The sequence below is a fragment of the Flavobacterium cellulosilyticum genome, assembly GCF_004349355.1.
GTDB lineage: Bacteria > Bacteroidota > Bacteroidia > Flavobacteriales > Flavobacteriaceae > Flavobacterium > Flavobacterium cellulosilyticum.
In genome coordinates, this window is sequence record NZ_SMFK01000001.1 from 230,687 (window position 1) to 288,357 (window position 57,671).

The 57,671-nt window shown below is 32.2% G+C and carries 37 protein-coding genes and 1 pseudogene (2 of these 38 running past the window's edge); 14 read left to right on the forward strand and 24 right to left on the reverse strand.

Features of this window, described 5'->3' with window-relative positions; genetic code table 11:
• The 4 genes in view from E0F76_RS00960 to truB are tightly spaced (at most 51 nt apart) and all read left to right on the forward strand, a layout consistent with a single transcriptional unit that may run on beyond the window.
• Positions 1 to 787 carry the 3' portion of a cell division protein FtsX gene (locus E0F76_RS00960; RefSeq protein WP_132000469.1) on the forward strand. The gene continues 89 nt to the left of window position 1, outside the view, so only the last 787 of its 876 coding nucleotides appear in the window; its start codon lies beyond the left edge, outside the window; its stop codon occupies positions 785 to 787.
• A 51-nt stretch (positions 788 to 838) separates the two neighbouring features.
• The gene (locus E0F76_RS00965) at positions 839 to 1,081 is read left to right on the forward strand and encodes a DUF3098 domain-containing protein (protein ID WP_132000470.1); all 243 of its coding nucleotides are present in this window, start codon (positions 839 to 841) and stop codon (positions 1,079 to 1,081) included.
• Positions 1,082 to 1,879, forward strand: coding sequence for an undecaprenyl-diphosphate phosphatase (locus tag E0F76_RS00970; RefSeq protein WP_132000471.1), 798 nt, complete (start codon positions 1,082 to 1,084; stop codon positions 1,877 to 1,879).
• The gene (truB, locus tag E0F76_RS00975) at positions 1,879 to 2,574 is read left to right on the forward strand and encodes a tRNA pseudouridine(55) synthase TruB (protein ID WP_132000472.1); all 696 of its coding nucleotides are present in this window, start codon (positions 1,879 to 1,881) and stop codon (positions 2,572 to 2,574) included. Before E0F76_RS00970 ends, truB begins: the two co-directional genes overlap by 1 nt.
• A 740-nt stretch (positions 2,575 to 3,314) precedes the next feature.
• On the opposite strand, the gene E0F76_RS00980 is transcribed toward truB, so the two are convergent.
• Positions 3,315 to 3,911: a thioredoxin family protein gene (locus E0F76_RS00980; RefSeq protein ID WP_132000473.1), complete on the reverse strand. Its 597-nt coding sequence runs from the start codon at positions 3,909 to 3,911 to the stop codon at positions 3,315 to 3,317.
• 157 nt (positions 3,912 to 4,068) lie between these two features.
• On the opposite strand from E0F76_RS00980, the gene pyrH reads away from it, so the two are divergent.
• On the forward strand, positions 4,069 to 4,776 hold the full coding sequence (gene pyrH, locus E0F76_RS00985; protein ID WP_132000474.1) for a UMP kinase: 708 nt from the start codon (positions 4,069 to 4,071) through the stop codon (positions 4,774 to 4,776).
• Positions 4,777 to 4,846: 70 nt separating this feature from the next.
• Positions 4,847 to 5,410 carry a ribosome recycling factor gene (frr, locus tag E0F76_RS00990; RefSeq protein ID WP_132000475.1) on the forward strand — a complete coding sequence of 188 codons (564 nt, stop codon included), beginning with the start codon at positions 4,847 to 4,849 and terminating at the stop codon, positions 5,408 to 5,410.
• A gap of 59 nt (positions 5,411 to 5,469) precedes the next feature.
• Here the strand turns inward: frr and E0F76_RS00995 are convergent, their stop codons facing one another.
• Positions 5,470 to 6,486, reverse strand: a complete 1,017-nt coding sequence (locus E0F76_RS00995) for a cation:proton antiporter (protein ID WP_407920978.1) — start codon at positions 6,484 to 6,486, stop codon at positions 5,470 to 5,472.
• A gap of 394 nt (positions 6,487 to 6,880) precedes the next feature.
• On the opposite strand from E0F76_RS00995, the gene E0F76_RS01000 reads away from it, so the two are divergent.
• The 4 genes from E0F76_RS01000 (at position 6,881) to E0F76_RS01015 (ending at position 13,204) form a co-directional block, all read left to right on the forward strand.
• Complete coding sequence (locus E0F76_RS01000) at positions 6,881 to 9,292, forward strand: efflux RND transporter permease subunit (protein ID WP_132000477.1); 2,412 nt, start codon at positions 6,881 to 6,883, stop codon at positions 9,290 to 9,292.
• Between the two features lie 231 nt (positions 9,293 to 9,523).
• A complete protein-coding gene (gene asnS / locus E0F76_RS01005; protein ID WP_132000478.1) occupies positions 9,524 to 10,957 on the forward strand; it encodes an asparagine--tRNA ligase in 1,434 nt (477 codons plus the stop codon).
• Positions 10,958 to 11,049: 92 nt separating this feature from the next.
• Positions 11,050 to 12,525: an RNA polymerase factor sigma-54 gene (rpoN, locus tag E0F76_RS01010; protein ID WP_132000479.1), complete on the forward strand. Its 1,476-nt coding sequence runs from the start codon at positions 11,050 to 11,052 to the stop codon at positions 12,523 to 12,525.
• 73 nt (positions 12,526 to 12,598) lie between these two features.
• Positions 12,599 to 13,204, forward strand: a complete 606-nt coding sequence (locus tag E0F76_RS01015) for a hypothetical protein (protein ID WP_132000480.1) — start codon at positions 12,599 to 12,601, stop codon at positions 13,202 to 13,204.
• Here the strand turns inward: E0F76_RS01015 and E0F76_RS01020 are convergent.
• Positions 13,199 to 13,861, reverse strand: coding sequence for a porin family protein (locus tag E0F76_RS01020; protein WP_246021946.1), 663 nt, complete (start codon positions 13,859 to 13,861; stop codon positions 13,199 to 13,201). The two genes, E0F76_RS01015 and E0F76_RS01020, sit on opposite strands and share 6 nt — an antisense overlap.
• A gap of 660 nt (positions 13,862 to 14,521) precedes the next feature.
• Between E0F76_RS01020 and E0F76_RS01025 the strand changes: the two genes are divergently transcribed.
• From E0F76_RS01025 to E0F76_RS01035, 3 genes are all read left to right on the forward strand, one after another.
• Positions 14,522 to 14,827, forward strand: a complete 306-nt coding sequence (locus E0F76_RS01025; protein ID WP_132000482.1) for a hypothetical protein — start codon at positions 14,522 to 14,524, stop codon at positions 14,825 to 14,827.
• Between the two features lie 56 nt (positions 14,828 to 14,883).
• Positions 14,884 to 15,177 (forward strand): hypothetical protein, encoded by a 294-nt coding sequence (locus tag E0F76_RS01030; protein ID WP_132000483.1) that lies wholly within the window; start codon positions 14,884 to 14,886, stop codon positions 15,175 to 15,177.
• Positions 15,178 to 15,293: 116 nt separating this feature from the next.
• Positions 15,294 to 16,631 carry a sigma-54-dependent transcriptional regulator gene (locus tag E0F76_RS01035; protein WP_132000484.1) on the forward strand — a complete coding sequence of 446 codons (1,338 nt, stop codon included), beginning with the start codon at positions 15,294 to 15,296 and terminating at the stop codon, positions 16,629 to 16,631.
• On the opposite strand, the gene E0F76_RS01040 is transcribed toward E0F76_RS01035, so the two are convergent.
• Positions 16,628 to 19,057, reverse strand: coding sequence for a hybrid sensor histidine kinase/response regulator (locus tag E0F76_RS01040; RefSeq protein ID WP_132000485.1), 2,430 nt, complete (start codon positions 19,055 to 19,057; stop codon positions 16,628 to 16,630). The two genes, E0F76_RS01035 and E0F76_RS01040, sit on opposite strands and share 4 nt — an antisense overlap.
• Before the next feature lie 262 nt (positions 19,058 to 19,319).
• Positions 19,320 to 20,192, reverse strand: a complete 873-nt coding sequence (locus E0F76_RS01045) for an AraC family transcriptional regulator (RefSeq protein ID WP_132000486.1) — start codon at positions 20,190 to 20,192, stop codon at positions 19,320 to 19,322.
• Between the two features lie 186 nt (positions 20,193 to 20,378).
• On the opposite strand from E0F76_RS01045, the gene E0F76_RS01050 reads away from it, so the two are divergent.
• Positions 20,379 to 20,972, forward strand: coding sequence for a type 2 periplasmic-binding domain-containing protein (locus E0F76_RS01050; RefSeq protein ID WP_132000487.1), 594 nt, complete (start codon positions 20,379 to 20,381; stop codon positions 20,970 to 20,972).
• Positions 20,973 to 21,120: 148 nt separating this feature from the next.
• Here E0F76_RS01050 and E0F76_RS01055 read toward each other — a convergent pair whose 3' ends face one another.
• The 19 genes and pseudogenes from E0F76_RS01055 to E0F76_RS01145 form a co-directional block, all read right to left on the reverse strand.
• The gene (locus E0F76_RS01055; RefSeq protein ID WP_132000488.1) at positions 21,121 to 22,038 is read right to left on the reverse strand and encodes a carbohydrate kinase family protein; all 918 of its coding nucleotides are present in this window, start codon (positions 22,036 to 22,038) and stop codon (positions 21,121 to 21,123) included.
• Between the two features lie 84 nt (positions 22,039 to 22,122).
• Positions 22,123 to 23,277 (reverse strand): DUF4960 domain-containing protein, encoded by a 1,155-nt coding sequence (locus tag E0F76_RS01060; RefSeq protein ID WP_132000489.1) that lies wholly within the window; start codon positions 23,275 to 23,277, stop codon positions 22,123 to 22,125.
• 20 nt (positions 23,278 to 23,297) lie between these two features.
• Positions 23,298 to 25,136 (reverse strand): hypothetical protein, encoded by a 1,839-nt coding sequence (locus E0F76_RS01065; protein ID WP_132000490.1) that lies wholly within the window; start codon positions 25,134 to 25,136, stop codon positions 23,298 to 23,300.
• 28 nt (positions 25,137 to 25,164) lie between these two features.
• Positions 25,165 to 26,871: a RagB/SusD family nutrient uptake outer membrane protein gene (locus E0F76_RS01070; RefSeq protein WP_132000491.1), complete on the reverse strand. Its 1,707-nt coding sequence runs from the start codon at positions 26,869 to 26,871 to the stop codon at positions 25,165 to 25,167.
• Positions 26,872 to 26,972: 101 nt separating this feature from the next.
• Positions 26,973 to 30,050 (reverse strand): SusC/RagA family TonB-linked outer membrane protein, encoded by a 3,078-nt coding sequence (locus tag E0F76_RS01075; protein ID WP_132000492.1) that lies wholly within the window; start codon positions 30,048 to 30,050, stop codon positions 26,973 to 26,975.
• Between the two features lie 74 nt (positions 30,051 to 30,124).
• Positions 30,125 to 31,723: a glycoside hydrolase family 32 protein gene (locus tag E0F76_RS01080; RefSeq protein WP_132000493.1), complete on the reverse strand. Its 1,599-nt coding sequence runs from the start codon at positions 31,721 to 31,723 to the stop codon at positions 30,125 to 30,127.
• 5 nt (positions 31,724 to 31,728) lie between these two features.
• The gene (locus E0F76_RS01085) at positions 31,729 to 33,048 is read right to left on the reverse strand and encodes a sugar porter family MFS transporter (RefSeq protein ID WP_132000494.1); all 1,320 of its coding nucleotides are present in this window, start codon (positions 33,046 to 33,048) and stop codon (positions 31,729 to 31,731) included.
• A gap of 650 nt (positions 33,049 to 33,698) precedes the next feature.
• The gene (locus tag E0F76_RS01090; RefSeq protein WP_132000495.1) at positions 33,699 to 36,239 is read right to left on the reverse strand and encodes a GH32 C-terminal domain-containing protein; all 2,541 of its coding nucleotides are present in this window, start codon (positions 36,237 to 36,239) and stop codon (positions 33,699 to 33,701) included.
• 197 nt (positions 36,240 to 36,436) lie between these two features.
• Positions 36,437 to 39,166, reverse strand: coding sequence for a substrate-binding domain-containing protein (locus tag E0F76_RS01095; RefSeq protein WP_132000496.1), 2,730 nt, complete (start codon positions 39,164 to 39,166; stop codon positions 36,437 to 36,439).
• A 921-nt stretch (positions 39,167 to 40,087) separates the two neighbouring features.
• Complete coding sequence (locus tag E0F76_RS01100; RefSeq protein ID WP_132000497.1) at positions 40,088 to 41,005, reverse strand: carbohydrate kinase family protein; 918 nt, start codon at positions 41,003 to 41,005, stop codon at positions 40,088 to 40,090.
• 116 nt (positions 41,006 to 41,121) lie between these two features.
• Positions 41,122 to 42,660, reverse strand: a complete 1,539-nt coding sequence (locus E0F76_RS01105) for a glycoside hydrolase family 32 protein (RefSeq protein WP_132000498.1) — start codon at positions 42,658 to 42,660, stop codon at positions 41,122 to 41,124.
• A gap of 9 nt (positions 42,661 to 42,669) precedes the next feature.
• Positions 42,670 to 44,085: a DUF4960 domain-containing protein gene (locus E0F76_RS01110; protein WP_132000499.1), complete on the reverse strand. Its 1,416-nt coding sequence runs from the start codon at positions 44,083 to 44,085 to the stop codon at positions 42,670 to 42,672.
• Positions 44,086 to 44,109: 24 nt separating this feature from the next.
• Positions 44,110 to 45,801, reverse strand: coding sequence for a RagB/SusD family nutrient uptake outer membrane protein (locus tag E0F76_RS01115; protein WP_132000500.1), 1,692 nt, complete (start codon positions 45,799 to 45,801; stop codon positions 44,110 to 44,112).
• Positions 45,802 to 45,819: 18 nt separating this feature from the next.
• Positions 45,820 to 48,927 (reverse strand): SusC/RagA family TonB-linked outer membrane protein, encoded by a 3,108-nt coding sequence (locus tag E0F76_RS01120; protein WP_132000501.1) that lies wholly within the window; start codon positions 48,925 to 48,927, stop codon positions 45,820 to 45,822.
• 6 nt (positions 48,928 to 48,933) lie between these two features.
• Positions 48,934 to 50,442, reverse strand: a complete 1,509-nt coding sequence (locus E0F76_RS01125; RefSeq protein ID WP_342773040.1) for a glycoside hydrolase family 32 protein — start codon at positions 50,440 to 50,442, stop codon at positions 48,934 to 48,936.
• 94 nt (positions 50,443 to 50,536) lie between these two features.
• Positions 50,537 to 51,856, reverse strand: a complete 1,320-nt coding sequence (locus tag E0F76_RS01130) for a sugar porter family MFS transporter (RefSeq protein ID WP_132000503.1) — start codon at positions 51,854 to 51,856, stop codon at positions 50,537 to 50,539.
• A gap of 464 nt (positions 51,857 to 52,320) precedes the next feature.
• On the reverse strand, positions 52,321 to 55,062 hold the full coding sequence (locus E0F76_RS01135; RefSeq protein WP_132000504.1) for a substrate-binding domain-containing protein: 2,742 nt from the start codon (positions 55,060 to 55,062) through the stop codon (positions 52,321 to 52,323).
• A gap of 596 nt (positions 55,063 to 55,658) precedes the next feature.
• A pseudogene (locus E0F76_RS19520) lies at positions 55,659 to 56,588 on the reverse strand (endo-1,4-beta-xylanase).
• A 668-nt stretch (positions 56,589 to 57,256) separates the two neighbouring features.
• On the reverse strand, positions 57,257 to 57,671 hold the final stretch of the coding sequence (locus E0F76_RS01145) for an SMP-30/gluconolactonase/LRE family protein (RefSeq protein ID WP_342773041.1). Its footprint extends 527 nt past the window's final position; only the last 415 of its 942 coding nucleotides appear in the window; its start codon lies beyond the right edge, outside the window; its stop codon occupies positions 57,257 to 57,259.

The following is a 57,671-nucleotide window of genomic DNA, read 5'->3' on the forward strand; positions in this document are numbered from 1 at the left end:
TTTGGGAATTTTAGGTTTTTTTATAATTAATTCCAAAAAACTAGCAGACGATTTTAAAGAAAAAATTGCAATGACTGTGTTTTTCAAGAACACAGCAAATGATAGTATTTTGAACGATTTTGGAACAGAATTAAAATCTAAAGCTTTTTCAAAATCATTTGTATATGTTAGTAAAGAAACTGCGGCCAAGCAACATACGGATATAATAGGTGAGAATTTTATGGAATTTTTAGGTGAAAATCCTTTGCAAAATTCTTTTGACATTCACCTAAAAGCAGATTACGTTGTTAAAGACAGCATCACTAAAGTGGAAAGTCAATTGCGAAAAAACCCAATGATTTCAGATATCGTTTATGACAAACAATTGGTTAATTTAGTGAATGACAACATCAATAAAGTAAGCATGTGGATCCTAATAATTAGTGGTTTCCTAACTTTTATTGCAGTTTTATTAATAAATAGTTCTTTGCGTTTATCCATACACTCTAATAGATTTATCATTAAAACCATGCAAATGGTGGGTGCTACAAAATCATTTATCAGAAAACCATTTGTAATGCGAAGTATTAAATTAGGAATGATTGGTGCTGGTTTGGCTATTATCGCTTTGATTGGCGTATTAGTTTATGTTCAAGTAAATTTCCCTGATTTAGGAATTTTAGACAACAAAATTCTTGTTGCCGTAGTATTATTAATGGTTTTTGGAATTGGAGTTTTAATTACTTGGATAAGCACCTATTTTGCTACTCAACGATTTTTGAATTTAAGAACCGATGATCTTTATTAATTTTAGATTGCAGATTTTAGATTTTAGATTTTAGATTTTAAAAAAATGAAAATGAAAAACGAAGAACAAAAACACGAATTCCTTTTTGAAAAAGTAAACTATAAAATCCTATTAATTGGCATTGCAGTAATTGTGCTTGGATTTATTTTAATGTCAGGCGGAGGAAGCACTGACCCAAATGTATTTAACGAAGACATTTTTAATTTCAGAAGAATACGATTGGCCCCAACAACAGTATTAATAGGTTTTGGCATTACTATTTATGCTATACTCAAAAATAATAAAAACGCATAAATGAATACATTACAAGCCGTTATTCTTGCCATTATTGAAGGAATTACTGAATTTTTACCTGTTTCTTCAACAGGACATATGATTATCGCCTCATCTTTTTTTGGCATTGAGCACGACGAATTTACTAAACTTTTCACCATTGTTATCCAATTAGGAGCAATTCTATCAGTAGTCGTTTTATATTTCAAACGTTTTTTTCAAACTTTTGATTTCTATTTTAAATTACTTGTAGCCTTTATGCCTGCAGTAGTTTTAGGATTATTATTTAGTAAAAAAATAGATGCCTTATTAGAAAGTCCATTAACCGTTGCTGTTTCACTTTTGCTAGGCGGAATTATATTATTAAAAGTAGACAAATGGTTTGCCGTTGATGAAAATGCACCTTCATCAAAAGAAATCAGTTATGCACAGGCATTAAAAATAGGTTTTTTTCAATGTTTGGCAATGGTTCCTGGTGTATCCAGAAGTGGTGCCAGTATTGTAGGTGGAATGTCGCAAAAATTATCCCGAACTACTGCTGCTGAATTTTCATTTTTTCTGGCAGTGCCAACAATGCTTGGTGCAACAGCAAAAAAATGTTATGATTACTACAAAGATGGATTTGTTTTATCTCATGATCAAATCAATTTTTTGATTATTGGAAATGTAGTAGCTTTTATCGTCGCACTTATTGCTATTAAATCTTTTATTGATTTTTTAACCAAACACGGTTTTAAAATATTTGGTTACTATCGAATTATAGCCGGAATTGTGCTTATAGCTATCCACTTTTTCGTTCATCCTTTGACAGTAATCTAATGACTGCAGAAGATTATTTAAACGGACAAATCATCTTAATTGACAAACCTTTGCATTGGACCTCGTTTCAAGCTGTCAATAAAATGAAATATGCCTTAATTAATAAAGTGGGACTTCCAAAAAAATTTAAAATTGGTCACGCAGGAACGCTTGACCCATTAGCATCTGGTTTATTATTAGTTTGCACAGGAAAATTCACCAAAAGAATCACAGAACTTCAAGGTCAAGCAAAGGAATATACTGGTACATTCTATATTGGCGCAACAACACCCTCGTATGATTTAGAAACTGAAATAGACCAAACTTTTGAAACTTCACATATATGTGAATCTTTAATTCAGGAGACGGTGAAACAATTTTTAGGAGAAATTGACCAAAAACCTCCAATTTATTCAGCCATAAAAAAAGAAGGTGTTCGTTTATACGTACACGCTCGTGCAGGTGAAACCGTGGAGATCGCAAGTCGAAAAACTACAATACACGAATTCGAAATTACGCGTATTGCACTCCCTGAAATCGATTTTAGAGTCGTTTGTAGTAAGGGAACCTACATCCGCTCCTTAGCTTTTGATTTTGGGAAAGCTCTGGATTCTGGATCCCACTTGATTGCTCTTCGCAGAACAAAAATTGGCGATTATAATGTCATTAACGGAATTGATGTGATTGATTTTGAAACTTCAGTACAAAACTCCTGAAGAGAAATAAAATAAAACCCAAATCCAGGAACACTTTTGTACAATTGCAACTGATAACATTTCAACCCTAAAAACCACAGCACACATAATATCAATAATACGCTCATTGCAATTCCTAGAATTCGTTTTTGAGTGGCTAGTAGTAAAACTATCTTCACCACGCTTGAGCTATAGATATAGAAAAGCAATGCAATATGGATCGAATATGACTGCTTTATGCAATATAAAACGATGATCATAAGGTTAAAAAAGCTAGGACGTGACTTTTATAAAGAAGTATCGTCTAGTATATCAAATCTGAAAACCAAAGCACATTAAAATTTAAGTTTTTAATGTATTTATTAAATCAAAGTATTTTTATACCATAAATAGAAATTTCAATTTAGTTAATAATGAGAGGTTTTTTCATTTCCAAATAGTAAAGTAGAAATGTAATCGTAGAATCTTTCGAATAGATTTTTCATAATGATGTTTTTTAAATTATTAAACAATAATTAAACACCTATAAGAAAAGCAAATTAAACAACAATAGATTTGGTTGGGATTATAAAACTACAAAAAAATAAATAAATAAAAAACCCAAATCATTATTTTTTTTTAATTCCATAATTTAATTTATTTTTTAAAATATTGATTTAAACAATGCACATCTAGGAAACAAATGCATTACCCTCACCTTTTCCCCTATTGAATCAAATACATAATTAATGATACGAATTTGGATGGTGGTCAAATTTTTCCTACCCAAGTAATAATTTAATCAATTCATCTTGGATCGAAATACCTTTATCGTTTAAATACCACATTTGCAAATCGGTTTTTGCAGCTTCATCTATAACACCATGTTTTATCTTATAATTTTGCATTAAATCGACCGCTCCTTGAGGTCTTGGCCCCCAACTTCCCATTACTGCAGCTGTTTGTTTAGCAATTACAATAACTTTCGGAATTGAATTCTCGCCATTAGTTACAAATAAATTCAGTAAATCTTCATTTTCGCTTTTTAATGCAATTTTCAAATCAATTCGTTGAGATGCTACTGCCATTTTATTAAGAATTGGAATAATCTGTGCCCCATCTGCACACCAACCTTCAGCAATGACCAGCCAAATATATTCTTTTTGTAGTGAATTTAATTTCAATATATTTTCTTCAGATACCGTAATTATTTCATCCAAATGATTCATTCGAATATCATTGAGCTTACTGTTATATGTCAATTCTTCCGATTGTTTATTTCCCGTTGATTTACCTTCTAGTAATAAATCAGCAATTAACTTTCTAAATTCGAGATAGGAATGACTATGAAATAATGCTAAGGCAACTTTTGGTTTCATGAGTTTCTGATTTAAATTGAACTCAAATTTACTGATTTAAAAGGGACAGTCAAGTAACATTGATTAAAAATTGTCGTTAGCAAATATTAATTTTTAAAAACATTTTCTCAAAAATCAGAATATGACTATATTTGCACAACTCAACTAAAACAAAGCAATGAAGTACAAAAGAATTCTTCTAAAATTAAGTGGTGAAGCATTAATGGGCGATAGACAATATGGTATTGATCCAGTTAGATTAGGCGAATATGCTGATGAAATAAAAAAAGTGCATGCCAAAGGAGTAGAAATAGCAATTGTCATAGGCGGAGGAAATATTTTTAGAGGTGTTGCCGGAGCTAGTGCAGGTATGGATCGCGTTCAAGGTGATTATATGGGAATGTTAGCAACCGTTATTAATGGTATGGCATTACAAGGCGCACTTGAAGACAAAGGAATGAAAACCCGTTTGCAAACCGCATTGAAAATGGAATCAATAGCTGAACCCTATATCAAAAGAAGAGCAGATCGTCACCTTGAAAAAGGCAGAATTGTAATCTTTGGTGCCGGAACTGGAAATCCTTATTTCACCACTGATACAGCAGCTGTTTTAAGAGGTGTAGAAATTAATGCCAATGTGATTCTAAAAGGCACTCGTGTAGATGGCGTTTATGATTGTGATCCTGAAAAAAACAAATCGGCTATAAAATTTGACAGTATCAGTTTTGATGATGTTATTAAAAAAGGCCTGAATGTAATGGACTCAACAGCATTCACATTAAGTCAGGAAAATAAATTACCTATTGTCATATTTGACATGAATAAAGAAGGTAATTTGTTGAAAATTTGTGAAGGTGAAAATATTGGAACAGAAGTAAATATATAGTTAGCAGTGTTCAGTATTCAGTTTGCAGTAAAAACTGAATACGGAACATTAATCACTTAACACAAAGAATATGACCGAAGAAATTGAATTTATTTTAGATAGTACGAAAGAATCGATGGAAGGCTCTATTGCCCATTTAGAAAAAGCATTCTTAAATATTCGTGCTGGAAAAGCATCTCCTGCTATGTTAGGAAGCGTATTTGTAGATTATTATGGATCTGCAACACCTCTTTCACAAGTTTCTAAAATTAGTGTTCCAGATGCAAGAACTATCACTTTGCAGCCTTTCGAAAAGAATATGTTGCACACGATAGAAAAGGCAATTATGATTGCCAATCTTGGATTTAATCCCATGAATAACGGAGATTTAATTATTATAAGCGTTCCGCCTTTGACAGAAGATCGCAGAAGAGATTTAGCCAAACAAGCTAAATCAGAGGCCGAAGATGCTAAAATCGGAATTAGAAATGTCCGTAAAGACGCAAATAATGAGATTAAAAAACTAGAAAAAGAAGGAACTTCCGAAGATATCTGCAAAAATGCAGAGGAAGAAGTTCAAAACTTAACCAATAGTTTTATAAAAAAAATTGATGAACATCTGGTTAATAAGGAAGCTGAAATTATGAAAGTTTAAGCTAACTTTAAAAAAAATACCAAATCCGTCTTGATTTATTTCTTGACGGATTTTATTTTTTATAGCGCATTTTCTTTATTTTCTTTTCCCGTAAGCATGAATCCAACCATCATTACAAAAGCTGTCAGGACAATTACTTGTATAATCAATGATCGATTGACCAATTCAGTTGTTTGAAATGCTGGAATAGACAAAAATAACAAAATGGTAATCAAGCCTCTTGGAGCAACGAACAGCATTGGGTTTAGAGGGATTTTAACTATTTTTAAAAATATTGCTCTTATAAAAATCACTCCAACGGTTATAGAAACTGACCAAATTATCGTTTTAGGATTAAGTAATTCTTTGGTTTCAATTAAAAACCCAAATAACAAAAAGAATAAGGTTCGTATCAAGAATGTAAATTCAGTGGTCAACTCTCTAAATTTATGAACCTCCTTATTCAGTATTTCGGGTTTTAAGTTTTCAATGAATTTAAATCGTGTTAATTCATCTAGATTACCCATAAATAATCCAAAAAACAAGATGAAAAGCAAGGCTGGTAAATGATACTCTTTTGAAACAAAATAGATCAATACAACCAAAATAATAATGGGAGCAAACTTTACTTGGTGTGTTATTTTACTCAATAAATAGGCAAGTCCTAGGTTTGCAGCAAAAGAAATTATAAAAATCACTACCAAGTCTAAAAAGAATTCTCCAAAAGTCATTGCATCAATTACAGCATGCAACGTAACAAAATTAAAAAAAAGCACGCCAAAAATATCCGATAAACTACTTTCATAAGTAATAAATTCTTTTTGAGATGGAATTAAATTTTTAGCACTAGTTATCGCAACAGCACTACTAATAACGGCAATAGGTATCGCATTTGCTAAACCATCTTTAAAAGAAACACTACCATAATAATAAAAGACATACCCCAAACAAAAGCTTATTAAAAACATGGGTAAGAAAGCAACAATAATGGATTTTCCAACTAATGCCAATTTGGATCTTTTAAGTTCTAATTCAAGGGAACCTTCTAGCACAATTAAAATCAAACCCATTGTACCTATTAGCGGAAGAATTGGCATGAGATTTGGGATTGAAATTTTTAATAAATCGGTACCCTGCTTCACAAACCACCCCAAGGTTAGCAATAATATGATTGATGGAATTTTAGTTTTCGACGATGTAATATCAAAAAAATAGGCTAAAAGCAACAATATACAAACCGTTATAATTATAGATCCTGACATTACTTAATTAAATTATTGATTCAATTTATATGAACAAATAAAATTATTGAAATCGCGTAAATAATTTTATGTTGAAAAATTCAAATATATAAATTATAAAATTGGAAAGAATTATTCTAGTGATTTTAATACTTACAAAATTTCAACATAATTATTAGTTAAATGTAATCCCACAAGTTTTCATAAGTCTCTAGTTTCTCTTACCTTTGCCGGTATTTTTAAAATAGATATGAAAAAGAAATTGAAAGTAGGATTCTGGGAATTTATTGCTGGAATTGTACTCAAAAATAGAATTACAATACTCTTAATTATCCTGGCAATAACCATTTTTCTTGGTTTACAATGGAAAAACATCCGTTTCTCATTTACTGAAGCCAACCTTCTCCCCGATAATCACATTGTCAATACTGAATACAACGAGTTTTTAAAGAAATTTGGCGAAGAGGGCAATCTTATCGTTGTAGCTGTTAAAGACAAAACTTTTTTTACGCCGAAAGCCTTTGGAGCTTGGAATAAATTAATGGCTGATTTTAAAAATCAAAAAGAAATTGATCTTGTAGTTTCAGTAAGTGATTTGAAAAAATTACAAAAAAACGAACAAAAAGAAACCTTTGAATTAGTCCCTTTTGTTGATCAAACCAGAATAAACAACACCAATTATCTCACTTCAGTCAAAACTGATTTATTTAAAAACATGCCTTTTTACGAAGGTTTATTGTTCAATAAAAAAAGTAAAACCATCCGTTCGGCGATATATTTAGATAAAAAAATAGTAAATACAGCCCATCGTAAAGATTTTATCCTCAACTATTTTATTCCAAAAATAGAAGCCTACGAAAAAGAAACTGGCATCGATTTGCGTGTTTCTGGAATGCCTTACATTAGAACTTTGAATGCAAAAAGTATTGTTGACGAAATAAGTTTGTTTATAGGCGCTTCATTATTTATTACTTCATTAATCTTCTTTTTCTTTTTCCGATCTCACAGAGCTACATTAATCTCATTGGTAATTGTAATTATTGGCGTAATGTGGACTTTCGGTTTTTTAGGCTTATTCAATTATGAAATTACTGTACTAACGGCAGTTGTACCTTCATTAGTAATTGTAATTGGAATTCCAAATTGTATCTTTCTAACCAATAAATACCAACAAGAATTTCTGGCTCATGGCAATAAAGCGCGCGCACTACAACGAGTAATTACAAAAGTAGGAACCGCAACATTAATGACTAATCTAACAACCGCTGCAGGTTTTGCTACTTTTATAATCACAAAAAGTGAATTATTGAAGGAATTTGGTATTGTCGCTTCGGTGAGTATAATGGCTTTATTCTTTTTGTGCTTGATTATTATACCCATTTATTATAGTTATCAACCAATTCCAAAAGCCAAACATCTTGAACATTTAAATCGAAATTACACTCGAGTTTTAATGACTTGGATAGAAAAAATGGTGCGACAAAACAAAACTCATGTCTACATTGTAGCTTTATTTTTATTTGTTATTAGTCTTTATGGTGCTTTCCAAATCAAAACATCGGGAAGTTTAATTGAAGACATGCCCCAAAAAACTGGTTTTTTCAAGGACATTCTGTTTTTCGAAAAAGAGTTTGATGGGATAATGCCTTTAGAAATCACTATCGATACCAAAAGAAAAAAAGGGGTAATGAAACTTTCTACTTTGAAAAAGATGGATGAACTTCAAAACACTATTGAAGAAATTCCAGAACTTTCAAAACCCATATCAATCCTAAATCTTGTAAAATATTCCAAACAGGCTTACTACAACGGAAATCCAGCGTTTTATGCGCTACCTACTGCTCAAGAGCAATCCTTCATTTTGAGTTATGCAAAAAATGCAACAAAAAACACTCAAAAGAACATCATGAAAAGCTATGTGGACAGCACAGGTCAAACAGCCCGAATTACCACTTTTATGAGGGACATTGATACTGGAAACATGGGGAAAATTGAAAATAAACTCCAAGCCAAAATCAATAAAGTCTTCCCAGCTGATCGATACAAAGTCACGATGACTGGAAAAGCATTAGTTTTCGAAAAAGGCACAAAATACTTGTTAGACAACCTCGTTTCTTCCCTTCTTTTTGCCATTTTCTTGATTGCATTATTAATGGCTTTTATGTTCCGCTCTTTTATAATGGTGGTCGTTGCTATTATTCCTAATTTACTTCCTTTGATTATAACTGCTGGTCTTATGGGCTATTTTGGCATTCCCTTAAAACCCTCGACAATTTTAGTATTTAGTATCGCCTTTGGTCTTTCAGTCGACGACACCATTCACTTTCTTGCACAATACCGACAGGAATTAGTTAAAAACAATTGGAAAATAAAACGCTCTGTTTTTGCGACTTTAAAAGAAGCTGGTGTTAGTATGTTTTATACTTCTGTAGTTTTATTTGCTGGATTCTCTGTATTTTTATTATCCGATTTTGGCGGAACAGTCGCTTTAGGAGGATTAGTTGCCATCACTTTAGTGTTTGGAATGCTGTCCAACTTAATTTTATTGCCTTCATTGGTATTGACATTAAATAAAAAACTGGCCAACAAACAGGAATTCATCGAACCAAAAATAGATGTTTTGGATCACGGAGTAAATGATAATGAAGACAGTGACAAATAATTATAAAATTCATTTTTAGAAGTTTTCCATTTATTCGTTATAAACGAAGTATACTGGACTTCTATTTAATGAAAGTTTTTTGAAGTAATTCTTTGTGTTGAAAAAAGACACAAAAGGATTTTCACTTATATCGCGGTTACAAAACTATCAACAAAATCAATTATATTTGTAATTCGATTCGATTTCAATTGAAATTGATACTATAAAGTAAATTTAATTCCATATTCAAAAATGAAACACACTAGAGTTAAAGACTTACTAAATAGCGCAACCATACTTCAAACTATAAATGCAAAAGGTTGGGTTAGAACTTTTAGAAACAATCAATTTATTGCGTTGAATGATGGTTCGACTATCAATAACATACAATGTGTCGTCGATTTTGAAAACACAGCCGAAGAAACGCTGAAAAGAATTACCACTGGAGCAGCCGTTTCGGTTACTGGAGATTTAGTAGAAAGCAAAGGAGCGGGTCAAAAATATGAAATTAAGGTTTCAAAATTAGAGATTCTTGGCGATTCCGATGCAGAGAAATTCCCAATGCAACCAAAGAAACACTCGATGGAATTTTTACGTGAAAATGCACACTTGAGAGTTCGCACCAATGCTTTTGGAGCAATTATGCGTGTTCGCTCCGTTTTATCGTTTGCTGTTCATAGCTATTTTCAACAAAAAGGCTTTGTATATGTCAACACGCCAATTATCACTGGAGCTGATGCTGAAGGTGCTGGAGAAATGTTTCAAGTTACTGCATTGCCATTAGACAATTTGCCTAAAACAGAGGAAGGCAACATCGATTATAAAAAAGATTTCTTTGGAAAACACACCAATCTTACGGTTTCTGGTCAATTAGAAGGCGAAACTTTTGCCATGGCTTTAGGTCAGATTTATACTTTTGGACCAACCTTTAGAGCAGAAAACTCCAATACTTCACGTCATTTGGCGGAATTTTGGATGATTGAACCCGAAGTGGCTTTCAATGATTTGAATGACAATATGGACTTGGCCGAAGATTTTATCCAATATGTGATTAAATACGCCATGGACAAATGTGGTGATGATTTAAAATTCTTGGAAAGTCGTTTATTAGACGAAGAAAAATCAAAACCACAAGCCGAAAGAAGTGAAATGGCCTTGTTAGAAAAATTGAATTTTGTTTTAGAAAACAATTTCAAAAGAGTATCTTACACTGAAGCAATCGACATTTTAAGAGATTGCACCCCAAATAAAAAGAAAAAATTTCAATATATCATCAACGAATGGGGTGCAGATCTTCAATCAGAACATGAGCGTTATTTAGTAGAAAAACACTTTAAAAGTCCCGTAATTCTGTTTGATTACCCAGCTAACATTAAAGCATTTTATATGCGTTTGAACGAAGACGGAAAAACAGTTCGTGCAATGGACATCCTTTTCCCAGGAATCGGGGAAATTGTTGGAGGTTCACAAAGAGAAGAACGTTTTGACGTTTTGGTCGAAAAAATGAAAGCCTTAGGGATTGACGAAGAAGAATTATGGTGGTATTTAGATACCCGAAGATTCGGAAGTGCCATGCACTCTGGTTTTGGACTTGGATTCGAAAGATTAGTGCTTTTTGTAACTGGAATGACGAACATTCGAGACGTAATTCCTTTTCCAAGAACACCACAAAATGCAGATTTCTAAAAAGTTTAATGTTGTTTGAAAAAGTTTAATGTTGTTTAAAACACAGCAACCTTAAACAATTAAACCTTTAAACCTTTAAACAAAAAATACAAATGTTAAAACAATTTCTAAATCTTAAACTTACCCAAAAGTTATCTCCACAACAAATTCAGTTGATGAAGTTAATTCAATTGCCTACACAAGCATTCGAACAACGTTTACTGGAAGAAATGAACGAAAATCCGGCTTTGGAAACGGGTGCAGAAGAGGATGAAAATTACGATAATGACGAGTTCGACAACGATGACACCAACGATGAATTTGATGATTATGACGACAATGAAAACGAAGATACTAGCGATGTCAATATTGATGAATATTTAAGCGACGACGACACTCCAGATTACAAAACCCAAGCTAATAATTACAGTGATGATGACGAAGTACGTGAATCACCACTTGTTTCTCCAATTAGTTTTCACCAAGATTTAATCAATCAGTTGAATACTTTTATCTTGGATGATAAAGAGCGTGATATTGCAGAATTCCTTGTAGGAAGCATTGATGACATGGGTTATATAAGACGAAGCGTTCAAGATATAGTTGATGATATGGCCTTTACCCAAGGTATTTATACTGATGAAAAAACAGTCGAAACCATGTTGCACATCATTCATGAGTTAGAACCATCAGGAGTGGGTGCACGTGATTTGCAGGAATGTTTGTTACTGCAATTAAAACACAAAACACCAACTGAATATGTAGATTTGGCAATCGACATTATCGAAAACCAGTTTGATGCTTTTACCAAAAAACATTACGATAAATTACTTCAGAAATACAATGTTTCGAATGAGCAACTCAAAACTGCTATTCACGAAATAGAAAGACTGAATCCAAAGCCTGGCGGATCATTTACAGGAAACAATAAAATTACTGAAAATGTTGTACCCGATTTTTCTATTCGTATCGTTGACGAAGAATTGGTTTTAACGTTAAATGGAAGAAATGCTCCTTCTCTGCATGTTTCCAAAGATTATCAGGTTATGATGGAGACGTACAAAAGTTCTCGCGATAAATCTAATGCTCAAAAAGATGCTGTGCAGTTTATCAAACAAAAATTGGATTCCGCAAAATGGTTTATCGACGCTATCAAACAAAGACAAGAAACATTGTATGTAACGATGAATTCGATTATGCAATACCAACAAGATTATTTTCTTGAAGGTGATGAAACTAAGCTCAAACCAATGATTTTGAAAGATATTGCAGATTTAGTTGGACTCGACATTTCAACTATCTCTCGTGTGGCCAACAGCAAGTATGTAGAAACTCCTTATGGAACAAAACTGATTAAAGAATTTTTCTCGGAATCGATGAAAAATGACCAAGGTGAAGATGTTTCGACACTTGAAATCAAAAAAATTCTACAAAACATAATTGAAGAAGAAGACAAACAAAAACCATTACCTGATGATCAATTGGCCGAAATTCTTTTAGAAAAAGGCTACCCAATTGCAAGAAGAACCATTGCAAAATACAGAGAACAGTTAGACATCCCTGTTGCGAGAATGAGAAAAAAGATTTAAGATTGTATATTTTAAAATCTTAGATTAAGAAATGTCAACAAGCGATATTTTGTTTAAACAATAGAAATTTACTTTGAAAAAAATCCTGCCTTTTTTCTCTTATATATTCCACCCCATATTCATTTCGGTGTATGCTGGAATGATTTATTTATATTTAAATAGTTCGTTTTTTACAACATTAGAAGGATTCTTCCTTTTACTTCAAATAGCTTTAATAACGATTCTTATTCCTATTCTCTGTTTCTTTTTATTGCGTACAGTTGGAAAAGTTGATTCCATAATGATGGCAACTATTACACAACGTAAGTTACCATTAATTATTCAGTGTTTTTTGATTATATTATTAGTTAGAAAAACGGTTACAATAGAATATTATCCGGAATTGCATTTTTTCTTTTTGGCAGGATTATTAAGCACCGTCTTGGCAGTGGTTTTATTATTCTTTAAAATAAAAGCTAGTTTGCACATGATGGCCATTAGCTCCATAACTATTTTTGTTATTGGATTAAGTATTCATTCACAAATGGAGCAAATTAATTTGATATTCTTTTTAGTGCTGATGAATGGTTTTGTAGCTGCCTCTAGATTAGAAATGAAAGCACATACCAACATTGAATTGGTTATTGGTTTTTTTTTAGGAATGCTTCCGCAAGTACTGTTAATGCAAATTTGGTTATAAAATGTAGAACATAATTCCAATATTCAATGCATTCATATCTATAGATTCCGTACTTGTTTTAGCGGTTTTAAATAAAGAATTTAAACCATAATACACATAAACATTTAAAGAATTATATCCCGTTGAAAGATACGCCCCGTAGTGCATTTTATTAAAATCTTTGTTATTAGAAACAATAATTTTACTGTTCGATTTATCATATACAGATCTATCATAAAGTAAATAACCTAGCTTAAAACCCCCATAAATTCTCCAAAATTTATAACTTTCATACGTCGAGGATCTCCATCTAAATTCAAGAGGTACTTCTACTAAAAAATGCGAAATTTTGTTTTTACGATAATCCGTACTAATTACTTCGTAAACAGGCGTAGTATTATTTAAAGTAACCGCTAAGTTTTGATTGTAGTTATTAATTGCAAATCCCAGTCCTGGTGCAATAGCAATTGTTCTTTTTTTGTTTATCGGCATGTCTCTTAAAAAGCCAAAAGATACACCTGGAGAGAATTTATTCTGAGTTAAACCAGTAGGTTTATTTTGTAAAGTATTTAGTGTAAAACCAAAATAAAATTGATCTTCTCTATAAAGGGAATCAATTTTCTTGGTTGTCACAACATCAACTGAATTTTGCGAGAAAACGTTGATAACTGAAAACAAAAGAAATATTTTAAGAAAGAATCGCATAATTAAATTTTGTGGGATAAAATTACAAAAAAAATAGGCTTTTCGGGTTCAATAATTATAATATAAACGGTGGCATAGAATCATAAGTCACTGCTAAAAATTGATTCTTTATTTAAAGCTAGAATAAAATTAGTCTTTTTTAGTAATTTCGACCAAATCCCCACTACAAATTCTTTTTACACTTCTTTTTGACTTTCTGTCAAATAATATACGAGCGGTTAATCTATAAAAAAGGTTCTACCATAAATAGTGTGGTTTTTTTAAATTTAAGATTAAATTTTAAATTCTAAACCATTAAGAAATTTAAGATTCATTAAGCCATTATACCTTAACGAATCTTAAATTTCTTAATGGTCAGTTTGTTTTTATGCTTTATTTATTAATAGTCCCTATTTGATATAACCCACTCAATTCGTGGTAATACCATAACAATTTAGCTATGATGGGTAAAAATTACACAGTTTCATTTCCAAATTACACAGTTTTTACACTATCTACTAAATAACACTTTTATTCTAAGTGCCTGTTTTTAATAGCATTAAGCAGTTTGACTTCTTTGTTATACAAAACGGTACGGTTCTTTCCTTTAACCTTATCATCAAACAAGTATAAATAAATTACATATTAAATATCATGAAAAAATTAATTTTATCCGCAGCTATCGTATTAGGGAGTTTATCAACATTTGCTCAAGCTGCTCCACCTTCTCCTCAAGCTGCTCAAGATTCAACTGCAGTAGTTGTAAAAGATGAATTTACCGAAATCAAATTAGAAGAAATTCCTGAAGCTGTCACAACTGCATTGAAGACTTCATTCTCAGCAGCTGTTGTAGATAAAGCCTATGTGAACGAAAAGAAAGAGTACAAATTAGACGTAACAGTAGGAGAAAGAAAAGGAAATCTTTGGGTAGACGAAAACGGAAAATGGATTCAAAAATAATCCCAAACAAAAACATCGTAAAGAACATTTTAAAAAACATTTAAATTCAAAATAGCATGAAAAAGTTAATTTTATCAGCAGCCATCATTTTAGGAAGTTTCACAACATTTGCTCAAGCTGTTGAATCTACACCAGTAGAACAACAAGCAAAAGTTCAAGACGAGTACACCGAAATCAGCATGGATAAATTACCAGAAGCAGTTACAAAAGCGACTGAAGCTACTTACCCAGGTTCAAAAATTAAGGCAGCGTACATGAATAAGCAAAATCAATATAAGTTAGAATTGACAGTCAAAGACCAGAGTGCTACTGTTTTTGCGGATGCCGATGGGAACTGGATTACTAAATAAAGATTAATCTTTTTTTAATCAAGAGCGATTGTTTTAAAAACAATCGCTCTTTTTTGCATAATATTATGAATATCCAATTTTAATAACTTTATTTTAGCAGTAAAGTTTAGAAATACATGAAAACGATTTTATTAATTGAGGATGATGTTTCATTTTGTAAATTATTAGAAAAATTTCTAATAAAAAACGGGTATGAAATAGCAACAGCTTTCTCAGCTGATGAGGCTAGAAATAAAATCAAAACAACCCGATACGATCTCATTATTACCGATTTAAGACTTCCCGACACCGATGGAATTGCTCTTATGTCTGAAATTAAAATGCAGTTTGCAGACATTCCCGTTATTTTGATGACAGGATATTCAGAAGTGAGCACTGCGGTAAAGGCGATGAAAAATGGAGCAGCCGATTATCTTTCGAAACCTTTCAATCCCGACGAAGTACTTTTGGTCATTGCTAATGTCTTTCAAGAATCAAAAAAAGAAATCCCTTCAAAAGCCATTCTAAAACCCAAAAAAAAATCCAATACCCCTGCAGCCGAATTTGTCAAAGGAATTTCCAAAGCTTCGTTGCAACTAGCCGAATATATTGAGTTGGTTGGACCTACCGCTATGTCCGTTTTGATTACGGGCGAAAGTGGAACAGGAAAAGAGGTAATTGCTAAAAACATCCACCAAATAAGCTCCAGAAATGCTGATAATTTTATTGCAGTAGATTGTGGTTCGATTCCCAAAGAATTGGCAGCAAGTGAGTTTTTTGGTCATGTAAAAGGATCTTTCACAGGGGCCAACAATGATAAAATTGGTTTTTTTGAGGCTGCTAATAATGGTACTCTTTTTTTGGATGAAATAGGAAATCTTTCGTATGAAAATCAGATCCAATTGCTGCGTGCTTTGCAGGAACGCAAAATCAAACCAGTTGGAAGCAACAAAGAAATTGCTGTCGATATTCGCATTATTTCGGCTACAAATGAGGATTTGCGAGAAGCAGTTAAAAAAGGAGATTTTAGAGAAGATTTATACCATCGTATTAATGAATTTTCCATTCATTCACCGTCTTTAGTAGAAAGAGAAGCCGATTTAATTATGTTTGCCGATTTTTTTCTCGAAAAAGCCAATGAAGAGCTAAACAAACAGGTCATCGGTTTTTCATCAGAAGTGAGTGCTATTTTTCAAAAATACAAATGGCCTGGCAACCTTCGCGAACTGAAAAACTGTGTCAAGCGAGCCACCCTTTTGACCAAAGGTGATTTTATTGAAAAAACAAGCTTACCCCTTGAGTTTTTTCTAGATCAGAATAATGCATCACTCGATTTGTCGTTATCTAAAAGCGAAAAAGACACTATTTTGGATGCATTAGACCAAACTGACAATAATAAATCAGAAGCTGCTAAATTACTTCAAATTACTCGCAAAACGCTATACAACAAACTCAAACGCTACGAAATTGATTAGTTGATTTCCTTTTTCAACAATTCAAAAAGAGTCATTATTTTTGGTTTTACCGTTTCGAAAAGGCTTGTAATTTCGGCTAAACTATTGTCTTTTAATTCCAATTGATCCAATATCACACTAATTTCATGAGCCCGAATCTGTTTGAACATCGGATTCATTTTATGTGCACTATTTTTACTTTCGGCCTGATTTCCGAGAATAATAGCTTGTTCTAAAGTTTTCAAATTATCAGCAGTACTATCCATAAACGACTGAATGACTTCTATTAGCGATTCCTTTTCATTGGGCAAAAAAGCTTTAATATTATCTAAAGTATAGGTTTCATGAGGCATTTTGGGCTCAATTACATTAGCAGCATGCGCAACTTCTTCTCTATTTACAATGGCTTCTACAATTTGAATGAGTGTTGTGGGCGAATAAGGTTTATGTATTACAGTTGTAAAGCCCCTCTTTCTATATCCGTCTAAATCAAGATCGTTTTTACCCGTAATAGCAATTACAGCTTGGTTCTTATAGTTTGTATTAGCCCTCTTTTTCAGTTCTTGAACAAAAGAGAAACCATCCATTATAGGCATTTGAATATCCGTAAGAATACAATCAAAAGAGTTGTTTGCTATCCAGTCTAAAGCGTCTGTTGCCAATGTAAAAGGGATTGGAACAAACTGATTTTGTTTGAGTACTTCGGCAGTTAATTTCAATAAATTAACATCGTCATCAATAACAACTACCTTAACTTGCGTTGGTAGATAAGTACTTAACGAAGCGTTTTTCATACTAACGGCTTCATCAAAAAACAATGGCATTTCGATTTTAATCGTAGTTCCTTTTCCCAATTCGCTGCTAAGACTCAAATCGCCACCTAGGATATGTGCTATTTTTTTAGAAATGGTCAAGCCCAATCCTGTACCACCATATTCTTTTTCAATATGTTCGTTGGCTTGGGTAAATTCTTCAAAAATCAATTGCTGGCTTTGTTCAGCAATCCCGATTCCAGAATCTTCAACAAGAATTGTAATGGTTTTCAAAGATGAATTGATGGACGCTTCAATCTTTATAAATCCTTTCTCGGTAAATTTGAAAGAATTTCCAATAACATTAGTGATTATTTGTCGGAGTCGAAAAGGATCGCCAATGATGTTTTGCTGCAGTTCGGGACTAATGTTTAACGTCAGTTCTATGGATTTACTTTGATAAACAGATGAAATACTTTCGGCGACTTCCCCAATTATTTTGGGCAATGAAAAAGAAACCTTTTCGACCGCGATTTTCCCAGCTTCTATTTGAGTAAAATCTAATAAATCCTGCACTAATTGCGCAATATAATTAGAAGAACCTTTTACATTTTCTACAAAATGTTGTTGTTTATTATTGAGTGGTGTATTGGTCAGCAGTTCAGTATAACCAATGATGGTGCTCAGTGGCGTTTTCAAATCATGACTAACAGTTGCGATAAGTTGCTCCCGACTGCTTAGGATTTTTTGAGTATTTGCATTGGCCGCTTCCAGTTGTTTTTTATATAATTGACTTTTTGAAAAATCATTCAAAATAATAATTAAAAACAACAAAGCGAGCAAAAGACCAATAATGGCCGCAGTTGTTACAATCTGATTTGTTTTTCCGAGGGACTTTTCTCGGTCAAGATAACTTTCAGTCGAGTTTTTTATAATTTCAGTTTCGATAACTGTCAATACTTTTTGTAGTTGTTTTGAGATCAAAAGTTCGTTTTTGCTGAGTGCATTTTCCTCATTGCTCATCAATTGCTTTTTTTGCTCCGTTTTTATTTTAACTTCGTTGAGTAATTTTTTTGAAACCATCAAAATTGAATCCGTTGCTTTTTTAGTGAGCGTATTTGAACTGTCGTCTGGAATATTCTGGTTTAAATAGGATATGTATTTATTAAGCACGTCTCGTTGATACGACCCCATTTGAGAGGGATGTTTTACAAAATCTTTGATTTCTAGTTTTCGCAAAGAAGCTTCCATTTTGGTCAAATCGACAATCGCATTCGTTACCGCAGTTTCTCCTTCAGTTCTATTTTTAATAGACTTTAATTTTTCAATATTTTTTGTTTTTTTGGTCAACAAAACTTTAACACTATCCAGTAAAATGATTTGATTTTGGCTCGGCAAATGCCTTTTTAGTGAATCGATAGTGATGTATAACGCACTACTTTTGTCCAGATATTTTTTAAAATTACTGGCTTTATTAGATTGGATGGCTACTCGAGCCAAATTTTCTGTCTTGTTGATTTCAGTAAGCAAATTACTTACTTTTAAAATGGTACTACTTTCTAATACATTTTCTTTTTGGGTATTGGCAAAATGTTTGTTTTCGGCGTATAAGAACCAAACCACACTAATAAAAAGGGCTATTATTATCAAGTAACCTATGAGATACTTTACTGGGATGTAATTCTTTTTATCCATTCTCAAAGATAAAAATTAGAAGAATAGACTATTGATAAAGTTGTAGACTTTATGTTTTCTTTAAGTGTATTTTGCACGATTTCAATTGATTATTTCTTTGAACATACTTAATTTTGTTCATTTTCCATAATCGAAGTGATTGAAGTGATTGAAGTGATTGAATCCAACATTAAAATGACAAAACATAAGTCATACCAAAACTTACTGTTTAATTTTGTGCAAAATAACTTTAAGGAATCCATTATTAAAATTTACTCCTAGCTTACTCCAATATCGTTTTCAAATCTTGTCGGTATTGGTAGGCGCTTTGTCCTGTAAATTCTTTGAATGACTTATTAAAGTGACTAAAATTATTAAATCCACATTCTATACATACTTCAGCGACACCAATGGTTTTCTCAGCAAGAAGTTTAGAAGCGTGTACCAATCTATAATCGTTTACAAATTTTACAAATGTTTTATTAGTCGCTTTCTTAAAAAACCGGCAAAATGAGGGAACTGTCATAAAAACCAAGGTTGCAACCTCCTCTAAACTAATATTTTCTTGAAAATGATCTTTCACAAAATTATAAACAACATTGATGCGATCATTGTCTTGCATTTGTATTTCTAATGAAATTCCTTCTGCGTTCAGAATGACACTTTCATCAGATTGATCTAATTCGTTTAGGATTTCCAACAAATTTAGTAATTTAACTAGTTGAGATTGTTCCTCAAGCGCTTCGATTTTTTTGCCAATTGTATTTTTTGTTTTTCCAACAAATGACATTCCTAATTTAGCTTGGTTGAACAAATTTTTAATATTCGTCATTTCTGATATATCAAAAAAATCAGTGCCAAGAAAATCGGGTTTCATTTGAATTACCGTTTCTTTTTTATTTCTGGAAACTTCATTAGTAAATCCGCAATGAGGCAAATTACTTCCTATAAGTAATAAATCCCCATCATTAAAATAGGACAGATGACTTCCGACTTGTCGTTTTCCAGAACCTCCATTTATATAAACCAATTCAATTTCAGGATGATAATGCCAGTATGCTATTTTATTGTTGTCATTATTATCATATTTAGTAATTGAAAAGGAACTTCCAAAAGTAGGTGTAATTATTTCTAAATTAGGCAGTATAGGTCTCATAATATAATTGTTAATAATTTATACAAATTTACAAAACATTGCGAATTTATTAATATTTTTAACCTTAATCGTTTTCGTTAAAGGTAAAATAGCATGTTTTTATGAAAATAATACAAAGTTATCAATGACGTAAATGAAGTAATTTAGTACTAGTTAAAATCAAGTATGAATTTAAATTTAACGACAATGAAAAAGATTTTAAAAATTAGTTTAGTTATGGTTGGTATAGTATCAACACTAAACGCAAATGCGACAAATTCAACCTTATTAATGAATTTGAAAAAAGTAGAAGGTAAGAAAGTGAGTTTCACTTTGAATGACATGAAATCAGTAAATTTATCTATCTATGATAGTAATGACGATTTAATCTTTAAAGAGGATTTAACCGGAAAAAAATCATTTAGAACGTATGATTTAGCATCATTTCCAGAAGGAGAATATTATATGGTAACAGAAAATGACCTCAAAATTTCAAAATATAAATTAGAAATAAAAGGTGGTCTTGCGATTCTATCTCCAGAAGCTATTTCTGAAGTATTCAAACCCGTATTTGACTATTCAACAGAATATGGAATGCTAACAATTAATCTAGAAAAAAATGCAAAAACACCGGTTATGGTAAGTATTTATGATAGTAATAGAGAATTATTGTACAGTAAAACGAATTCCTCTAATGAAATTACTAACAAAGTTTTTAATTTAAAAAAACTAAAAGGTGAAGAATGTACTTTTTATGTTTCCTATAGTGGTAAAACTTTTGAAAAAAGTTTCACTCTTTAAAGAGTATTTAAATTTTAATAATATAAAAACAGGCTATAAAAAGCCTGTTTTTTTTATGCCTTATTATTTGGCAATTCAGAATCTAATGAAATAAATACAATTGAATTTATCATAAGCTAACCTCTTTGTTGCTATTTCAATTCAAAACTTATTTTTTACTATTCTTCTCAGTAAGCATCATGTATTTTTTTATTTCTGCATCTGAAATCTTTGGATTTGCTCCTTCATGCCCAGCCACTAAAGCTCCTACTGCACAAGCATAATTCAATGATTTTTGAGGAGATTTTCCTTTAAGCAATCTAACCGTTAATGTTGCTAAAAAAGAATCGCCTGCACCAACAGTATCAACTACCTTTATAAAATAGCCACTATTGTAATAAAATTTATTATTAGTATACAAAACTGCTCCAAAAGCTCCCTTGGTGACACAAACTTGATTTGAATTTGTTTTTTCAGCTATAAATTTGATGTTCTGCTCAAAAGAATTATATGGCGAATTTAATTTGCGACTTATTTCCCACAGCTCTTCATCATTCAATTTGATAAAATCGGCCTTTGACATCAATTCAATTAGCACTTCGGATGTATAATAGGGAGCCCTTAGATTGGCATCGAGCACTTTATACTTCGCTTTTTCCAACAAAGCAAATAAAGTTGATCTGGATATTTCGTCTCTACAAATCAAGCTTCCAAAAATAAAAACATCCGATTCAGAAACCTTTTTAATCATTTCATTTGTAAGTGCAATTTTGTCCCAAGAAGAAGGGTACATGATGTCATAAGAAGCATTTCCTTTTTCATTAATCATTACATTGACAACTCCCGTTTTATATTCCTGACCCACTTGAATGGAATCTGGACTAATCTTTTGATTCTTTAAAAATGAAAGTATCTCATCTCCATCTACATCTTTACCAATGCGACTTATCATCGTTGTATTTATACCTAAAGAATTCATCCTTAGCGCCACATTTAATGGTGCTCCTCCAATTTTTTTATGTGTTGGAAAAACATCCCATAAGACCTCACCAAAGCAAACCGCTTTAAAAGAATTTTTTTTATCCATCTTTTTTAAAATTTAAACTTTTAAAGGGCAAGTATAACCTGCCCAATAAAATTACTAACCAACAAACTATTATTATTTTTATTGCTATTTTGTATTTAAATAATCTATCGAATTACGGTAGATTCCTTTAATATTAGACGCGTAAGTATTTATGCTACCATCATTGATAGCCCATTCCATACCTCCAACACCTATTGCTATTATGGTTCCTGCATAAACTGAATTCGATTTGAACTCAATAATACCGGGGCAACATTCATCAGTTACTCCAGACCAAACCGCAAGAACTTTACCACCATAAAGGTTTTCAAATTCTGCAAACTGTCCTTTTTGATGTCCTGGTCCTAACAAAGGCCCTAAATCCCATAGATTATTATGATCTTCCTTGTATCCTCCATTATTTATTGGGAAATATCCATTAGAATCAGTTGAAATCACTTGAGTAAAGTTATAAATAGGGCTGTTTCTTTGATCATTTTGAAAATTAACACCACCATCAATTCCCCAAGTTCCTCCATCGACAAATCCAATTCCGTTACTTTTAATGGTTAAAAGTCCACTTTTGTCACGACCTATAACTTCAGCATAACTAGTTGCCATACCGCCTAAAAGTATTTTACCCCCTTCAACAAGATATTGAGTCAATACATTCTTTTTATCTAAACTTACTTTTGGCAAAGCAGATGTTCCCTGTGTATCATAAAAAAAGAAAACTACATTCACTGTTTTTAAAGAATTGATAGTTAAATCAGAAAATGGAATGAATACAAATCTACTACCATAGGTATCTTTCGCCCATTGAGCAGCCGCTTTTACATCATCATCAGCAATGTTTTCAATGGATGACACATCACTTACAAAAGCGATCTGATTTGGTAACACACGTGCATTTATAATATAATGCCTCGTTTTCCCCCCAGATAAAGCAGTCAGCTCAAGAGGGTTACTTAAGTTAACCGTAGATCCTGTAGCTGGACTAACGGTAACACCTTCTGGGCTTTTTATATTCAATACAACTGAATTTATATTCGTTTCAGAAGGCAAAACAAAGTTTATAACTCCAGACAAATTATCAACAGTGGCGCTTGTATTACCTATTTTAATCGATTCAATTATATTCAACGTACTTGGTAATTGGTCGTCATAATTGAGACGTTCTTCACATGAGTATGTCATTGTTGCTATTACTAGCAACAATACATACTTCAGTTGAAATGTATTTTTAAATATATTTTTCATAGTATAATTTTTGAAATTAATTAATCGTTGTTGATGCTATATAAGTAATCAATAATATTTTTTGTAAAAACTTTAATATTATTTTGATAAGCATTTACAGTACCATTTGAATTCCATTCGTAACCCACAATAGTATTTGAAATTGTAAAAATGTGTCCTTTGAAATCTTTAGGTATTTGAGAATCAAATGAGGCATCATTTGTCAAATCCGTTCTTTTGAATTCAACAGCTCCATAACCAAAAGCATCACCAATATGCCTTAATGTACCGTATTTTGTAGCTGTTAAGGTTTTCTCAAATTTCACTGCAGCATCGGAACCACAACAGCTTGGATTTAGAATACCGTCAAAGTGTTGCCACCATATTAATCTAACTTCTCTATTGGCACTATTTTGTAATGGTAAATACTCGTTACCCGCTCCTCCTTCAAAAGTTAAACCTTTAAAAATTGCGTCATTACGTCTGTTTCCAGAATTGTTCGTATCTCTCATTCCTAATCCCCAAATATCATCCGCAGGTTTACCAGTATCATAACATCCAGATGCTCCAGCGCAACCAAATTCAGAGAAAACATAATTTCCTGGGGCCCTTGCAGCTCCAAAATTAGCTGGAACTCTTCCTAAAGAAAATATAAATGGACTAGGATCACCTGCAATAAGCATATCTCCACCACCTTTGACCCAAGATTTAAGAACATTGGCTTGAGAAGCACCCGACCTTAATGCTGCAGGTAACATTGTTGAAACATTTGTTGCTGTAGCTGAGAATCCTTGGTCTTCTTTCGGTGTTAAATAATATAACATAGCCACTTTTACATCACCAATGTTTAGAGCTGAAATATCTGCAATTTTGATGTATTTAAAATTAGCTCCATAAGTGCTTTGCATCCAGGTTGCAGCTGCTTTTGCATCGTCGTCAACCAAAGAATTAATATCATTTTCTAAGCCTAAAAAAGCATATTTTGTAGGAGCAATTGACTCCACAGTCACGTTATATACTTTAGTTAGATTTTCTTTGTTTTTAACCGTATAAGTAACTTTACCCGTGCTAAAGTTTTGTGCTACTCCAGAAGCAGGAATTACCGTTTGATCTGCAGGTAATGTAATTACCGGTGACAAACTAGATAAGTTTGATCCCGGAGGTAAAATAACCACGATTGAATTTGCAGCATTATCAATAATACCAACAGTTCCATTAATTACAAAGGAATCAATTCTTGGTGCTTGTATTTGTGTAACTGTTACAGTATATTGTTTGGCCGTGTATCCGTTATTGGACAAAACAGTATATATTGCTGGAGAAGAAAAATTTCTAGCAACTCCAGAATCTACATCTACGGTAGTTCCACCCGCAATCACAAATGAAGGAGCCAAATTACTTAAATCACCATCTTGACTTCCAATCTCAACTGCGATCGTTTTATTTACTTCATCAATAATACCTGTTTTACCAGCAATAGAAAACGAAAGTATTTTTGGGTCGCCATAGGCGCCAATACTAGCAGTATAGGTTCTGTGGGAGCCATTTGTAGAAACCACTTCAAATGTTACTGGACCAGCACTAAAATCAATTGTTGATCCTGTATTTGGAGTTACAGTAGCAGATTCTGGAAGTCTAATTTCAGGTTTAACATTTTTCAAATCCGTTCCTGAAGGTAAAGTCATCGTAATCGTCCCGATTGTATGATTTATTTCTGCATACTTAGTACCTACTTTAAAAGATTGAATAATAGATTGGGTATAATCTGGAACAGAGTCTGAAAAATTATCGTCTTTTGTACATGAAATTACTGCAAAGATAATCATCATAAAGGCTAATGCCATTTTATAAATAGACAGTTGATTTTTTATTGTTTTCATATTTTTATAATATTTGGTTAGTTTTTAATTAGTATCCGGTTCTTTGTTTATATACTCCTGCACTTGCATCAATTTCGATTTGTGGTATAGGCAAATATTGTTCGTGAGCTTGTAATGAAGCAGATTGTAAATAGGTACGACGTGTCTTTTCAACTTGAATGTATGCGTTACAATATTGCTCAGCGATACCCCATCTTACCAAATCATAAAAACCATGACCTTCATTGGCTAATTCCAATCTGCGCTCCATTCTAAGTGCTTTTCTAGCAACATCTTGAGACAAACTCAATGGGTACAGATTTATCAAATAATTGGCTGCATTTTGAGATGGTTTATTGAAATCTTTTACATATGGTGAGTTTTTGGCTCTATTTCTTATTTCATTAATAATAGCAACCCCACCAGAAACATTTGAGTTTCCTTCGATTAAAGCTTCCGCTTTCCATAATAATAAATCGCTGTATTTAATAATTGGAAAGTCTAAATTTCCTAATGCCCAAGGGAATCCAGTAGGATTTGAAGCTAGTCCGTTTGAATTTGGAGAAATCACATTTTTCTTAACCAAGAAAGAGCCATAAGTTGCTGGATCTCTATTCCAATCCGCTTGCTGTGGTCTTGCTGCCCAATCTTTCCAAGTAATTCCTGTTCTTCCAATTTCATGATCCAATCTTGGATCAACCAAGTCTGTTGCTGTAACATTTGCGTTGTTATAACTATCAATTAGAGGAAGTCCATCGGCACCCACTTTATATGCGTTTACAAGATTTTGTGAAGGCTTATCAAAATCATCACCATTGAGATAAGGATTTTTTATATCATCACCAGGACTATCAGGTGCATTTAATAAATTTCCAAAATTTAGATTACCATATTGAGAACCATCATTAATAGAATATTGTATTGCAAATATATTTTCACGATTTCCATAACCTGGAATGGAATATAATTTTTCAAGATCCGTAACTAATCCATATTTTCCGGAGTTAATTACATAGTTTGCACTAATGATAGCTTCTGGCCATTTTTTTTGAAAAACTTGTGCTTTACATAAATAAGCATAAGCCACCACTTTGTTTATTCTTCCTAACTCCGTTTGAGAATCTGGCAAAAGTGCAATAGCGTCTTTTAAATCACCTTCTACTTTTGACCACATAAAGCCAGAGTCAAAATTATTTGCAATTTGATTAATTTGATTCGCAGGGGTGTTTTCATCATACCAAACAATGGAACCAAAGTTTTTAATAGCTTCAAAATAAAAATGCGCTCTTAAAACTTTTAATTCTCCAATTCTTTCTTTCTTATTAGGGAATTTGGTTTCGTCTATTGTATTTATAGCTCTTAAAGCTGAATCTACTCGTTTTATTCCAAAATAAATGGCTCTCCAAACATTATACGCATTTTCACTAGATGGAAACAGATCGTGTGTTTCTAGTTGATGCATTCCTCCTCCAGGATTATCACCAGTTCCACCACCACCTTTATAGGCATCACCACAACGAATGTCGCTTGTAGCCCAATTGGAAGGAGCATGGTCAAAAGGCCATAAATCTCTGAATTCACCTGTATTGTAACGATAATCAAGGGCGCTATAGGCCGCTATCACTAATTGTTCTGGGTTAATATTATCTTGAGATAATACATTATTTTCTTTTACATTTAAATCACTGTCATTGACACAGGAAAGCAATTGCATGCTTATTATTAAAGTAAAAACTATTTTAAATTTCGTTTTCATATGTTGATATTTATTGTTTTTTATTTGTCATATGTAATTCGCATATCATTAATTGGTGTTTACGACCAATTTGCGGTTATGCTCATTTCATATTTTATATTTTAAAAATTAGCATTAATACCAAAAGTGATCGACTTTGAATGTGGAATTCCATATCCTGCCACACCAATACCTCCAGCACTTAATCCAGAAACTTCATAATCAAATCCGGTAAATGAGGTTAGAGAAAACAAATTTTGACCTACTAGGTAAAATCGTAACTTGTTCATTCCTAATATTTTTGTGAATGCATTATCAAAATTATATCCTATTGTTATCGTTTTCAGTCTAACATAAGAACCGTCTTCAACAAAATAACTAGAAGCTTGTAATTCATTGTTACTGTTTAAAGTCGATAAAGCAGGGATATTTGAATTGGCTTTACTCGGTGTCCAAGCATCTAAAGTATTGGTGCTATGATTAAAACTAAAATAATCAAAATCACCTATTGCTCTTTGTGCATTATACAAGTCATTTCCTTGTTTACCATCAAAATATAAGGACAAATCAAATCCTTTATAAGAAGAATATAGGTTGATCCCATAAATAAAATCGGGATGTGGATTTCCAATGATTGTTCTGTCAAATTGATCAATTTTACCATCAAGATTAACATCTCTGTATCTTATTTTACCCAATGCTTTTCCAGGTTGATCAGCATGAACCGCAACTTCTTCTGGAGTTCTAAAGATACCATCGGCAATTAATCCGTAAAAAGAAGCAATTGGCGCACCTTTTTTAGTTATTGACACTCCATTAAGTAGGAAATTCGAATCGGTATCTAAACTTTCTACGTTATTTTTATACGTAGAGAAATTGAAATCTACACCATATTTGAACTCATTTGCCGGATTGCTTTTGTAACTCAACACGGCTTCAAATCCTTTGTTGCTAACCGATCCTGCATTAATTAGAGGCGGTTGGCTTTCACCGTTTACTGATAAAGCAATTGGTCTTAGGATTAAATCATTGGTAGTTTTTATGTAGAAATCAGATTGTAGAGTAACTCTTTCTCTAAAAAAACCTAAATCAAATCCAACGTTGTATTGTTCAGTTGACTCCCATTTAAGATCAGGATTTGCTTGGCGCGATTGTAATACTCCACTAGCCGCTCCAATCCCTGTTCCACTGATGTTATAATCTGAAAATTCAACTACATTACCCACAGTGTTGTCTACATAACTTGAAAGATAGGAGTAATCAGCTATTTGATCATTTCCATTTACACCCCAAGAAGCTCTCAATTTTAAATTAGAAACATACTTATTTTCCATTAAAAATTTCTCGTTTCTTGCGTTCCAAGCTAAGGAAGCCGAAGGGAAAATACCATATTTATTATTTTGCCCAAAACGAGAGGAACCATCTCTTCTTAGCGTTCCCGAAACAATATAGCGGTCATCAAAAACGTATTTAAGAGAACCAAATTGTGAAATTTTAAAGCTTTCTACTTTTCCTAAAATTGTTTTAAACTGTGCATTATTATTTACTACGTAACCCGCAGGGTTTGTAATGTTAACTCCGTTGATTTGATTGTTATGAAAATTTTCTTCTCTAGCTGAATTTTCAACACCACCCAATAATGAAAATCTATGTTTCCCAAATTCTTTATCATATTTTATGGTATTGGTAAAAATGGTTGCTAGGTAATCATTATCCACGTCATCAGTAGTAATATTATTAAAAACAGAAGGGATTACGCCGTTTCCAGAAAAAGCTTGCGTTGCAGTGTTAAATCTAAAAGTACCTTTATCAAAATTTAAAGTCGAATTGAACACCAAGCCATCAATTATTTTAAAATCTAAATAAGCATTCCCTAAAAACCTTTGATTCTTTTGCTTGTTATTTCTATTACTCCATAAATTTGCTACAGTGTTGGGTTTATCTTGCAGACCACCAGTTATTAAAGTAGCATAATCTCCAAGATTAGAATATACTGGAAGCAATGGATTTTGAAGAATTGAATTCTCAAATTCATTCGCTTTTACTTCATTAAATTTAGAATACAAGAAATTTTCACCTATTGTCAGTCTATCATTAAATAATTTATATGAAGTATTAATCCTAGCATTGAAACGGTCATAACTCGTATATCTTTGGATACCATTATCTTCAGAATAGCTTAATTGAGTGTATAAGCTTAAGTTTTCAGTTCCTTTTCTGTATCCAAAATCGGTGTTGGTCGAAAAAGAATCATTTGTTATCGCATCCACCCAATTGGTATTCGCTGCTGTTTGCAATTTATTTGGATCAAGATACTGTGGAATAGTAAAACCAGAACCATTATTGATCAAAACTGGATGAGTTGGAGATGCTATTCCAGCGCCTAATTGTGCTTGGTATTCTACATCCGCCCATTGTTGTGAATTCAATAAACTGATTTTATCTCTTAATCGATTCACCGTTACTTCGGACTTGAAAGTAAATTCAGAAACACCTTTTTTACCTTTTTTAGTCGTAACTATAATAACTCCATTTGCAGCAGAAGTTCCATAAATAGCTGCAGATGCTCCATCTTTTAACACCTGAATTGATTCTATTTCTTCAGGATTTAACGAGGATGAGCTGGTAGTTTGAACTCCGTCAATAACCCATAGAGGTGCAGATCCACTGGTTACAGTAGTTAATCCCCTAATTAATATTTGAGAATCATTCCCTCCTGGCGTTCCTCCAGAATTTATTTGCAAACCTGCCACTCTACCCTGCAAAGCAGTTAAAATATTTGGGCTAGATTCTTGAGCAAGGTCAGCTACTTTAACAATCGAAATGGCGCCTGCTAAATCTGATTTTTTTTCTTTCGTATATCCAACAACAATAACTTCTGAAAGTGTGTTTGCACTAGATTGTAATTTAATACTATACGTGATTTTTGAAGTTACTTTTATTTTAGCTTCTTGGAAACCAATATAGGTAACAATCAAATTAGTTCCTTCATCAGCGGTAATTTTAAAACTACCATCTATATCCGTTGTGGTCACATTTTTTGTGCCTTCGACAATAATATTAGCCCCTGGCAGTGGCTCACCATCGTCTGCCAAAACTGAACCGTTTATTAGTCTTTGTTGCCCTGAAGCAATAAATACTAAGAAAAACAGACATATTGACAATATGCTTTTCTTATTTTTTAAATACTTATTTTTCATAGATTTTATTATTTTGGTTGTTAATTAATTTGAATTTGTTCGGTTTTGTTTTTTGATCTCTTTTTACTCATTTATTATTTAACAGCGATTTGGTTTATTACTAGATTTTTAAGTTCAAAATCAGAATTTGCTTGAACTATCGAAAGAGATTCCATTGGTTTGTCAGAAAAATAAATTTCAGTCATCACCGTTTTTCCATTGTCATAAAATATTTCAATTGACGTTTTATCAATAATCACTCTTACATCGATGGAATTAAAATTTGAAGCGATGGGTGCTTTAGTACTATTCTTTGCGAAATCATCTGAAAATGAAGTTTGACTTACATTCTTTCTATCAATATAGAAATAGTGGTCTTTTTTATTAATTCCAAAATGAATGGCGTTATTTGCTTTGTTGGATAAGACAAAATCATAATTATCCTCTTTTAAACCATTCATCGTAAAACGAATATCTAAACTTGACATATCTATAGCCTCTTTGTCTGCAATTACAGTTGTTTTGTCAATCGTAAGAAGCTTCTTTTTAATCGTTTTTGAAATATAATTATCCAATTCTTTTACAGGTTCAGAAACCATTCGATAATGACCATCAACAGTAATGAGTTTCAATTCTCTAGGAATAGTCATAGCACTTCTCCAAGCTTTTGTAGGCACTTTATTGGCATATTGCCAATTGGACATCCAACCGATAAATAATTTCCGACCATCAGCAGCCGAAATATTAGCCCAAGTAACACCTGCATAATTATCTTTACCGTAATCTATCCACAATCCTTCTACTTGCTTCAAATCATTGGCAAACGAAGTTTCTAATGAAAAGGTTTTTCCGTCAAAATCGCCAATAAAATATTGTGTTGCCGATCCTCCATTTGGACCTCCAGGATTGATACTTTGTAATAGCACCCATTTTGTTGCTGTAGTTCCTTCTACTTTTATAGGAAAAAAATCAGGACACTCCCAAGGGGCCCCATGTACACCAAGGTTTTTACCAAAAGCAGAAGCCAACTCCCAATCAATTAAATTAGAAGAACGGTATATTTTAGTTTCAATATCAGCAGCTAGCACCATTATCCATTGATTATGAATCGCATCCCAAGTTATTTTAGGATCTCTAAAGTCTTTAATCCCTGGGTTTTTAATAACTGGATTTTTCTCGTACTTTGTCCAAGTCATTCCTTCGTCTAAAGAATAGGCAATAGCCTGTGATTGATAATCCAATGCACCCGCTTTATCCTTTATTATATCATGATACGTAAACATGGCTATAATTGGAGGATTGCTTGCACTACCAAATCCAGAAGTGTTATTGACATCAACAACGGCACTACCCGAAAATATGTATCCCTTTTCATCTGGGTACAGTGCAATTTTTTCTTCTTTCCAAGTTATCATATCCTTACTTGTTGCATGGCCCCAATGCATTGGTCCCCACACCGTGTCGTCCGGATAATATTGAAAATATAAATGGTATATTCCTTTGTAAAAAAACATCCCATTTGGATCATTCATCCATCCTGTTTTTGGAGTAAAATGAAAATTGGGTCTATACAATTCTTCGTTTGTTAACGTCCTTTTAGTATTTATTTTAGTAGTGCTGCAACTATTCATTGTTATTAATACTATTAAAATAAACATTCTTTTAAAAACTCCTATTTCTGATATTTTCGCCATAATTTCTATTTATTAGTCAATCCTTTACTAACTTCTTCTAATGAAATTCCTTTGGTTTCCGGCATCATAAAAATCACAAACAACAATTGAAAAACCATCATGAAAGCAAAAAAGGCAAATACGTTCCCAACACCAAAACTGGTAAAAAGAATAGGCACCATGGAAGGAATTATAGCTGCTAAAACCCAATGAACAGAACTACCAAAGGACTGCCCAGATGCTCTTAAATGATTCGGGAAAATTTCTGAAATAAATACCCAAATAACAGCACCCTGCCCTATTGCATGTGCAGCAATAAAAACAAATAGAAATGCGGGTACCGCCATTCCTGTCCAGTTTAAGTAAAATGAAGTGGCCACCATTGAAAGCGAGAAAATATAACCAATAGATCCGAAAATCATTAATTTACGTCTTCCCAATCTATCGATAAGATAAACTCCAATTAGTGTGAAAATTAAATTTATAAAACCAATACCAATACTACTTAACAAAGCTGTTTTGGCTCCTAGTCCCGCTTCTTCAAATATTCTGGGGGCATAATATAAAAAAGCATTAATTCCTGACAATTGATTGAAGGCCGCTATCAAGAATACCAATATTAGTTGAAAACGGTATTTCTTCATAAAAATATTTTCGTTCAAAGGAGTGCTATTGCTATTTCGCAACAAATCTTCCATAATAGCTTGAACATCTTCTTTTGAACCAATTTTATCAAAAATTAGTTTGGCTTCATCAATTTTATTTTTAGAATACAACCATCTTGGACTTTCAGGAATACTAAATGCCATGAAAGTATATATTAGTGATGGGAAAATTTGAACACCAAGCATCCATCTCCATGCGTTTACACCAATATCACTTAATAGATAATTCGATAAAAAAGCACAAAGAATTCCAAAAACAATATTAAATTGATACAATCCTACTAAACGTCCTCTGTCTTTAGCTGGTGCGATTTCAGATATATAAGCTGGTGCGGCAATTGTTGAAGCCCCAATTCCTAAACCTCCCAGAAACCTATAAAAAGCAAAAACAAAGGGATCATTTGAAAGAGCAGAACCGGCTGCAGAAATAGAAAACAATATACCTATAATTAATAAAGTATTTTTTCTGCCTAATTTATTAGTTGGAATTCCACCAAAAATAGCTCCTATCACGGTTCCCCAAAGTGCCATTGCCATCACTACAGATCCGTGAAAAACATCACTTGAATTCCACAACAACTGAAGTGTTTTATCTGCTCCAGAAATCACCACTGTATCGAATCCGAAAAGGAATCCAGCGAAAGAAGCAATGATTGACCATCTTAAAATTTTATTGTTCATAAATCTTGATTTTAAATTATATCCAAATTTATTATTAAACCATAAGACAACGTTTTCGTAATGTATCCATTAACTTTAAATTTGATACATTATTTATAAATCGTTATTTTTCAATCAGTTGAGTTGTTTTTATTTGATTTACAAAGTGGAAAGGGTTGAAATTGTTACATCGAATTACAATATTGTAACATTGAAAAATTTACAAAATAATTATTTTATAATTAATAGGATATATTATTACACAATGTGTTTTTATATTTAAAATTAGTTGCACTTATAGTAGTTGAGCTGTTCAGAAAACAAAAGTAAAAGCCTAAAATATTGCAAGTTTCAACCCTGAAAACTCCATTTTACATCTTATACTCTAACTGTTTTGGTATCAATAAATCAATTTTCTATGAACCTTTTCATGATAGCTATCGAAACTTAATTGTTTTCATAGATAATGTTTACAAAACCTTATCTATGAACAAAAAAAAATAGACCAAAAAATGCTTTTTAAATGCATTATTTAGTCTATTTAAAGTAAAAGTTGGATGGCACTAGTATTGTAAAATCAGGAACAATTACAATAAGTTTCCATTTATTTCGTGATTTTGAGTAAAAATCGAGCTTTATCTTGTTGAAAATAGCTACGAAACTCTAATTTTCTATTCAACGATTATTTTTGCATCAAACAATTCATTTTTCAACAAGCCTTTTATTACATAAACACCTCTAATGGCTTTAGCTCCATTGTCCATAATACCATTCCAATGGAGTATTGTATTTTCCACATCAACAGCAGCTTCAATTCTTTTTACTGGAAATCCTGTTATATCAAAAATATATCCATAGACTGGAGTCGTTTCTGTGATGTTATTAAATTTTATATTGAAATTGTCAGTTGATGGATTAGGAAAAACAATGGGATGAAGAATTATTTCACTTTTTTTTTCAGGTCTTTTCTTGGATACCGATGCTACACCACCACCTTGAATGGAATATATTTTTAAATCTGTTGCAGTGGCAGCACCTCCCTGAGCATATAAATCAATTAAATTATTCGCAGTCGAAGGAAAAGATCGCGTTGCAAAAGCCAATTCTTCATTAACAAAAACTTCAATTACCGAGGCATCTACAAAAATTCGCCAATTAATAATTCCTGATGGTACTACATAATTGGTAGATTGATTGGACAGAGGAACACCTGTAAGAATTGAAGATTTACTTCTATCTACAACAAAACTACTTGTAGCGTAATCATAGTAAATTAAGGTCTGTTCTCCTGTGGCAGTATTTTTATTTAAAGAAAAACCGACTTTTGTAGCCGTTCCTGGATTAATCGTAGCAACAATTTCATATTGAGATCCTGTTGCATTATTTAAAGCATTTGAAGTGTTTTGATCAAAAACCACATTCGTGAAATTTTTAGAAGCGCCTCTTAAATTCAGCACATTTGGATGTGGAACTTGTTTTATTTTACCATTTACTAGCGTCCAAACTCTTGGCAAACTAAATACATGTGCCCAACCTTGCTCTTTTTGTTTCTCCGAAGTTACACCATCGGGTATTATTCCTATAGCGGTCAAATTACCATTGGCATCCGGATGAATAGAAGGAGATAATAATTGATTGATGACATCCAATCGTTCAGGAATGGCATTGTCTCTGACGAATTGTGAACCATTAAAATTCCCTGTCCAATACAATGCATTGGCATTAGGAAGCTTATTGATTAGCACAATAGCTTTAGCACCAAAATTATAATAAACAGGCATTTCCCAAAAATCACCTGTTCCATCCACAGCAGGATTTCCTTCTAACATCGTTCCTTGTAGCGACCATTGTTTAAAATCGGTTGAAGTAGATTTATACAAATAGAGTCCGCCTCGTGGCGTTCCGCTACGCATACCTGTTCCGATCATCATATACCATTGCGAATTATCTAGAAAAATAAATGGGTCTCTAAAATCGGCATTCGCAGAAGAACTAGGTGCATTTGGAATTATAGCTGTAGGGTTTTTTGTCCAAGTATCATAAGGAGGTGAAGAGGTCGCAAGTCCAATAGCTGCCTTCGATTTATTGACTCCTGTATAAAAAATATAGGGCTGACCTTTACTAATTATAGCGTGTCCAGACCAAATACCCACTTCATCAAATCCGGGTTGTGGCCATAAAACTTGGGTTTTTTCTTCCCAGTTGATCAAATCTGCACTCACATAATGTCCCCAATTGATATGTTCTAAATAGGGCCCATTAAAATTCCTTTGACTAAATATATGGTATTTATTGTCTATAAAAATTAATCCATGTGATTCATTTGTCCAAGCTGATGATGGCATCAAATGGTATTTTGGGCGATGAATATCGTTAGCAAATCTTGTAGTTGGAATTTTAAGATCTGGATCCGAAGGCGAAAATTTAGCATACTGAGCAACTATCTCAGCATCTGTTAAGTCTTTATTCCAAAGGGTTACTTGATCTATTGCTCCAGTCAAGCCATTAGTATCAAATCCAGCTATTGTTTTAGTTTTTGATTCTTTTCCGATATAAATTGTGGCATTGTTATCCCATAATAGTGTTCCAATTTCAAACGTCGTACTTTTAATTTGACTACCATTTAAATACAATGCAGCTGTTCCGCTTGAAGCATTTATATTTAAGGCAATAAAGCTCCACTTTTTTAGTGGTACTTCTTGATCGGAAAGAATTTGAATCACACTGGTCCCCAGTTTAAATTGACCAATAACTCTTCCGTGATGATTAATCCCTAAGGCAACACCCGAACTATTGGAAGTATTAACATTTGAAAATAGAGCTGCATTTGTGTTTTCAGTAATTAGATCTAAATCTTTTCTTTGCACAGGGAAAGCCGATGGTGCAATCCATCCCGACACACACACTTTTGCTGTAGGGTAAGTTGTGCTTGCATTTCCAGTAGCCCAACCATAAAAACCATTCACTCTGAGCGCATTGCCCTCAACACCAATAATTCGTTCAGCGGAACCCGATGGTCCATCAATAGTGAAATTGGCATTTGTTTTATTTTCGGAAAGGGACTGTCCAGATGACTCATTAAAATTAAAAGATAAAAGCGCTGTGGCTACCGTTGGATTTGGAGGAGGAGTTGGTGTTGGACTAGGGTCATTTTGCGATTTACATCCAATAAACATAACTCCAAACAGGATAATTGTAATATACTTTTTCATTTCAAACTAATTTTCAATAAAATTAGCAGAAGATTCCAGAGAACTGATTCAGTATTGTTACATGAGTCTAATTAATTTAAAAAAAAAATTAAACCCAACAAAACAGTAGGATAAGAAGGGAAATGTCTTTTAAAATCAATATAAAAAAGAAATTAAAAACATGGTATGTATAAAATTGTTACATCGTTATAGTGCAATTACTTATTCCTAAAGTCGGATGGAGACATTTCATATTTGGCTTTAAAGGCAGTAGAGAAATAATTTGGGGAAGCAAATCCACAAGAATAGGCAATTTCGGAAATATTCATCGTTGAAGTCAATAATAACTCTTTGGCTTTCTCTAATCTAAAATTATTAATATAATCACTTACTCCTATTCCTAGAACTGCTTTTACTTTTCTATAAAGTTGAACTCTTGAAATATTTAATTTACTAGCAAGATCTTCAACCGAAAAAGAAGAGTCATCTATTTTTGTGTCTAAAATCAAATTAATCTTATTTAAAAACTCCCTTTCGATTAAACTTAGCGAATCGTTTTCAATTTTATCGAAATTATTAGTATAAAAGTACCGCAATTTCTCTCTGTTAAATAACAGCCCTTTTATAGCTTGTTTTAAAATTTTTAGATTGAAAGGTTTTGTTAAAAACAAATCTGCTCCAACTTTTAATGACTTAATATACGTGTTATTATCATCCATTGCTGTTAAAATAATAACTGGGATATGTGATGTAATCATATTTGTTTTTAACGCTTCACAAATTTCGAAACCATCCTTCTCGGGTAAATTTAAATCACACACTACAATATCCGGAATTAACTCCATAGCCATTTCTATTGCACTTGTCCCATTGCATCTGTTAACAGCATACTCTTCTTTTAATTTTGTGGCTATAAAATCTAACAGGTCAATATTATCCTCAATAATTAAAATCGTTTGTTTGTTTTCAGTAATTAAAGATTCATCTGTAAGTGTTAATTCACTTTCCAAATACTCATATTCATTTTCATTTTCTGAAAAGGAGCTGACTTCGTTATTAATTTTTGATGCATCAATATGATGATCCCCTAATTTTAGACAAACGACAAATTCGGTACCCATAACTGAACTTACTTCGATAGTTCCTTCGTGTAAATCAATAAAATGCTTGGATAAATTCAATCCAATACCAGAACCGCTTCTATAATTATTTGACCCTTGAAAAAATGGCGTGAAAATTTGATTTATTTCTTTTTCCGGTATTCCAATACCCGAATCTTTAAAACTAATTTTAACCAATCCTTTATTTTTATCTTGACTAATTTTAATTTCAATTTTACCTCCATCAGGGGTGAATTTAAAACAATTAGACAATAGATTGTAATACACCTTATCCATTAAATTAGCATCGAAATACACGCCTAACTCTTCACTATCCGTTTCAATTGTATATTTAATATTTCTTTTTTTAGCCTCTCTTTTAAATTCCTTAAACATATTAACGGAGAACTTCCAAAGATTATTTTTAGACAATTTTAGTGTGAATTTTTCATTCTCAACCTTTCTAAAATCCAGCAATTGATTAATAAGTCGAAGTAATCTCATCGAATTATTATACATAATATCTAAATCTTTTTTTACCGAATGGCTTTTGTTGATAAACTCATCGTGAAGAGATTCGACTGAACTCAATATTAAGGTTAAAGGCGTTTTAAACTCATGTGATATTCCGGTAAAAAAATTAATTTTGGATTCGTTGCTTTCTTTCAATTTCTCCACAAATTTTTCAATTTCATTTCTTTGTTGAACGACTTTTGTATTTGTTTCCTCTAATAATGTTTTCTTCTTTCTTATAGAAAAAATAGAATAAATACTAAAAATAGCTAAACAAATAATCAAGACCAGAAGAAAGGTAAGTAATTTAATTAGATTATATAAGGTTAGGTATTTCTTTTCTTGTTCGCCAATTACATTTTGCTGTGTTTCTATATTTGATTGTTGAATCGCAATTCTGTCGAATTGGTTACTCATTATATCCGCATTCAGGGAGTCAATCAATATTGTATTCAGCACATTATTTTTAGTGACTATTTCTTTATTTGCTAGTTTAATGGCGAGCTTAATCGCTTCGCTACCGCCCGTTGGATATAAAATAGTTGCTGTTAGGATGCCTTCTTTTACAGCTTGAATTCCTCCATTTGGGTCATTTAAACCATCAATTCCTATGAATTTTATATTCTTTTCCCTGCCTTTTCGTTTTGCAACTTCCCAAGCTTGAAGTGCAATAATGTCATTAAATGCAAAGACATAATCAATATTTGGTTCGTTATCCAATACCTTAATAAATTCATTATTTATCGATTCCAAATTAAGAGCAGTTATAGTCGTTTTTTTAATATTCGGATATTGATCTATTATTTGTTTAAATCCTAGACTTCGTTCTACACTTGGTGAAATAGCTGTGGTTGCTTTAATTTCAAGAATATTTGCATGAGCTTTAGACATTGAAACAATATATTTCCCAGCAATATGACCTACTTCAATATTGTCAGCTCCCAAAAATGCAGTGTAATTGGATGTGTTGACTTTTCTATCCACTATAATAACAGGTATGCCCTTTTTATTTGCTTTTTCAATTACTGGCACAATAGAATCTGAACCATACGGAGCTACTATTAAAACATCCACACGCTTTTCGATCATTTTTTCAATATCTTCTATCTGCTTTTTAGTACTGCCATTTGCATTGTAAATAGTTAAGTCAATTTCTGGATGAAGAGATGCTTCTACTTTCATAGTATTATCCATAGATTTTCTCCAGTTATCTTCTTCAGATATACTTTGTGAAAAACCTATTGAAATAGTTCGAGCATCCTTTGTATTTAAATTACAAGAACACAATAAAAGAAGACAACAAATTGGAATTAAATAACTAAATTTTCTTAGCATTGAATTTCTCATTATAAGAGTTGAATTAAAAATAACCTCAAAAAACAGTTGAAATTATTGATTATTGTAATGAAACGTCATTTTAAATAACGATTGATTGTTTTGAGAACAATAATTTAATATAACATAAAAAATGTAAATATATAGAAAAGTACTATACTATGAGCAAATTCAAACTTTGAAAGTTGATTGTCTATCTGCTTCTATTTATATTATTAATAAATACTAGATTCAATTAATTAATGCAACTGTCAGGAAAAGAGATAAGATGATTTTTTCAAAAGAAAGGACTTTAAAGTCCTCTCCTTCGAATGGAATAAATTGTCTTTATTTACTCCTGACCAAAGTTGTAAATAATGAGCCATTTAGCCAGTGAATAAAGATATACTATTAGTGTAGTATTAGAGCAGAATTTCAGCAAAAGCGAAATAGCTTTAGTCATTATATTATAACTGTGCATTTTAATGAAAACTACAAAGTAGTGGCCTTAAATATATCCGTTTAGCCTATAACGTGCCTTATTCCTATGAATGAGCGATATTCTTTTTGATGTGGTAATGGAGGTAAATTATTGTACGGTATTTCATTATTGTAGATCATTTCTCTCCTCGGACTACTGCTTTTATACAAGGGAATTTTTTGCCTTTGTATTATGATCGAGAGTAAATACATCGAAAATTTACCCTCGTATATTTATTTGTTTGTTTTATGGCATAATTTACCTCTTGTCTTTGGCGTCTGTCTCAAAAGCAATATGACTGAACATTGCATGTATTTTGGAAATCAGTTGGTTCCCTAATTTTAATACAATTTCAAAATCACTTTAAAACAAAAAATGCTCCCCTTTCAGGAAGCATTACTTATATGCAGTGAGGATGGGATTAACTTCGTTGAACCACAAGTGGGGCATCTCACCAAAACTTATTTTTTACTATTCTTCTCAGTAAGCATCATGTATTTTTTTATTTCTGCATCTGAAATCTTTGGATTTGCTCCTTCATGCCCAGCCACTAAAGCTCCTACTGCACAAGCATAATTCAATGATTTTTGAGGGGATTTTCCTTTAAGCAATCTAACCGTTAAAGTTGCTAAAAAAGAATCGCCTGCACCAACAGTATCAACTACCTTTATAAAATAGCCACTATTGTAATAAAATTTATTATTAGTATACAAAACTGCTCCAAAGGCTCCCTTGGTGACACAAACTTGATTGGAATTCGTTTTTTCAGCTATAAATTTGATGTTCTGCTCAAAAGAATTATATGGCGAATTTAATTTGCGACTTATTTCCCATAACTCTTCATCATTCAATTTGATAAAATCAGCTTTTGACATCAATTCAATTAGCACTTCGGATGTATAATAGGGCGCTCTAAGATTGGCATCGAGCACTTTATACTTCGCTTTTTCCAACAAAGCATATAATGTTGATCTGGATATTTCGTCTCTACAAATCAAGCTTCCAAAAATAAAAACATCCGATTCAGAAACCTTTTTAATCATTTCATTTGTCAGTGCAATTTTGTCCCAAGAAGAAGGGTACATGATGTCATAAGAAGCATTTCCTTTTTCATTAATCATTACATTGACAACTCCCGTTTTATAATCCTGACCCACTTGAATGGAATCTGGACTTACATTCTGTTCTTTTAAAAATGAAAGTATCTCATCTCCATCTAAATCTTCACCAATGCGACTTATCATCGTTGTATTTATACCTAAAGAATTCATCCTTAGCGCCACATTTAATGGTGCTCCTCCAATTTTTTTATGTGTTGGAAAAACATCCCATAAGACCTCACCAAAGCAAACCGCTTTTAATTCTTTTTTGTTTTTCATAATTTTAAAGGTAAAAAAAGGGGAGGAATTCCTGCCCTTTATAGGCACTAATTGTTTAACAGAAACAATTTTACACTAGTAATCTTATCTATTTTAGCTTTGTCTTTTTAACAAAACTACTTTGATAATTTACTTAGTTTAATCTTCTTAATAAACTTTGTTTTCTGATTCGCTGTAATCTCTAAATTGTTAAAAGGTGCTAATGGAAATACCAAAGCAGTTAAAACCCTTTCTCCGTCATTAAGAAAAATTTCCATGGAGGATTTATCGACCAACATGCTTATTTTAAGTTGATTTGAAGCAGGTAATACGTAGGGACATTTTATAATATTACCATTCAAATTATTAAATTTGAATCCAGATTCTGCTCTATTTAATGTTAATTCTCCATTGGCTTTGTCGTATTCTATAAGAACACTTGAACTTTTATTACCCCATTTAATGTTTGCTTTATTTATGGTACTAAAATCCAGCGTAGTTTCTAGATAGAACTTACCTCCTCCTAATGTTGCATCATCAAGCAATTCTAAATCACTTGGTACATCCGTCTTTTCAATAACTGTAGCACCAGTAGCATAGATTAACTCTGTTGCAAGCTTGCTTACAATTATGCTTTTCCCATTACTTTTTTGCCAATGTAAAGTTCTTGGAAATGTCATAGCGCTTCTATAACTATAGGTTGGGACATTTTGAGCATAGGACCAATTACTCATCCACCCAATAAATAAATTTCTACCATTTGGCTCATTACTCCAAGTTACACCAGCATAATTGTCAGTTCCATAATCTAACCATAAGGTTTCTACCTGTGAAGAAGTAAATGTTTCACCATCAAAATCCCCTAAGAAATACTGTGTTCCAGATCCTCCGTTTGGCCCTCCTGGATTTATACTAACCAATAATGCCCATGTTTCTTGACCGTTTATATCCTTAATTTTAAACAAATCTGGACATTCCCATACACCACCATGTGCTCCCACATTTTTTCCAAAACTATTTTTATATTCCCAATTTTTTAAATTTGTTGACGTATAAAACATAATTTCATCACCAGCTGCAAGTGTCATTACCCATTTTTGCGTTCCCTTATGCCAGGATACTTTTGGGTCTCTGAAATCTGCTTTGTTATTATTTACCAAAACAGGGTTGTTCGCATATTTAGTCCAAGTTCTACCTTTATCATTACTATAGGCTAAACTCTGGGTTTGCTTATTGTTTGCTGGGTTTTGATGAGTAAAAACAGCCACTAAAGGACTTTCGCTACCGGTTTTAAAACCAGATGTGTTGTTCGTATCGACAACAATACTACCAGAAAATATATTTCCTAAATTATCAGGATATAAAGCAATTGGCAATTCTTCCCAATTAACTAAATCTTTGCTAATTGCATGTCCCCAGTGCATAGGCCCCCAAACACTTTCATTGGGATTGTATTGATAAAACAAATGATATTCACCTGCATAATACACCATTCCATTAGGATCATTCATCCAATTTTTTTGGGGAGTAAAATGAAAGTCTGGTCGATAATCATTATCCCCAACCGTTACTAATTCAGCATTTGATTTAGAGGATATATCATCATTATTACAATTTGAGAATAATATTAATATGCATGCAAATAATATTATTCTAATACCTTTAATTATTTTCATCGTTTTATATTATTTGGTTTTTAAGTATTCTAAAGCATTTTTGGTAATGGCCTCTATATTCTTTTGATATATATTTAGACCGCTGTTTTGATTCCATTCAAAACCACCTATTCCTATAGCAATAGCTGTACCTTTAAAATTATTGTTTGGCATTGCTTCGAAATTTCCCATCATCCAATAATCATTTATAGAATCCCAAGTTCCGAGGGGTTTAAGTTTAGCATTGTTAACCAAATTCAAATATACCTGCTCGTTATTATTTCCTATTCCATAATAATCTCCTATCCATAATACAAAATTATGATCCTCTCTGTACCCAGGCCCGATCAACTTGATTATTTTCCTTTGATCTACTGTGAACGTCTCTACTCCTTGATAAAGTGGGTGCGTGCTTTCATTATGAATAAGCCCAATATTTACATTAACAGACCAGGTATCTCCATTTGAAAATCCTCCTCCGGCACCTTTTAGTTTGCCAAAATTATCAGTAATTCTACCGATTGTCCATAAATATTCTATAGCGTGTGTATTAAGTAAAAGTCCACCTCCATTAGCATGAAAATTTGTAATTGCAGAAACTACATTTGCGCTTAATGCTGCAGCTGGAAGTGCTGGGTTATCATCTTGTTTATCATAATGCCACCAAAGCACTCTAAATTTACTTAAATCTTTTCCAGCATTTATATCAGCAAATGAAATATATTCTGCATCTGGATAAGTTTTAAATAGCCATGCTGCAGAAGCTTTTTCATCATCATCACTAATTGACGCAACATTGGCTGCTACACCTAGGTAACCTATTTTGGTAGCCCCTACTTTAAAACTTAATTTTTTAGAAGGTGATAGTTGATTTTTTGAATTAATAGTATTTATTTTAAAATTATATTCTCTAAGCTCTGCATTGGCAAGAGTATATGTAGTAGCATTACTAGGAAGATCAATTACTTGAGTCCCGTCTATCGTCAATTTTACACCTGTAATAGTAGTCTCTTGGAGATTCCATTTTAAAACAACACTATTCCCAACTTGTGAACCGACAAAATTCAAAACTGGTTTTGGACCTTCTCTAGTTAAGCTAACTGTTTTACCTAATGAGAAAGACCCGCTATCTGTATTTTTCAACTTAATGGTAAAAAAATATTCAACATTAACCTCTCCAATTTCAAATTCATAACTTGATTTAGAAAAATCAAGTAATTCTACTCCATTGTTATGCTTTAATATAGTGGTAACATTACCTGTATAATTAGGGTTATTCCATGTTAATTTAGCTATATCACCTACCAATTCCACTTTTAAATTCTCTATTGAAGGAACCTCATTCTTAGCATCTGCTAGAATATCACGATCTTGAGAACAAGAGTAATTTAAAATAACAAATAAGTTTAGTAGTATAAACTTTATTATATGTTTTGTTTTTTTCATAATAGTATTTATTATTACGTTATGTTAGTATCCATTGTTTTGTTTGTAAACTCCTTGACTAAAATTAATTTGTGCTTGTGGAATTGGACAATATTCTTCTTTTGACGAATCAAAGTGAGCGCCACTATAATATTCCACTTTTCCCTTTTCCTCTAGGTAATATTTGTTAAGTGTTTCTGCGGTACTACCCCAACGAACTAAATCGAAAAAACGGCTTCCCTCCATAGCAAATTCTAATCTTCGCTCCCATCTTAAAGCTTGTCTGGCAAAATCTTTAGTCCAGGTGCAATTCACACCATTTATGTATGGTTTTATATTTAAATTCGTAGCATATCCAATTAAGCCAGTACTTTTTGACGCTCTATCTCGTATTTGATTGATGATCGGTAAAGCATCGTTAAATTGTCCTAGTTCAATTAGAGCTTCAGCTCGCATAAGTAAGACATCTGCATATCGAATTTGAATTCGGTTCTTTGAGTTACCATAAAATGGATCAATATTCACAAAACAGCTACAATTTGGCGATACATTTTCTTTTAAAGAAGCAAAATAGCCATAAGGATTAGGTGATCTTACCCAACTTTCTTTGTAGATATAAGCATTATCATATTTATATGGCAAATTTGGTATTGCTACTGTATGATACAAACGTGGATCAACTTGAACACTATTCAAATTTTTATAATCAACATTTGCGTCATTATATGTATTAAATAATGGAAGGCCGTTTACATCTGTTTTGTACGCGTTAACCAGGTTTTGACTTGGTTTATGAAAATCACAACAACCTAGTCCTTGAGGAGTTGACAACACATCAGAATAATTTAATCTTCCGTGAAGCGTGTTATCATTATCTGAAAACTGAATGGCAAAGATAGATTCTGGTCCATTTTCATGAGTGCCCGGTAAAAAGTTATTTGCAAAATCTGGCTCAAGAGAACCGTGACCTATAACATTATTGGTAGCATCAATAACCATTTGTAATTTAGCTGGATTAATGTTTGTCACCTTATTGTCATCATCTTGCTCAAAAGCTTGATATAACCTAACTTTTGCTAGATAAGCATAAGCAGCTGTTTTGCTAGCTCTACCAACGTTTTGTTGTGCAGTAGGAAGTCCTCCAGTTGCTGCTTGAAAATCACTTGCGATAGCTTCCCATAATTCATCATTTGTAAGTCCCCTGTTAGATATAGTACCATACTCATCAACTGGTATGTCTTCTGTTATAAATGGTACCCGTTTGAACATTATTTTAAGCATAAAATAAAAGTGTCCTCTAAGAAATTTCATCTCAGCAATCCTTGTTTCTTTTAACGGAAAAGTACTGGTGTTTAATTTGTTCAAATTTCTTATAGCTCTGTTAACTCTAGAAATGGCTATATAGCTATTAAACCAGAATTTATCCAATTCTCCAAAGTCTGTTCGTATATTTTCAGATATTTCAAAAAAATGAAATACTTGAATATCATTAGGTCCGCTACCTCCTTTATAGGCATCATCAGACCTAACATTCCCATAAGGCCATAGACTAAAAGGAGTATCATAATGATCGTTACCTAAAGAAGAATAAGCTGCATTTACAAACCCATCTATATTGTTTGGAGTTACTAGGACTTCTTCATTCAAAACAGAACTAGGAGCGATTTCTAATAAATCCGAACATCCTGCAGTAATTACTAACAGAACAATCCCAAATAAATATTTTATATTATTCATAATTATTTTTTTTTATTGTTAAAATGATATGTTAAAACCGAGGGTTGATGTTAAAGGTAAGGGATATCCAAACCCAGCATTTTCAGGGTCAACTCCTGTAAAACTTGAGGATTTTATAGTTAATAAATTTTGAACACCTAAATAAAATCGAAACTTATTAATACTTAAACGATCTAAAACGTCTTTAGGTAAAGAGTACCCTACTTGCATATTTCTTAATTTAACATAACTTCCATTTTCAATATAATAGGTTGAAAAACGAGACTCAGCATTTTTATCTATTGTGGTTAATGCAGGAATAGTTGAGTTTGGATTGCTAGGAGACCAGGCGTTTAATAGACGTGAGCCTTTATTTGAGCCAATGTCATCCACACTCCAAAAATCTGTTTGGTATTTAACTTGGTTAACTACATCAACTTTTCCAACTCCTTGCCAAAACATAGTGAAATCAAAATCTTTATATTCCAGATTTACATTAATCCCAAAAGCAAAATCAGGGTGAGGCACACCGATCCAAGTTCTATCAGCATCATTAATAATACCATTACCATCTAAATCACGGTATCTAATACGTCCTAAATCTTTTCCTGGTTGTTCTGCAGAATTTAATATTTGCTCATTTGAAGTAAATAACCCATCTGAAACATAGCCATACATGGAACCAATTGATCTGCCCAAAATATTATCGTCACTACCATTGCCTCCATAACTATTTTTAACTACTTCTGGGAGATTTGTAATTTTATTTTTGTTAGAAGATATATTACCATTAACTTCATAAGTAAATCCTCCTGCAGTCTCATTTCTATAACCTATTGAAAACTCCCAACCTTTGTTCTCCATATTGGCACCATTTACTGTTCTACCTCCTCCTTCGCCAATAACTGCTATATATGGTGGTCTAATTAATATATCTTCGGTTTGCTTAATATAATAATCCAAAGAACCAAATAATTTACTTCTAAAAAACCCAAAATCAAGTCCAACATTGGTCTGTGTAGTAGTTTCCCATTTTAGATTATCATTCCCTATTTGAGTTGCTCTATAACCAGAAGGTAATGTGCCTGAACCTTGACCAGATATATCATAAGCAGTACCATAAGAAGTATTCCATGTTGGGTCTCCTCCTGCGTAATCAGATACATATAAGGAATAAGTGTCACTATTGCCAATCTCTTGGTTACCCGTTTTTCCCCAACCAACTCTTAATTTTAAATCAGATATTTTTGAAAAATTATCACTTATAAATTTTTCATTACTAATTCTCCAACCTGCTGATAATGCAGGAAATGTTCCAAACTTATTATTTTTTCCAAATCTTGATGAACCATCGTGTCTTAGAGTTGCTGAAAGCAAATACCTACCATCATAATCATAATTTATATTACCGAAATACGATAATAAGGAATAAGCTGTAGCTGATCCAAAATTGGTTTTTTTCCCACTTGCCGCATCAGGATACATAAAATCGGGGGTTTCAATTACAAAATCTTCTGCTCTTAATGAAGTGTTTTTATTTGACTCTTTAAACATTTCTGAACCAATAAAAGCTTCTAAATTGTGCTTTTTGATATTAAGTTTATAATTTAAAGTGTTAGTCCATGTAAACTTGGTACTTCTGCTGTTGTCAATATTTACCGCGCTTTTATCATTTTTTAAATATCCAGATTGATAGCTAAACTGCAATGTTTTTTTATAAAAATCATTATATTCAAGGCCATAGTTTGTTTTTAGATTCAAGTTTTTCACTATTTCTAGGCTAGCAAATACATTCCCAAATAATCTGTGATAATCATAACCATTATATTTGTTTGCATCTAATAAACGAACAGGGTTTTGTCTATCGTTCATTCCACCTACTGGACCTCCCCAACCTATACCGTCAACAGTCCTAACAGGAATTAATGGAGATGCTTTTAAAGCTGAATCCAATACGCCAGGGATTTGAAGCTCACCAGTTTTATTAATAGATAAATTTTCTCCTATTATAAGTTTATTATCAAAATATTTAAAACTGGTATTTAAACGAGCAGTAATACGCTCAAAATTTGAGTTTTTAACAATCCCGTCATTATTGTAATATCCTAGTGAAAATAAATAATTCCCTTTTTCAGAACCATTTGAAACTGACAAATCGTACGATTTTGCAATACCAGTTTGTGCTATTTCTTTATACCAGTCTGTATCTGCCGATTTTAAAGTTTGCTTACTATCTAAAAACTCTGGAACCGTTATATAATTTAGTACCGCTTTATTATTTGAGTCACGGCTCCAATCAAATTGATAACTCAAATTATTATTATTAGGATTTAGACCATCATTTATATTAGCTTGCCAAAGTACTTCCCCATATTCTTTCGCGTTTAGAACATCTAACCTATTTGCATAAGTAGAGGCTGTTAAAAAGGAGCTAAAATCGATCTTCATCTTTCCACTCTTTCCTTGCTTTGTTGTTATTATGATAACTCCGTTAGACGCCCTTGAACCATAAATACTCGCAGAAGCGGCATCTTTTAAAACTTGTATTGTAGCAATATCATTAGGGTTTAACTCATGCATACCTGATTTTGTAGGAACACCATCAATAACAAACAAAGGGGTCGAATTACCACCTATGTTTGAATTACCACGTATTAATATGGCCGTATTTCCCCCACTAGGCGATCCATCTGTGGTAATCTGAACCCCAGCAACCCGACCTTGCAAAGACTTAATAGGATTTGCTTCTACTTGTTTATTAAGCTCTTCCATATCCACAATAGTAACAGCTCCGGTGATGTCTGTTTTCTTTTGGCTTGAATATCCAACTACTACAACTTCATCTAGATTATTAATATTTGTTTTTAAAACTATAGCATATTTTTTTGCAGCTGTGACTATTATTTCTTGACTCGCAAATCCTATATATTTTATGCTTAATTTTTGTCCCACTGACGCTTTGATTTCAAAATTCCCATCAATATCAGTTATAGTACCTGTAGTTGTTCCTGAAACATTTATCGATGCTCCTGGTATTGGAAATCCATCTTCTGCAGAGACAACAGTCCCTTTTACCTGGATTTCTTGTGCTGATAAGGATAAAAATGAGCCTAACAGCAATAAATAAATGATTAGTTTGCTTTTCATAAGGAGTTATTTAGTTAATTTTAATTGGTTAATAGTAATGTTTTTTATTGTTGATGTATATTTTTCTGTTTTCATAGAAAATTCATTCATAGGCGCATTTGAGAAAAACAACTCGGTCATGACAGTTTCTCCATTATTATAGAATACCTCTATAGAATTTTTATCGATTATAAGCCTTACTTCTAATTGACTTAATAAGTCATCGCTTTTAACTTTTGAAATGCCTGATGCAAATTTTTCAGAAAATGTAGTTTTTCCAGATTTTGATCGATCTATAAAAAAGAAATGCTCTTTGTTATTTAATCCAAACTCAATAAATTCACCTTTTAAATTATGAAGTTTAAATAGGTATATATCTTCTTTTAAGTCTTCAAGTGTAAAACTAATATCTGCAGCTGTCAAATCTATCGATGGTGCTTTGGCAATAGTCGTTTCTGACTTTACCGATAAAGTTTTTATTTTTATGGTTTTAGAGACATACTTACTTAACTCCCTAACTGGAAGTGTATATACTCTGTATTTTCCTTTTTTACTAAATAGTTTTAACTCTCTTGGTATAGTCATGGCGCTTCGCCACTTTTCAGTAGGCACTTCATTAGCATATTCCCAGTTAGACATCCACCCCATAAATAATTTTCGACCATCCGTATCAGGAATGTTGGACCAAGTTACTCCAGCGTAATTATCCTTGCCAAAATCTATCCACAAAGCTTTTTGTTGTTTTAAATCATTTGCAAAAGAATCTGTTATTGAAAATGTTTTTCCGTTGAAATCTCCAACAAAATATTGTGTTGCCGATCCTCCATTTGGACCACCTGGATTAATACTTTGTAATAGCACCCATTTTGTTTTTGTACTTCCTTCTATTTTTATAGGAAAAAAATCTGGACATTCCCAAACGCCTCCATGAGCGCCAATATCAGAACCAAAATCAGACTGAAGCGTCCATTCTTTCAAGTTTTTAGAAGTATAAAACATTGTTCTATCTCCCGCTGCCAATACCATCAACCATTGCTTATGAATAGGGTCCCAAGACATTTTTGGATCTCTAAAATCTTTAATGTTTGGATTTTCAATAACTGGATTAGCCTCATATTTGGTCCAAGTCATACCTTCATCTAATGAATAAGCAATCGCTTGTGATTGAGTTTTAATCTCACCAGCTTTTTCTTTTTCCATATTGTGATACGTGAACATCGCGATAATTGGTGGGTTTTCCAAACTTCCAAATCCAGAAGTATTATTCACATCTACCACTGCACTACCTGAAAAAATATAACCCATTTCATCTGGATACAGAGCAATTTTTTCTTCATTCCAAGTAATCATATCCGTGCTAGTTGCATGCCCCCAATGCATTGGCCCCCAAACTGTGTCATCTGGGTAATACTGAAAATATAAATGATACAAACCTTTATAAAAAAACATCCCATTAGGGTCATTCATCCAGCCTGTCTTTGGTGTGAAATGAAAATTGGGTCTGTATAATTCTTCATTTGTTATTTCTTTGTCCATATTGATCACTTTAGCTGTATTTTTACAACTAATAATTAAGATTAAGAATAGAATAGATAAGGTTATATTTGAATATTTCATGCGTTTCATTTACTTATTTTTTAATTAGTTTTTTACTCAATTCTTCCAACGAAATTCCTTTTGTTTCTGGCATCATAAAAATCACGAACAGCAATTGGAATACCATCATAATTGCAAAAACCAAAAACACTACACCTGCACCTATAGTCGAAAACAAAAATGGGACTAAAGAAGGCACAACAGCTGCAAGCACCCAATGTACTGAACTACCAAAAGATTGTCCTGATCCTCGTAAATGGTTGGGAAAAATTTCTGAAATAAATACCCATATCACTGTACCTTGTCCAATAGCATGGGAAGCAATGAAAAGAAAGAGAAATAGAGGCATTAAGCTACCTTCCCAACCAAAAAAGAAGGCAGAAGAAACTAAACTCAAAGAGATTATATAGCCAAAAGAACAAATTAACATTAATTGCTTTCTGCCTAATCTATCTATTAAAATCACACCTAATAATGTAAAAAGCATATTAGTCACACCTATTCCAATACTGCTCAACATGGCGGTACTTTCTCCAAGACCTGCTTCTTCAAAAATTCTGGGTGCATAATATAATAATGCATTAATACCTGAGAGTTGATTGAAAAAAGCAATGCAAAACGCTAGAATTAGTGGGAATCTATATTTCTTAAGAAAAATATTTTCGTTGGGCACCGTATTATCCATCTCATCCTTTATCTCTAACATGAGTTTTTCTGGATCTTGATCTGGATTGATTTTCTGAAGCACCTTTATTGCTTCATCGTTTCTAAATTTGGTCAGTAACCAACGTGGACTTTTTGGAATTGTAAATGCAATTAAAGTGTAAATAGCCGCAGGAAATGCTTCTATTCCAATCATCCAACGCCAAGCATTCTCTCCAATATTATTCAATAAGTAGTTTGACAAAAAGGCAATTAAAATCCCAAATACAATATTAAACTGATAAAGCCCTACTAACTTTCCTCTATCCTTAGCTGGTGCTATTTCTGAAATATAGGCTGGTGCTGCTATCGTAGATGCTCCTACTCCTAGCCCCCCAATAAATCTAAAAAATGCAAAAGTCCAAGGGTCGTTTGCCAATCCTGAACCAATTGCAGAGATCGTGTATAAAACACCAATCCATATTAAAGTGTTTTTGCGTCCTATCTTATTAGTAGGAATACCACCAAAAAAAGCACCAATTACAGTACCCCAAAGTGCCATTCCAATCACAACAATACCATGAAACATATCCGAAGTACCCCATAATAATTGTAACTTTTTTTCAGCTCCCGATATAACTACAGTATCGAAGCCAAATAAGAAACCTGCTAAAGCCGCAGTAATTGACCATATTAATATTTTATTATTCATTGAATGATGTTTTAATTATTTCCAAATTTAGTTTTAGAAATAAAAAAAGCTTATGAATTTCGTTTCAGATGTTTAACTAAAAATTAAATGTCTAAATTATCAATCAAAATAGTGATTAACAATAAGTTAGCATGTTTTCAATCATTTTATTTTTTTAAAAATGTTACATGAATAAAAAAAATGTTACATGAATCATTGTCATATTTATTATTTATCCACATATAAAAAACATATTATGAAATTTTACTAATAAAATATTAGATTCTTAAACTAATTCTAATCATAATAAAATGAAAAAATCCAATTATTTCTTCATTATAAGGATTGCAAAAAGATTTAAAAAAACGCTTTTGTTTTTGGATGAAATCACTAGACTTTTTACTGACAATAAAGATTTCTTAATTCAGCAACTGCCTTTTCTACCAAACTAAAACAAGCATTAAACCCATTAAAAAAGACCATTATTATTTGATTTTAGAATTCTGTGATCTAAAATCTTTAGGAGAGATACCATATTTTTTCTTAAAGACATTAGAAAAATAATAGGGTGATGAAAAACCTATTGAAAAAGCAATTTCTGATATATTCTGTTTCGTGCTTAATAATAATTCTGTAGATTTTTCTAATCGGATATTGTTAATGTAATCACTAACACTTATTCCTAATATAGCTTTTACTTTTCTGTACAATTGAACTCTGGAGATATTTAAATCACTTGCTAAATCTTCAACAGTGTAATCCGATTGATATATATTTTGATTAATGTATTCATTTAATTTTCTTAAAAAATTTTGTTCAGAAACATCAAATCGTACTTCATCATTTTTAACAATATTATCTATATTGTTGGAATAATAATAGTGTAATCTTTCTCTATTAAAAAGGAGTGATTTTATGGATTGTAATAAAACTTTTAAATCAAATGGTTTTGTTAAAAAAATATCTGCACCACTTTCTAGTGCTTTAAGATATGAATCTGGGTCATCTGATGCTGTCAGTATTATTATAGGAATATGTGAAGTTCTCAAATCTTTTTTTAGTATCTCAGAGATTTGAAATCCATTTTTATTAGGTAAATTCAAATCACAAATAATGATATCTGGCACAATCTCCATAGCAATTTCAATCGGATTTGTACCATCTGAAGTATGTACTAAATAATCTACAGCTAATTTATTAGAAATAAATTCAACTAATTCTTTATTGTCCTCAATATAGAGCAAGGTATAATTATCCTCATTATTCTTAGGTTCCTTTTTTGGAAAAACTTGCAAATCTAAATAATCAGTTTGGTAAACGAGATTTAAATCTGACTCATCTACAATTATTTCATTTTGAAGGTGCTCCTTTCCTAGAAAAAGTTTTATTAATAATTCGGAACCGATTTTAGAAACAATCTCTATTGTCCCATGATGTAATTCAACAAGTTTTTTAGTTAAATACAATCCTATTCCTGAACTGTTTTTATAATTATTTGAACCTTGGTAAAAAGGCTTGAAAACTTCTTCAATTTCGTTTTCTGGAATTCCAATCCCTGAATCTTTAAAACTAATTTTTACACTATTATTAATTTTATCTTCAGTAATTGTAATTGATATTTTACCATTGGTCGGTGTAAATTTAAATGCATTAGACAATAGATTAAAATAAACCTTATCCATTAAATTTCTATCTATAAAAATTTCTAATTCCTCATTATTTGTAGTTAATGTAAATTCAATATTTCTACTCTTAGCTTCTCGGTTAAAATCATTAATAATACTCTTTGTAAATTCAAATAAATTAGTTTTAGATGCTCTTAGAATAAATTTATCATTTTCTATCTTTCGAAAATCTAATAATTGATTAATTAATCGTAATAATCTTCTTGAATTATTATACATTAAATTAAGCTCATTATTAATAGTTACACCTTTGTTTTTTAGCTCATCGGTAAGAGATTGTATGGAACCTAATATTAAAGTCAAAGGGGTTTTAAATTCATGAGATATACCCATAAAAAAATTAAGCCTAACCTCATTATTTTGCTTTATTTCTTCAGCAAATTTTTCTATTTCATTTTTTTGGCTAATAACCTTCTCATTCGTTTGTTCAAGTTCTTTCTTTTTTCTACTTATAACTATACGTGAATAAATACTATGGACAGCAAATAGAAATAACAGGATACTCAAAGTAATTGAAATTCTTAAAAGATTTCTTTGACTACTATACTTTTCTTCCTGTTCACTAATGAAATTTTGTTGCTTCTCAATATCAGATTGCTGTAAAGATATTTTGTCAAACTGACTACCCATAATCTCAGCATTGAGAGAGTCAATTAATGTAGTAGAAAGCTTGTTGTTTTTAGGAACTATTTCTTTGTTGGCTATTCTTAAAGCTAACTTAATAGCTTCAGCTCCGCCTGTTGGATACAATACGGTTCCATCTAGAACACCATCCTTGACAAGCTGTAAGCCTCCATTTGGTCCATTAAGCCCATCAACTCCAATAAATTTAATATGATTATTTGGCTTTTTCTTTTTAGCAATTTTCCAAGCATTGTATGCTATAATGTCATTAAAAGCAAATACATAATCAATATTAGGTAAACTATCTAAAATTTTGACATACTTACTGCTTGGCGAATTAAAATCATCATTATTAATACTTATTCTATGTATTCCAGAATATTGATCAATAATTTGTTTAAAACCGAAACTTCTTTCAGTACCTGGAGTTGTTACAGATTCTCCTGTGATTTCAACAACATTCGCATGACCTTTTGATAATGAAACTATTTGCTTAGCTGCAATCATGCCTACTTCAACATTGTCAGCTCCTAAAAATGCAGTATAATTAGTTGTATTTACTTTTCTATCTACAATAATAACAGGTATTCCTCGTTGATTTGCTTTTTCAATTACTGGAACAATTGAGTCGGATTCATAGGGTGAAATTATAATTACATCCACACCTTGATTAATCATTTTATCAATATGTTGAATCTGTTTTTTTACATTGCGATCTGAAATATAAATTGTTAACTTAACATCTGGATGAAGTGACGCCTCAACTTCCATAGCATGATCCATAGATTTTCTCCAAACATCACTTTCAGAGATACTTTGAGAAAATCCAATAGAAATAGGGTGTGTATCCTTTATATTACAAGAACACAATAAAAGCAAATAACAAATTTGAATGATATAACTAAGTTTTCTTAGCATTGAATTTAAAATTAAAACAGTTGAAATTTATTAATAGTAAAGTGAGGCGTCATTTTAAATGACTATTGATTATTTTGAGAATAATAATTTATTATATCATAAACATTAATGTAAATATATAGAAAAGTAATCTATATAAAAATATTCAAAACTTTAAAAATTTAATTTCATACAATCTAGTTTTGCATATCTTAATTAGTGATTCAAAAAAAGATAAGTCTTGAAAAGTGAAGAAAAACAGACAAAAAATCAAATGTCCAAGTATATATAAAAAAATCCATTATGTTGATTTATCAATAAAAATGTTTCACACCTCTAATTGTGCCCCTTAAAAAAACCCTTATAAAATAAGGGTTTAATAGCTTTTCAGCAGAGAGGATGTGATCCACATGTGGGGCGGCTCATAAGTTATTATATCCTTTACCTTCTTCAAATAAGTTGATAATCATAGGAGTAGAATATTCACCCACTTCTTTTTTACAAAGAAATTCTTACTCATATTTTTCAGTTTTGGACCACTTATTATTGATGTAATACAAATGCCTGTTACCTATATTTAATACTTTTCATAACAAGTTCCCACCAACTTATAAAATTTATTTTATCGTTTCCAAAATTGCTTGTCTCGCCAATTTAGGCTGCATATTTCTATTATACAAAAGGGGATAATTAGTCCTATTGGGAATTGGATACTCATTTTTCCAAGACATACCATAATGCACTCCCCATAAAGTAACTCTGTTTGTTTTACCTTTGTGCTTTTTAAAAATCCCAAATAATTCTTTTTAACGATTCGCTAGTTCCTGTTCTATGGATTCAGGCAAACCATTTTTGTAGGGGTCTAAAAATGTTTCGAACTCTTCTAATTGATACTGGGGCTTCATCATACTTTTTCCTGTTATTTGACCTTCCATAGTAATTGGCAATACATCAACATCTAATTCGGTAATCATAACTTTAACTCCTAATGCCGCATAGGCATCGATAGCTTGTTGAATACATTCCGTCTTAGGGAAATTCAAACCCCAATGTGCTTGAATCCCTACACCATCTATTCTTATTCCGGCGTCTTGAAGCATCTTTATCATTCGAACTATTCCGTCTCTTTTTTCAGGACGCCAGGCATTAAAGTCATTATAATACAATTCTGTGTCAGGAGTATATTCACTAGTATATTTGAATGCTAATCTAACCATTTCATCACCATCGCCAATACTGCGTACCCATGTTGTAGGCCTGTAGGAACCCTCATTATCAATAACCTCATTTACTACATCCCAAGCCTGTACTCTTCCAGCATATCGACCAGCAACCGCTTTTATGTGGGTACGCAATCGCTATTTTTGTTCTTCTGGTGAATTAGCAGCACCTTTATCGTTTGTAAAAAACCATAAAGGTGTTTGACTGTACCCTATTAAAGTGTGCCCAATAATGAACATCTTGTTTTCTTTCGCAAAAGTAACATACGCATCAGCTGCTTTAAAATCATAAATCCCTGGTGATGGACATACTACTTCCGCTTTCATGCCGTTTTCAGGAGTAACGGTATTGAATTCCCTTTTTACAATTGTATTCGAGGCGATATCCTTGCCCGAAACAATGACATATTTATGGCACTACCTACTAAAAAGTAGTTTTTAAAGACCTCTTTTAATGCTATATTTTCATTGGTTTTCGCTGTTACCAGAACAGCATTACTTTTCGCTTTTTGAGCCTTACAAGCTGTAAGTGATAGTTATAAAACACAAAATATTGTGGATATTTTATTCCCTGCGACCTTTGTTTTTTTCATGGTTTTTTATTTATTAATAGAAAAATGCATTCCAACCTATTGTAATAACCCGCTGGGTGTAATTATTAAAAACGTCAGTTCGAGGTAGAATTTTTTTTACCAAAAAAAGCAATATAAAATAACGTATTATTCTTATGTTTTTATTTTGTTAAATTATTTATTTTCAATACATTAAACAAAAACGTCAATGGTAGTGTTTTTTGTGGAGAGAAACCGAACAAAAAATGTATCGAGAACCGTTTTTAATGAGATTTCTCTTGTTCTCGATACAAATTTTCTGAAAAAGCTAATCGCATTTTCTGAAAATTCCTCACGCTGACGATAAATCATCATCAAAATCTAATTACACCCAACCTATTATTCAAAATTAGCTACATCAAATTTTAGATTTACTACTTATACTTATCTAACTCCATGTACCGCCATATCTAAGGTATATACAGAATCCATGGCAGTAATAAATAGTGTTGTTTGATTTGGTCCACCAAAAGTAATATTGGCTGTCCAGTTTTCAGGCACGGCGATATGTTCTATTTGTTGCCCTTCTTTATTGAAAACAGTAACGCCGTTTCCGGTTAGGTAAACATTACCTAAATGGTCAATAGTCATCCCATCAGAACCCATATTTGCAAACAGTTTTTTATTGGAAAGTTTGCCTTTTTTTCCAATAGTATAGGAGTAGGTTTTATTGCCTGCTTGATCGGCTACATACAAGGTTTTACCATTGGGTGTACCAATTATTCCATTCGGTTGGTCAAAGTGATCATCGGCTACAATTTTAGGTTTATCTGCATTTGGCGCTAGGTAATACACCCTT

What these genes read in the sequence shown, in the direction of transcription:
- E0F76_RS00965 (WP_132000470.1), top strand. Translation starts at nt 839, where the DNA reads ATGAAAAACGAAGAACAAAAACACGAATTCCTTTTTGAAAAAGTAAAC.
- E0F76_RS00970 (WP_132000471.1), top strand. Translation starts at nt 1,082, where the DNA reads ATGAATACATTACAAGCCGTTATTCTTGCCATTATTGAAGGAATTACT.
- truB (WP_132000472.1), top strand. Translation starts at nt 1,879, where the DNA reads ATGACTGCAGAAGATTATTTAAACGGACAAATCATCTTAATTGACAAA.
- E0F76_RS00980 (WP_132000473.1), bottom strand. Translation starts at nt 3,911, where the DNA reads ATGAAACCAAAAGTTGCCTTAGCATTATTTCATAGTCATTCCTATCTC.
- pyrH (WP_132000474.1), top strand. Translation starts at nt 4,069, where the DNA reads ATGAAGTACAAAAGAATTCTTCTAAAATTAAGTGGTGAAGCATTAATG.
- frr (WP_132000475.1), top strand. Translation starts at nt 4,847, where the DNA reads ATGACCGAAGAAATTGAATTTATTTTAGATAGTACGAAAGAATCGATG.
- E0F76_RS00995 (WP_407920978.1), bottom strand. Translation starts at nt 6,486, where the DNA reads ATGCCAATTCTTCCGCTAATAGGTACAATGGGTTTGATTTTAATTGTG.
- E0F76_RS01000 (WP_132000477.1), top strand. Translation starts at nt 6,881, where the DNA reads ATGAAAAAGAAATTGAAAGTAGGATTCTGGGAATTTATTGCTGGAATT.
- asnS (WP_132000478.1), top strand. Translation starts at nt 9,524, where the DNA reads ATGAAACACACTAGAGTTAAAGACTTACTAAATAGCGCAACCATACTT.
- rpoN (WP_132000479.1), top strand. Translation starts at nt 11,050, where the DNA reads ATGTTAAAACAATTTCTAAATCTTAAACTTACCCAAAAGTTATCTCCA.
- E0F76_RS01025 (WP_132000482.1), top strand. Translation starts at nt 14,522, where the DNA reads ATGAAAAAATTAATTTTATCCGCAGCTATCGTATTAGGGAGTTTATCA.
- E0F76_RS01030 (WP_132000483.1), top strand. Translation starts at nt 14,884, where the DNA reads ATGAAAAAGTTAATTTTATCAGCAGCCATCATTTTAGGAAGTTTCACA.
- E0F76_RS01035 (WP_132000484.1), top strand. Translation starts at nt 15,294, where the DNA reads ATGAAAACGATTTTATTAATTGAGGATGATGTTTCATTTTGTAAATTA.
- E0F76_RS01040 (WP_132000485.1), bottom strand. Translation starts at nt 19,057, where the DNA reads ATGGATAAAAAGAATTACATCCCAGTAAAGTATCTCATAGGTTACTTG.
- E0F76_RS01045 (WP_132000486.1), bottom strand. Translation starts at nt 20,192, where the DNA reads ATGAGACCTATACTGCCTAATTTAGAAATAATTACACCTACTTTTGGA.
- E0F76_RS01050 (WP_132000487.1), top strand. Translation starts at nt 20,379, where the DNA reads ATGAAAAAGATTTTAAAAATTAGTTTAGTTATGGTTGGTATAGTATCA.
- E0F76_RS01055 (WP_132000488.1), bottom strand. Translation starts at nt 22,038, where the DNA reads ATGGATAAAAAAAATTCTTTTAAAGCGGTTTGCTTTGGTGAGGTCTTA.
- E0F76_RS01060 (WP_132000489.1), bottom strand. Translation starts at nt 23,277, where the DNA reads ATGAAAAATATATTTAAAAATACATTTCAACTGAAGTATGTATTGTTG.
- E0F76_RS01065 (WP_132000490.1), bottom strand. Translation starts at nt 25,136, where the DNA reads ATGAAAACAATAAAAAATCAACTGTCTATTTATAAAATGGCATTAGCC.
- E0F76_RS01070 (WP_132000491.1), bottom strand. Translation starts at nt 26,871, where the DNA reads ATGAAAACGAAATTTAAAATAGTTTTTACTTTAATAATAAGCATGCAA.
- E0F76_RS01075 (WP_132000492.1), bottom strand. Translation starts at nt 30,050, where the DNA reads ATGAAAAATAAGTATTTAAAAAATAAGAAAAGCATATTGTCAATATGT.
- E0F76_RS01080 (WP_132000493.1), bottom strand. Translation starts at nt 31,723, where the DNA reads ATGGCGAAAATATCAGAAATAGGAGTTTTTAAAAGAATGTTTATTTTA.
- E0F76_RS01085 (WP_132000494.1), bottom strand. Translation starts at nt 33,048, where the DNA reads ATGAACAATAAAATTTTAAGATGGTCAATCATTGCTTCTTTCGCTGGA.
- E0F76_RS01090 (WP_132000495.1), bottom strand. Translation starts at nt 36,239, where the DNA reads ATGAAAAAGTATATTACAATTATCCTGTTTGGAGTTATGTTTATTGGA.
- E0F76_RS01095 (WP_132000496.1), bottom strand. Translation starts at nt 39,166, where the DNA reads ATGCTAAGAAAATTTAGTTATTTAATTCCAATTTGTTGTCTTCTTTTA.
- E0F76_RS01100 (WP_132000497.1), bottom strand. Translation starts at nt 41,005, where the DNA reads ATGAAAAACAAAAAAGAATTAAAAGCGGTTTGCTTTGGTGAGGTCTTA.
- E0F76_RS01105 (WP_132000498.1), bottom strand. Translation starts at nt 42,660, where the DNA reads ATGAAAATAATTAAAGGTATTAGAATAATATTATTTGCATGCATATTA.
- E0F76_RS01110 (WP_132000499.1), bottom strand. Translation starts at nt 44,085, where the DNA reads ATGAAAAAAACAAAACATATAATAAAGTTTATACTACTAAACTTATTT.
- E0F76_RS01115 (WP_132000500.1), bottom strand. Translation starts at nt 45,801, where the DNA reads ATGAATAATATAAAATATTTATTTGGGATTGTTCTGTTAGTAATTACT.
- E0F76_RS01120 (WP_132000501.1), bottom strand. Translation starts at nt 48,927, where the DNA reads ATGAAAAGCAAACTAATCATTTATTTATTGCTGTTAGGCTCATTTTTA.
- E0F76_RS01125 (WP_342773040.1), bottom strand. Translation starts at nt 50,442, where the DNA reads ATGGACAAAGAAATAACAAATGAAGAATTATACAGACCCAATTTTCAT.
- E0F76_RS01130 (WP_132000503.1), bottom strand. Translation starts at nt 51,856, where the DNA reads ATGAATAATAAAATATTAATATGGTCAATTACTGCGGCTTTAGCAGGT.
- E0F76_RS01135 (WP_132000504.1), bottom strand. Translation starts at nt 55,062, where the DNA reads ATGCTAAGAAAACTTAGTTATATCATTCAAATTTGTTATTTGCTTTTA.